General features: G+C 53.0%; 33 protein-coding genes (1 of these 33 running past the window's edge). 20 read left to right on the top strand and 13 right to left on the bottom strand.

Features of this window, described 5'->3' with window-relative positions:
• Positions 1–1,582: the 5' portion of a hypothetical protein gene (locus tag BMW31_RS04925; protein WP_177166274.1), read on the bottom strand. Its footprint begins 17 nt before the window's first position; 1,582 of the gene's 1,599 nt are visible here — the first part of the coding sequence; the start codon lies at positions 1,580–1,582; its stop codon lies beyond the left edge, outside the window.
• Between the two features lie 28 nt (positions 1,583–1,610).
• Positions 1,611–1,766, bottom strand: coding sequence for a hypothetical protein (locus tag BMW31_RS13405; protein WP_177166273.1), 156 nt, complete (start codon positions 1,764–1,766; stop codon positions 1,611–1,613).
• Between the two features lie 572 nt (positions 1,767–2,338).
• On the opposite strand from BMW31_RS13405, the gene BMW31_RS04910 reads away from it, so the two are divergent.
• The 10 genes from BMW31_RS04910 (at position 2,339) to BMW31_RS04865 (ending at position 21,863) form a co-directional block, all read left to right on the top strand.
• Positions 2,339–4,561: a GH92 family glycosyl hydrolase gene (locus tag BMW31_RS04910; protein WP_091821905.1), complete on the top strand. Its 2,223-nt coding sequence runs from the start codon at positions 2,339–2,341 to the stop codon at positions 4,559–4,561.
• 469 nt (positions 4,562–5,030) lie between these two features.
• A complete protein-coding gene (locus BMW31_RS04905) occupies positions 5,031–8,234 on the top strand; it encodes a SusC/RagA family TonB-linked outer membrane protein (protein ID WP_091821904.1) in 3,204 nt (1,067 codons plus the stop codon).
• 38 nt (positions 8,235–8,272) lie between these two features.
• Positions 8,273–9,898: a RagB/SusD family nutrient uptake outer membrane protein gene (locus BMW31_RS04900; RefSeq protein ID WP_091821903.1), complete on the top strand. Its 1,626-nt coding sequence runs from the start codon at positions 8,273–8,275 to the stop codon at positions 9,896–9,898.
• A gap of 455 nt (positions 9,899–10,353) precedes the next feature.
• Positions 10,354–11,907 (top strand): sulfatase family protein, encoded by a 1,554-nt coding sequence (locus tag BMW31_RS04895; protein ID WP_091822121.1) that lies wholly within the window; start codon positions 10,354–10,356, stop codon positions 11,905–11,907.
• Positions 11,908–12,054: 147 nt separating this feature from the next.
• Positions 12,055–12,621 (top strand): RNA polymerase sigma factor, encoded by a 567-nt coding sequence (locus tag BMW31_RS04890; RefSeq protein WP_091821902.1) that lies wholly within the window; start codon positions 12,055–12,057, stop codon positions 12,619–12,621.
• 59 nt (positions 12,622–12,680) lie between these two features.
• Complete coding sequence (locus BMW31_RS04885; protein ID WP_091821901.1) at positions 12,681–13,655, top strand: FecR family protein; 975 nt, start codon at positions 12,681–12,683, stop codon at positions 13,653–13,655.
• Positions 13,656–13,774: 119 nt separating this feature from the next.
• A complete protein-coding gene (locus BMW31_RS04880; RefSeq protein WP_091821900.1) occupies positions 13,775–17,122 on the top strand; it encodes a SusC/RagA family TonB-linked outer membrane protein in 3,348 nt (1,115 codons plus the stop codon).
• 14 nt (positions 17,123–17,136) lie between these two features.
• Positions 17,137–19,077, top strand: coding sequence for a RagB/SusD family nutrient uptake outer membrane protein (locus tag BMW31_RS04875; protein ID WP_091821899.1), 1,941 nt, complete (start codon positions 17,137–17,139; stop codon positions 19,075–19,077).
• Between the two features lie 20 nt (positions 19,078–19,097).
• Positions 19,098–19,562 carry a DUF5018-related domain-containing protein gene (locus BMW31_RS04870; protein WP_091821897.1) on the top strand — a complete coding sequence of 155 codons (465 nt, stop codon included), beginning with the start codon at positions 19,098–19,100 and terminating at the stop codon, positions 19,560–19,562.
• A gap of 135 nt (positions 19,563–19,697) precedes the next feature.
• Entirely contained in the window at positions 19,698–21,863 is a 2,166-nt protein-coding gene (locus BMW31_RS04865; RefSeq protein ID WP_091821895.1) for an alpha-N-acetylglucosaminidase, read from the top strand.
• Between the two features lie 192 nt (positions 21,864–22,055).
• Here the strand turns inward: BMW31_RS04865 and BMW31_RS04860 are convergent, their stop codons facing one another.
• On the bottom strand, positions 22,056–24,875 hold the full coding sequence (locus BMW31_RS04860; RefSeq protein ID WP_091821893.1) for a helix-turn-helix and ligand-binding sensor domain-containing protein: 2,820 nt from the start codon (positions 24,873–24,875) through the stop codon (positions 22,056–22,058).
• Between the two features lie 594 nt (positions 24,876–25,469).
• On the opposite strand from BMW31_RS04860, the gene BMW31_RS04855 reads away from it, so the two are divergent.
• The 5 genes from BMW31_RS04855 (at position 25,470) to bglX (ending at position 35,989) form a co-directional block, all read left to right on the top strand.
• The gene (locus BMW31_RS04855) at positions 25,470–28,490 is read left to right on the top strand and encodes a SusC/RagA family TonB-linked outer membrane protein (RefSeq protein WP_091821892.1); all 3,021 of its coding nucleotides are present in this window, start codon (positions 25,470–25,472) and stop codon (positions 28,488–28,490) included.
• 20 nt (positions 28,491–28,510) lie between these two features.
• Positions 28,511–29,962, top strand: a complete 1,452-nt coding sequence (locus BMW31_RS04850) for a RagB/SusD family nutrient uptake outer membrane protein (protein WP_091821891.1) — start codon at positions 28,511–28,513, stop codon at positions 29,960–29,962.
• Positions 29,955–32,075 (top strand): family 43 glycosylhydrolase, encoded by a 2,121-nt coding sequence (locus BMW31_RS04845; RefSeq protein ID WP_091821890.1) that lies wholly within the window; start codon positions 29,955–29,957, stop codon positions 32,073–32,075. The genes BMW31_RS04850 and BMW31_RS04845 overlap by 8 nt, the downstream gene beginning before the upstream one ends.
• On the top strand, positions 32,072–33,466 hold the full coding sequence (locus BMW31_RS04840; RefSeq protein ID WP_255404825.1) for a glucoamylase family protein: 1,395 nt from the start codon (positions 32,072–32,074) through the stop codon (positions 33,464–33,466). The genes BMW31_RS04845 and BMW31_RS04840 overlap by 4 nt, the downstream gene beginning before the upstream one ends.
• 231 nt (positions 33,467–33,697) lie before the next feature.
• On the top strand, positions 33,698–35,989 hold the full coding sequence (gene bglX, locus BMW31_RS04835; RefSeq protein ID WP_091822112.1) for a beta-glucosidase BglX: 2,292 nt from the start codon (positions 33,698–33,700) through the stop codon (positions 35,987–35,989).
• Between the two features lie 208 nt (positions 35,990–36,197).
• Here bglX and BMW31_RS04830 read toward each other — a convergent pair whose 3' ends face one another.
• The 5 genes from BMW31_RS04830 to BMW31_RS04810 are packed head-to-tail and all read right to left on the bottom strand — an operon-like array spanning position 36,198 to position 44,773.
• Positions 36,198–37,544 (bottom strand): discoidin domain-containing protein, encoded by a 1,347-nt coding sequence (locus BMW31_RS04830; RefSeq protein ID WP_091821889.1) that lies wholly within the window; start codon positions 37,542–37,544, stop codon positions 36,198–36,200.
• A gap of 16 nt (positions 37,545–37,560) precedes the next feature.
• On the bottom strand, positions 37,561–38,682 hold the full coding sequence (locus BMW31_RS04825; protein ID WP_177166272.1) for a DUF1735 and LamG domain-containing protein: 1,122 nt from the start codon (positions 38,680–38,682) through the stop codon (positions 37,561–37,563).
• A gap of 20 nt (positions 38,683–38,702) precedes the next feature.
• On the bottom strand, positions 38,703–39,806 hold the full coding sequence (locus BMW31_RS04820) for a glycoside hydrolase family 18 (protein ID WP_091821887.1): 1,104 nt from the start codon (positions 39,804–39,806) through the stop codon (positions 38,703–38,705).
• A gap of 18 nt (positions 39,807–39,824) precedes the next feature.
• Positions 39,825–41,423 (bottom strand): SusD/RagB family nutrient-binding outer membrane lipoprotein, encoded by a 1,599-nt coding sequence (locus BMW31_RS04815; protein ID WP_091821878.1) that lies wholly within the window; start codon positions 41,421–41,423, stop codon positions 39,825–39,827.
• A gap of 14 nt (positions 41,424–41,437) precedes the next feature.
• Positions 41,438–44,773, bottom strand: coding sequence for a SusC/RagA family TonB-linked outer membrane protein (locus BMW31_RS04810; protein ID WP_255404824.1), 3,336 nt, complete (start codon positions 44,771–44,773; stop codon positions 41,438–41,440).
• 389 nt (positions 44,774–45,162) lie between these two features.
• Here BMW31_RS04810 and BMW31_RS04805 point away from each other — a divergent pair, with 389 nt between their 5' ends.
• From BMW31_RS04805 to BMW31_RS04785, 5 genes are all read left to right on the top strand, one after another.
• Positions 45,163–45,693 (top strand): RNA polymerase sigma-70 factor, encoded by a 531-nt coding sequence (locus tag BMW31_RS04805; protein ID WP_091821875.1) that lies wholly within the window; start codon positions 45,163–45,165, stop codon positions 45,691–45,693.
• 94 nt (positions 45,694–45,787) lie between these two features.
• Positions 45,788–46,768, top strand: a complete 981-nt coding sequence (locus BMW31_RS04800) for a FecR family protein (RefSeq protein ID WP_091821872.1) — start codon at positions 45,788–45,790, stop codon at positions 46,766–46,768.
• 665 nt (positions 46,769–47,433) lie between these two features.
• The gene (locus BMW31_RS04795; protein ID WP_091821868.1) at positions 47,434–47,823 is read left to right on the top strand and encodes a hypothetical protein; all 390 of its coding nucleotides are present in this window, start codon (positions 47,434–47,436) and stop codon (positions 47,821–47,823) included.
• 9 nt (positions 47,824–47,832) lie between these two features.
• A complete protein-coding gene (locus tag BMW31_RS04790; RefSeq protein WP_091821865.1) occupies positions 47,833–48,459 on the top strand; it encodes a hypothetical protein in 627 nt (208 codons plus the stop codon).
• A gap of 33 nt (positions 48,460–48,492) precedes the next feature.
• On the top strand, positions 48,493–48,780 hold the full coding sequence (locus BMW31_RS04785; RefSeq protein ID WP_091821862.1) for a winged helix-turn-helix domain-containing protein: 288 nt from the start codon (positions 48,493–48,495) through the stop codon (positions 48,778–48,780).
• A 72-nt stretch (positions 48,781–48,852) separates the two neighbouring features.
• Here the strand turns inward: BMW31_RS04785 and BMW31_RS04780 are convergent, their stop codons facing one another.
• The 5 genes from BMW31_RS04780 to metG form a co-directional block, all read right to left on the bottom strand.
• The gene (locus BMW31_RS04780) at positions 48,853–50,136 is read right to left on the bottom strand and encodes an L-cysteine desulfidase family protein (RefSeq protein WP_091821851.1); all 1,284 of its coding nucleotides are present in this window, start codon (positions 50,134–50,136) and stop codon (positions 48,853–48,855) included.
• Between the two features lie 71 nt (positions 50,137–50,207).
• Positions 50,208–50,570: a four helix bundle protein gene (locus tag BMW31_RS04775; RefSeq protein WP_091821848.1), complete on the bottom strand. Its 363-nt coding sequence runs from the start codon at positions 50,568–50,570 to the stop codon at positions 50,208–50,210.
• A 30-nt stretch (positions 50,571–50,600) separates the two neighbouring features.
• A complete protein-coding gene (locus BMW31_RS04770) occupies positions 50,601–52,691 on the bottom strand; it encodes a protein-disulfide reductase DsbD family protein (RefSeq protein ID WP_091821845.1) in 2,091 nt (696 codons plus the stop codon).
• A gap of 1,333 nt (positions 52,692–54,024) precedes the next feature.
• Positions 54,025–55,155 carry a TlpA disulfide reductase family protein gene (locus BMW31_RS04765; RefSeq protein WP_091821842.1) on the bottom strand — a complete coding sequence of 377 codons (1,131 nt, stop codon included), beginning with the start codon at positions 55,153–55,155 and terminating at the stop codon, positions 54,025–54,027.
• A gap of 107 nt (positions 55,156–55,262) precedes the next feature.
• Positions 55,263–57,326: a methionine--tRNA ligase gene (metG, locus tag BMW31_RS04760; protein WP_091821839.1), complete on the bottom strand. Its 2,064-nt coding sequence runs from the start codon at positions 57,324–57,326 to the stop codon at positions 55,263–55,265.
• Positions 57,327–57,671: the final 345 nt, after the last annotated feature.

The following is a 57,671-nucleotide window of genomic DNA, read 5'->3' as shown; positions in this document are numbered from 1 at the left end:
TGTTGGCCGATGCAATGTTATTGCTTGTCCAATTAAGAAGCGTGCCGAAAGTCACTGTCGTTGCGTTTGCCGATAGATAGTATGCGTGTCCGGTACTATTGGCCGTTTTCAACATAAAGTAGCCGTTTGTTCCATGGCTTTTGTACATATCTGATACGCCGTTAGTTGTATCGTAGAAGCCGTAGAGAGGCAGGAAGAAGTACTGGTCTATGTTGTCCGCAGTTGGTCTGCCTTTCGCTGAACTTTGCGTGGCTTGTGGGGCAGTTCCATTGTCAAAGCCCGGTATATACTGCTTTTTCTTCAGCCATACGCCACCATGATAAGTTATCTTTGCGCCCGTTGCGGGATTGGTCGTGGTGTACGACTGTTGGTAAGCTCCCGTGTGGCCATCGTCAATCAGTGCGCCTGCGCCGATGTACATCTTTGCTTCGGTTGCCGAGGGGCAGTTCTTGCAGCTCTGGGTAGCTATATCCATATTGGTGCCCCCGGTCGGAACTGTGTGGATACCGCTGTTGCCGGCGCTCCAGGTATGGGCATCGCCCACACCGTAGGGCTCGTAGGCGTCCCACTGATAGAAGTTCTTGTCGGCGCGGAACCCGCTGTTAAGATACTGTTCCGTGTTACTCGGCTTTATCGTAATGTTGATGCTGTAGCGGTGACCGGGCAGCAACTGGCGCGTCTTGAGCGTGAGCTTGTTGTTTACTTCGGTCAGATAGTTTTGTGCGCCGCCGATAGTTGCACCCTTGCCGGCCATGTCGAATACGAGCGAAAGGCTCTTTTCGGGCTGTGCCGGGTCAACGATAAGGCTCTGATAAGCAGTTTCGGCAGTGGCGGAGGTGTTGTTTGCAACTGCAAACTTGAGCGCCACGGCATCACCCGACACGGTGTAAGACCTGTCGGCTATCTTTACGGCAGCGTTCGGATTGCTCAACTTGTCGGCAGTAGACAGGCTGAAAGCATTTACTACCGTGCCGTCGGAGGTTTTGAGCACCACGCGCATGCGGGTAAACAGGTGCTTGAACGACAGCATGCCCAGCGGAGCATTCTTACCCGTAATGGGCTCCGAGACGCATTGCATGGCGTCTACGGTGCTCCTCTCGTTAACGGTAATGGTGCTGATGTCGGTTCCCTCGGCAGCGTAAGGTGCCGTACCGATGTAGAACAGCACCTGGCAACCCACCTTGCCCTTCACCGTCAGCTTGTTGTCGGCTATGGTAACGGTCTGCACGGGGGCAATGGTCTTGTTGGTAGCGGGGTCGAATACGTAGGCGTAAACCTTCTTTCCGTTCAGGTCTACGGTGTTGTAAACCGTGGCGCGGGTGCCCTGGCGGCGGCTCTCATCGGTCACCTGTGTCTGCACCTCCATACCCATAAAGGTTTGTGTTTCCACTGCCGGCTGTGCTGCAGCAGCACGTGTAAAGGCCGAGTCGTTAGCGGCTTCGCCCACGTTGTAGGTCAGTTCGATGCCGTCTTTCAGCACAGTGTTGGCATTCTCGGTCTCTGTCTCGTCGTTGGAGCACGAAGCCAAGGCAAGCAAAGCAAACAGTCCAACAGTAAACTTAGTAACTTTCATACTTTTCATCTTCATCTTTTGTAACTTGATTTTGCTGTTAAAAACCGAAAGGAGCTTCCTCGTCATCATTTTCATCCATGAATTCATCTTGGGCGTTTCCTCCATTTTGCGTTGACAGGGGCGCCAACAAATTCTCCGTGAACACTTGAATAGTGTCGGTGCACGGAGCCACATAAAACTTTTTAATTTTCATTTGGCTTTTATAATTGATAATTTTAACTCTCTGCCCACTAATCAAATAGGCGTTGCAAATCCACAAAAGAATTTGACAAGTTGGTCTGTTAGGCCCTGAAAGTTTAAGATTTTTAACGGTTGTTGTTATTGTTTTAAAATGTAAAAAATCAGTTTTTAGCGTCTTGTAACCAGCGGTTTGCCTTCCGCCAGGCCGTTGCCGGCGGGCTTTCCGGATATAAGCAGGAACTTTCGACAGGTGTCAAACAATTGTGTGACACCTGTCGCATAATCGTGCGACAAGTGTCGAAAGTTCCCGAATGCTGCCTTCGGCACTGCCGGGGCACTGTTCTTTAGACCCGTAGGAGAACTTTCAGGCCCTGCCCTAACGGCTGCAGCCCGGTTTCTGCTACCGGCCGGCCGCGCGGAACGTGCCCCCGTAAACAGCCGCCCGCCGGCACTGCCAAAGTTGTAAAAATGCACCTGAAGCGCTGCCTGAGCAAAAAAAACTTGCCAAAGGCTACCCGTTGTAACATGTTTTTTATATCTTTGCAACTGTATACCAGTCCTATCAAACACCAACACAACAGTAACATGAAAACAAAAAAAATGATGACATTGGTTACAGCGTTGCTACTGGCCGCGCAAGTGCAGGCCCAGCAGGGCGACGGAGTAACCCAGTACGTGAACCCCTTTATCGGTACGGGAGCCGTGGATGAGAACAGCCTCATGGGCAACACGTTCCCCGGAGCCACCATGCCCTTTGGTATGGTGCAGCTGAGCCCCGACACCCACGATGCTCCCAATGGCTACTGCCCCTCCGGCTACAGCTATAACGAGAACCGCATCTACGGCTTCAGCCACACTCACCTTAGCGGTACGGGCTGTGCCGACTTAGTAGACGTGCTCGTGATGCCTACCTCGCGCAGTCTCGACGAGCTCACCCGAACAGAGGACTTCAGCTCACCATTCTCGCACCGGAACGAGAAAGCCAGCGTAGGTTACTACTGCGTGAAGCTCGACGAGAGCGGAGTGCAGGCCGAACTCACCGCTACCACCCGCACCGGCATGCACCGTTACACCTTCCCTGCGGGCAAGGCAAACAACCTGGTGTTCGACCTCAACCACTCGGTCGACAAGGAGAAAGGCCGCAAGAAGATATTCGACGCCCAGATAAGGCTGCTCGATGCCTACACGCTCGAGGGCTATCGCTACCTCGACGGGTGGCAGCGGTACCGCAAGGTGTACTTCTACGCCAAGTTCAACCGTCCCGTTAAGGACAAGATATTCAAGGCTTACCACTTCATCTTCCGCGACGGCGACTGGGCCAACGGCCGCAACGTGAAGGCCCTGTTGAGCTTTGAACCCAGCACGGAGCCGCTGATGGTCAAGGTTGCCCTGTCGCCCGTGAGCTACGAGAACGCCAAGGCAAACATGCAGGAAAACACGGGGTGGGACTTTGACGGCATCCATGCCCAGGCCGTAAAGGCATGGGAGAAGGAACTGTCCAACGTCCGCATTGACGGCACTGATGACCAGAAGGCCATCTTCTACACCGGACTCTACCACGCCTACATACAACCCAACACCATCAGCGATGTGAACGGCCAGTTCATGTACGCCGACTACACCACCGGACAGCTACCTGAAGGCGACACGCACTACAGCACTTTCTCGCTCTGGGATACCTACCGCTCCTGCCACCCCATGTACACAATCCTGAAGCAAGACCGCATTGCCGGCATGGTTAACAGCATGCTGCGCCAGTATGATACCTACGGATACCTGCCCATCTGGCAGTTGTGGGGCACGGACAACTACTGCATGATTGGCAACCACGCCATCCCGGTGATGGTTGACGCCGCCCTGAAACACATACCGGGCGTAGATGCCCGCAAGGTGTTCGAGGCCGTGAAGGCAACTTCGCTGCGTGAGCACATGAACTCGCCCTGGAGAGTGCTCGAAAAGTACGGCTATTATCCGGAAGACCTGCAGAGCCAGTCGGTCTCCATCACCCTCGAAGAGGCCTACGATGACGCCTGCGTGGCCCGTCTGGCCAAGGAGCTGGGCCGGCAAGAGGACTATGAGTTCTTCCTCAACCGCTCCCGCAGCTACCGCAACCTCTTCGACCCGCAGACCAAGTTCTTCCGTGCAAAGACCAGCGACGGCAAATGGATGGAGCCCTTCGACCCCCTGCAGTACGGCGGAAACGGCGGAAACCCCTACACCGAGGCCAACGCCTGGCAGTACCGCTGGTACGTTCCGCAGGACGTGCCCGACCTGGTGAGCCTCTTCGGCGGCAAGAAGAACTTCGAGAAAGAGCTCGACCGCTTCTTTACCTACGCCACCGACCAGAGCGCAACCAAGAACGGCAACGCCTCCGGTTTCATCGGTCAGTACGCCCACGGCAACGAACCGAGCCACCACTGCATCTACCTCTACAACTGGGCCGGCGCCGAGAAGAAGGCGCAGTTCTATGCCAACAAGGTAATGAACGAGCAGTACAAGAACCGCATCGACGGCTACTCGGGCAACGAGGACTGCGGCCAGATGTCCAGCTGGTACGTGCTGAGCAGCATGGGCTTCTACCCCGTAGACCCTGCCAACGGCGTTTACAGCTTCGGCTCGCCACAGCTTAGGCGCGTGGAGATAAGCCTGCCGGGCGGAAAAACCTTCACCATCAAGACCAACCGCAAGGGAGCCGACGACTGCTATGTGAAGTCCGTCAAGCTGAACGGCCGCAAGTACACCCGTAACTACATCCTGCATTCCGACATCATGAACGGCGGAACGCTGGAGTTCACCATGGGCAAATAAGCCCTTCGGCACCCCCTGCCGCGGCGGATATATGCTTCAAGGCGCCTGAAGGCATCCTTCAAGGGCCTTGAAGCTATCCTTCAGCCGCCTTGAACACCACCTCTTTCGCAGCGCCCAGCCACAGGCAGTTTGGGCGGTGCTGGCGAAATAAAGCGGAAGAAGTGGGTGGCAACGGAAGAAAAAGTGAACCGACACAGACTTAAATATAATGAATAAACTTACCGTTTGCGGAAAGAGAGAATACACAGAGGTAGGATTAAGTATGCACAAGTTAAACCCCGCTCACGGTAATATCAATCTCTAAACACCAAATAGTTATTTATTTTGTCAATAAGACAACCGGCCTGGCCGGTTGCGAAATCTTGATTATACCCTTAAAACAAAAGTGTTGCTGGCGGTTGAAGGCAACTGTCAGCTCTGGAAATGAATAAACCAATTCATCTATTCACTAATAACTTTGACTACAACTATGATTAAAAAGCAAAGAAAGTTATCTACAGCAACGGAACGCTCGCTCCTTGTCTGCTCCGTATTTGCATTGTCTTGGTTCGCCGTTCCGGTGAATGCAGCTGATAATGTAGGTTTACATTCGGCAAAGAGCGTAGCTTCGGCCCAGCAGAATGTTGGGAATGTTGTTGTGACTGTTGTCGATAAGGCTGGCGAACCGGTAGTGGGTGCCAGCGTGGTCGTTAAATCCACCAAAACCGGTGGCGTAACGGACATTGACGGAAAGGTATCAGTAAGCGCCAAGCAGGGCGAGCTGATACAAATCTCTTATGTAGGTTTCACCAATCAGGAGGTACGTGTAAATGGTTCGAACTTACGCATAGTGCTGAATGAAGACCAGGAAATGCTCGACGAAGTGGTGGTTGTGGGCTACGGAACCATGCGTAAGTCGGACCTGACCGGTTCTATCGCCACCACAAAAGGAGACGAAATTATCAAGCAACAGGGCTTTAACGCCCTGGAAGGCCTGAAAGGCAAGGCCGCCGGTGTGAACATTTTCAACAACACCGGGCAGCCTGGAGGCGAAATGCGAGTAATCATCCGCGGTATCTCAACCATCAACGCGTCTGCCAACCCGCTGTATGTGGTAGATGGAGTGGTGATGTCGAGCATTGATTTGCTGAACCCTAACGACATTGAGTCTATCGAGGTGCTGAAGGATGCCTCATCAGCAGCCATCTACGGTGCCCGTGGTGCCAACGGCGTTGTGATGGTTACAACCCGGCGGGGCAATGCGGGTGAGGGCGTGCACGTGGCTTACGACGGCTCGGTTTCTGTTAGCACAATGGCTCGCAAGATGGATGTCATGAACGCCAGCGAGTGGATGACAGCTTTCAAGCAAGGGCTCGAGAATGCGAATGCCTGGCAGGGAAAGAACTTCACAACCGACTTGTCGCAGATATTCACAGACTCTCGCCTGTTCAAGAACGGCGTACCAATCTACGACACCGACTGGCAGGATGAGGCTTCTCGTACCGCCGTGTCTCATAACCACCAGCTAAGCATCATGCGCAGTGGCAAGGATTATTCCGTTGGAGCTTTTGTTAACTATACTGACCAGGAAGGTATATTGAAGAACTCCTACTTCAAACGCCTGAATGCAAAGGTGTCTTACGATGACAAACCTACCAAGTGGCTCTCTACTTCCTTAAACCTCATGGTGAACCATACATGGGGCAACCGTACATCTGATAACCCTTACGGACAGGGAGCCTTGCGTACAATGATAGAGCAGCTGCCCTTCCTGCCTGTCATGATTGACGGGCACTATGCACAAACCAACGATGTACTTACAACGGCCATCCTGAACAACCAGAATGACCCAAGCAAGGGAACGCAGGGCTACAGCCCGGAAGGGGTTGGAAACCCTGTCGAGTTGCTCGAAAGAATGTATGCTATGAACTACCGTACCCAGATATTCGGCAATGCCGCCTTCACTTTCCATCTGGCAAAAGGCCTGGATTTAAAGACACAGTACGGTATTGATTACAGCCGCTCACGCGACAAGAGCTATACTCCGTTCACACCGCGGCCGCTCATCAACCAGAGTTCAGAGGGTGCTGCCAGCACAAGTAACTCCGACAGGTTCTACTGGCAGGAGGAAACCTACCTGACTTATTTGAAGGACTTCGGTAAGCATCATATCAATGCCATGGCCGGTATGTCATGGCAAGGGTCCAAGTACGACTACTCCGGAATGAGCGACAGCAAGTTTGTTGACGACTTCTACGGATTCTACAACTTAGGATCGGGCACCAACAGACCAAGTGTTGGGAGCGATTGGGATAAGTGGACCATGAACTCTTACTTCCTTCGTGTTGCCTACAACTATAATGACACCTATCTGGCAACCGTTACCGGCCGTTACGATGGTTCTTCCAAGTTCGGTGCTGATAACAAGTACGCCTTCTTCCCCTCATTAGGCTTGGGCTGGGTAGTTTCGAACGAGCCGTTTCTGCGCGACAACAAGGCTGTAAGCAGGTTGAAGTTGCACACTTCGTTCGGCCTTACAGGAAACTCGGAGATAGGTACGTTCGGCTCTCTGGCAACCGTGAGCCAGTCAAACACCATCATCGGCGATGCCCTGCACGTGGTTTCTTACCTTGACAACATGCCCAACCCATTGCTGAAATGGGAAAAGACATTCCAGTGGGACCTTGGTTTCGAGCTCGGCTTATTCCAGAACCGGTTGAACTTTGACGTGTCCTACTACCGCAAGTACACATCAGACCTGCTTCTGAACCGCCCTGTTCCGGAGTCAACAGGTTACTCCTCCATCATGGATAACGTAGGAGCAGTGTCCAACCAGGGTATCGACCTGCTGGTTACTGCTTATCCTATCCAGACCAAGGACTTTGAGTGGAAGTCGACGTTGAATATGGGCTTCAATAAAAACAAAGTGGAGAAGCTGGACGAGAGCTCGTCAGTTGACCCCATATCGGGCAAAAGACAAATCACACTCGATGGCTTCGTAGGCTATGACATGCTGATCCGTGAGGGCGAACCCCTGTCAACTTTCTATGGTTACAAGCGTGCCGGCATCTATGATGGCAACCCTGCAAACTGGGATGCGGCAACTATGAACATCCCGTCAACGGTTGGCGAGAAGGTTACTTACAAGAACCGCCAGATTATAGGCAACGGTCTGCCTGACTGGATGGGCTCGTTCATCAACACCTTCAGCTACAAAGGCTTTGATCTGACAATTGATTTCCAGTTCTCACTTGGCGCAGATATCATGCAGGAATACTACCACTCAACGGTTGCCCGCTTCTTGACAAACGGCTTGGACCGTCTCTATACAGAGGCTTGGCATCCTACTTTGAATCCAAATGGTCATGAGCAGGCTATCCGCTTGAACAACTTTGGACAGGGAGCGAATAACGCCGCAGATGATGATTGGGTTGCCAATGGCTCCTACTTGCGCTGTAACTTGATTCAGTTAGGGTACACGTTCGACAAGAACATTGTCGGTAAGCTCGGCCTTTCAGCACTGCGCGTTTACGCAAACCTTAACAACCTGTTCCTTGTTACAGCCAGCGACTATCTTGGATACGACCCGGATAACTCAACACGTTTGGGCTCTAACAAGTGGGGCACTAACCGCCAGTTCTTCTCCTACCCACGTCCAAGAACATTCACTCTGGGTGTCAACGTGACATTCTGATGGATTATTCACATGTTCAATTAGTTAATAAGACAAATATGAAAAAGCTCAAATACATATTCATGTTAGGTGCACTCATGGCAACCCTTACTTCCTGTAATGATTTCCTTGAGGAGAAACCCCTTGATGAGAAAACTGCAGACCAGTTCTGGAAGACCGCGGAGGATGCAGAATCTGCTGTGTCGGCCCTATACTTCGGTGGTGTTCCTTATCTGAATAACACTGATGTTGACGGCGGATGGACTCCTAAGGCTACCATGTGGGGCGGCATCATGTCAGGCCTTTATATCGACAAGCGCAAGGACAGAACGTTTACAACAGCTTCAGAAGGATGCACCTTCACAGTTGAGGCTTTCGATTCTCCTGCCATGAAGCTATGGCATGAGTTCTATAAAGGCATATCCCGCGCCAACTTTGTTATTGCCAACATCCCTAAAATGGAAGGTGTGCTGAGTCAAGAGATAATGGATAATTATGTTGCTCAAGGCAAGTTCTTCCGTGCGTATGCATATTTCTATCTGGTGAAGGAGTTCGGCGATGTTCCTTATATAGCCGATCCATACATGTCGCCGGAAAACATGGCAGTGCCACGTACACCGTCAGCAGAGGTTTATGCAAAGATAGAAAAGGACTTGTTGGATATAACAAGCGGCAACGCCCTCCCGAACAAGACTTTCTATAACAATGGTTGTCGGGTTACAAAGCCAATGGCTCAATCTCTGTTGGCCCAAGTTTATCTCCAATGGGCAGGCGCTCCGGTTAATGGAGGTAACGAGTACTACCAGAAAGCAGCAGATATGGCTAAGCAGGTCATTACAGGCGGCGTTCACCATCTGGAGCAGGCAGGCGGAAGCACCGATGACTTGAACTCGGCGTTCAATGTAATCAAGACTACCAAAAGCTCTTCCGAGATTATCTATGCTAAGGAGTACAACAACACGGACTTCAATGTAGGCAACTCGTATGGCTGCCGTTCCATTGGTGCTGATGCCTTTCAGTGGAAGGATGCCAACAATAAAGGCGTGTTCCATCCGGGTGGCGACGTGCTGTACAACGCCTATCTGCCGTGCGATATGATTCTGGAGAGCTATGCGCCTGCTGATATCCGCGGACACGAAAAGCAGTTCTTTTTCAAGGAATACACTGATGAAACTGGCATGAGCCATACGTTGAACAACTGGGGATGCTGGATGTGGTTTGATGAGGCCGGCCTGAAGAACGGTAAGGATGGTGACTACAACGTACCGACTATCCGCTATTCAGAGATTCTCCTCATTGCTGCAGAGGGTCTGGCCCGCACGGGCAACGAGGCTGAAGCCAAGCTCTATCTGAACCAAGTGCGTAAACGCGCAGGTCTGGCCGACGTGACCGCAACTGGCAACGACTTGATTCAAGCCATCCTGACAGAACGTTTGCACGAGTTCCCACTTGAGTTCAAGGTCTGGGATGATATCCGTCGGACCCACTTGTACCCCGAAGCTGCTGGCGTACACTCAGGCAATTTGAATTGGGTAGCGTTGTCATCAGCGCGCATCCAAAACAAACCCGACGGCGTCATTAAGCAGGGTGCCATTCCCGAGTACGCCCTCTTGTGGCCCATCCCACTGGATGAGATGCAGCGTAACCCAGAGCTCCAAGGCCACCAGAACCCTGGTTGGCAATAACCTCTAACAGGTTGTTAGCTTAATATAAGAAAGGACTATGACGAGCAATCGTCATAGTCCTTTCTTGTATCTGTACTGTTTGCTATTGAGAAAATGGCTTCCATACTCATGCCTCTCAACTTTGCAGCAGGCCCAAAAAATGTTTGTGAAAGCGTAAACAGGCACCCCCTGCCGCGGCGGATATATGCTTCAAGGCGCCTGAAGGCATCCTTCAAGGGCCTTGAAGCTATCCTTCAAAGGCCTTGAACGCCACCTCTTTCGCAACGCCCTGCCACAGGCTGTTTGGGCGGTGCTGGCGAAATAAAGCGGAAGAAGTGGGTGGCAACGACGGAAAAAGTGTATCTTTGCATGCGTGAATGCCGAAGATACACTTTTTCTGAATGCCATCAAAGCAACTCAACGGCACTTTAACCCGAACCTACGCGACAGCTAAGAGCATGAACAACAAAAAGTATATGAAACAGAAAGAATTGCTATTGTCCGCCATTCTGGCACCTGCCGTGAGCCAGGCTATGGCTGCACAAGCCGCCGGGGGCAAGCTGGAGGACGGCGGGAGACCCAATGTAATCGTCATACTGGCTGACGACGTGGGCTACGGCGACCTGCAGTGCTACGGCGCCCGGAATGTAGCAACGCCGAACGTGAACCGCCTGGCCGCGGGCGGCATACGCTTTACCGACTGCCATGCGGCAGCTGCCACGAGCACGCCCTCGCGCTACGGCCTGCTCACGGGGCAGTACCCGTGGCGGCGGAAGGACACAGACATTGCCGCGGGCGATGCGGGCATGATTATCAGACCGGAGCAATACACCCTGGCCGACATGTTCAAGAGCCGCGGATATGCCACCGCCGCCGTGGGCAAATGGCACCTGGGGCTGGGCGACAAGACGGGAGAGCAGGACTGGAACGCCCCGCTGCCGGCCGCTCTGGGCGACCTGGGGTTCGATTACTCATACATCATGGCCGCCACGGCCGACCGTGTGCCGTGCGTGTTCATAGAGAACGGCGCCGTTGCCAACTACGACCCGCAGGCTCCCATACAGGTCAGTTACAGACAGAACTTCGCGGGCGAGCCCACCGGAAAGGCCAACCCGGAGCTGCTTTACAACCTCAAGCCCAGCCACGGGCACGACATGGCCATCGTGAACGGCATCAGTCGCATCGGCTACATGAAGGGGGGAGGGCGCGCCTTGTGGAAGGACGAGAACATAGCCGACTCCATCGTGGCCCATGCCGTGCGCTTCATCGAGGCCAACCGGCAGCAGCCGTTCTTCCTCTACTTTGCCACAAATGACATCCACGTGCCCCGCTTCCCGCACGAACGCTTCCGCGGGCACAACGTCATGGGCCTGCGGGGCGACGCCATCGTGCAGTTCGACTGGTCGGTAGGGCGCATCATGGAGACACTCGACCGTTTGGGGCTGGCCGATAACACGCTGGTGGTGCTGACGAGCGACAACGGCCCCGTTGTTGACGACGGCTACGCAGACCGCGCCGAGGAGCTGCTGCAGGGCCACAAGCCTGCAGGGCCGCTGCGCGGAAACAAGTACAGCGCCTTCGAAGGTGGCACGGCGGTTCCGCTCATCGTGCGTTGGCCCGCGCAGATAAGGGGCGGGCAGGAGTCTCATGCACTCATCAGCCAGATAGACTTCATGTCGTCGTTCGGCTCGCTCATCCATGCCGTGGTTCCGCGAAACGCCAATCCCGACGGCACCAGCTGTCTGGAGGCCCTGCTGGGGCGCGAGGGCGGGGGCCGCCAATACGTCATCGAGCAGTCCAATGCGCATGTCCTCTCCGTCCGTACACCGCGGTGGAAGTACATCGAACCTAACAACGGCCCCGCCATGATTACGTGGGGGCCGAAGATAGAGACCGGCAACAGCCCCTTGCCCCAGCTCTACGACATGGCCAAAGAGCCCTACGAGAAGGACAACGTGGCGCCTCAGAATCCTTCGGTAGTGCATGAAATGCAGGAGATACTGCGCAGCGAACGCGCCAAGCAGCCCTGAGCCGGCCGGCCGGAGGTAGCAGTTAGGGCCCGGGTTGCCCACTGGCAGTTTGGCTGGGGCAGGCGAAATAAAGCGGAAGAAGTGTGCCGCGAAAGAATAAAAAGTGTATCTTTGCATACGTATATGCCGAAGATACACTTTTTTTGAATGCCGGAGAAACAACTCATCAGCGACCTTAAAGCAGGCTCCCACCGTGCCTTTGACAGCATCTACCGCCTGTATGCCAAGCGTCTGTACGCCTACTGCCTGCAATACTGCAAGCAGGCAGAGGACGCCGAGGAGATAGTGGAGGATGTGTTCGTACGGCTGTGGACGTTGCGCAAGAGCATCCGGCAGGAGGAAAGCCTCAAGTCGCTGCTCTTCATCATGTCGCGCCATCTGGTCATCAACGCCTACCGTCGCCGGCTCAACTCGCCGGAATACGAGGAATTTGTCGACTTCCAGAACAGCGCCGGCAGCGAGGATGCGGCCCTGCAGGTAGAGTACGACGAGTTTGTGGCCCGCCTGCACAGGGTGCTACGTACCCTGCCGGCCACCCAACAGCGGGTGGTGCAGCTCTCGCGCATGGAGGGCATGGGCAACAAGGACATAGCCCGGGAGCTGAACCTGAGCGAGCAAACGGTCAAGAACCAGCTCTCGCTCGGGCTGAAGGCGCTCAGAGAGAAGTTAGGTTACGTGTCGCCGCTGCTGGAACTGCTGTTTTTATTAAATTAACAGGGGCCGGCGGTACTTTTTGACGGTACGGAGTGTCAATACAAGTAAACAACAGGCAAATGGATAATCTGGAACAACGATATAGAGATAACAACCTTACGCGCGCCGAACTCGTACAACTGAAAGACGAGGTGAACGCAATGAACGACGAGGACTTGGGCGCTTCGCTCCGCCGGCACTGGATGGACGGACAGATACCCGACGGCAGCGTGAGCGGCGAAACCGTGGAGCGCATGAAGGATAACATAGAAGACAGGATTGCCGCCACACGCGGCCATGCCGCTTTTGTGTTCTTCAGGTACTTCAAGATAGCGGCTGCAGTGCTGCTGCCCCTGCTGCTGTTCTCTACTCTTTATTTATATAAGGAGAACAGCAAGCTGGGTTCGGATGTCATAACCTTTAACACCGGCAAGGGCGAAAAAGCCACCGTAACCCTGCCCGACGGCACTACAGCCATGCTGAACTACGACTCGCGGCTGGTTTACACACCCAAGCTGTACAGCAAGAGCGAACGGCGCATCAGCTTCGGGGGCGAGGCCTACTTCACTGTAAGTAAGAACAAAGACTGCCCCTTCATCATATCAGCCGACAGGCTGGAGGTAAAGGTGCTGGGCACCAAGTTCAACCTCTCGGCCCGCAACACGATGAAATCGGCCGAACTCACGCTCGAGGAGGGCCACGTAGAGTTCACCTCGCTGCTCACCCACGAGCATGTTCAGCTCCTGCCCGGGCAGACCGCCGTGCTCGACTATGCCACGGGCAAAATCAGGGTGAATGCCGATACGGACATAGCCGACGTGAGAGCCTGGCAGACCAGCCAACTGGTGTTTACCGATGTGCCGCTGGCAAGCGTGCTGGCCCGGCTGCAGAACGTGTACGGAGTGCGCTTCGTGGTGAAAGACAAGGACCGGATGGGCAACTTCACGGGCACGCTTCCGACCGACAATCTGCACGAGGCGCTGGTCATTATCAGCGAGTCGTTCCACCTCAAGCACACCCAAAGCGGGCAATACGTAACGATGACTGCCAGATAGCAGCCATCGTTTTTTTTGTCGGAAACCTGCATTTTCTTCGGTACTTTTGCCCCGTCGGGTTGTCTATACCTATAAATCAGAGAAATACTAACCAACCTTTTTTAATTAAGCATTATTATATGAAAGTACACAAAAGTCTAAAGTACCATCTGTTAGTGCTGCTGTTGTGCGTCTGCTGGGCTGGAGCCGGTGCGCAAAACCAAACTGTCAGCATTCACATGAAAAACGCTTCGCTGAAGCAAGTGTTTAAAGCAATCGAAAGCCAGACGACCTATCGGTTCTCTTATCGCTCGGGTCTGATAGACAACCGCAGCGACATCACGCTGAACCACACCAAGGCTTCCGTTCCCTCTGTTCTCAACGAGGCGCTCAAAGGCCGCAGCCTGAAGTACAGCATCGTATCAGAGAAGTCTATTGTTATTACGGACAAAATGGAGACTAATGATAGTCGTCAACAATCATCGAATCAGCGCATATCAGGCAAAGTATCTGACGAGAACGGAGAACCCATTATTGGCGCCACTGTGCGTGTAAAAGGAGTTTCGGGCGGCGTTGTAACAGATGTTGATGGAAAGTTCTCTATTGACGCACCAATAGGCTCAACTTTAGAAATCTCCTATGTTGGCTATCAGACAAAAGTTTTGTCTGCCAATGGGGGAAATATGGATGTTGCTATGAATGTTGACAGTCAGAATTTGAATGAAATCATAGTAGTTGGTTATGGTAGTAGTACACGTAGAGACTTGATCTCGTCAGTGTCCACTGTTAAGACCGATCAAATATCTAATATTCCGGTTACAAACATTGCCCAAGGACTGGCTGGTAGGTCTCCGGGTATGATAATCAAAGCCAGCGGCGGCGGTGTTAATTCAACACCAAATATCAGCATACGTGGTGGAGGTACACCTTTGTATGTAATTGATGGAGTGGTGCGCTCGGAACAGGACTTTGTCAACCTTAGTGCAGATGACATTGAAAGTATGTCTATACTTAAAGACGCTTCGGCAACTGCAGTCTATGGTTCGCGTGCTACCAACGGCATCGTGCAGGTTACTACCAAACAAGGTAAGGCTGGCAAGGTAAGCATTGAGTATGATTTCAATCAGAGCTATGCGCAACCCAGTATTTGGCCCGAACCTCTGAACTCATACGAGCGTGCCGAGTATGGCAACATTGCACGAAAGAACGACGGACTGGACGAGGTTTACAGCGCCGAAGCTATTCAAGCTATGAGAGACGGATCTCAACCGCAGACATATAACAATACGAATTGGCGTAAATTGGTGCTCAACGACTGGGCTCCGCAAACAAAACATGCGGCAAGACTGACTGGCGGTAGCGAGAATCATCATTACTATGCCTCACTGGGTCATATCTATCAGAACTCCCTCTACAAAAACAATAACCACTATATGAAACGGACTAACTTCAGATTAGCGGAATCCTCTCTGATTAGTTCTATCAATTTGCAAATTAATGCTGCATTAGACGGCTACGTTCAAATAAATACACACCCTTATTCATCAACGGCCAGTAGCTATTACCATATCTTCTCACATATCAACGATAAGTCCCCGCTCTCTCCTGGTGTGAACTTGTATGGATTGCCTTACAATCTGAATGATAATCCCGTCGCAGAGACCGCTTCAGGTAATGGTTACAACCGTAATAAGATGAATGTAATCAATGGTAAGGGCGAATTAATATGGGGAGTTCCTTGGGTACAGGGACTAAAGGTGCGTGTAGCAAGCGATTATAGATACTATTCTTCGACCAGTAAGCAATGGCGCAAGGATAGTCCGAAGTATGACTGGGATTCTACAGAACCACTCGTTGGCAATAAACCTTTGCTTTATCACAGTTCTTCTACCGGATATGCCTTTACCAATCAGGCTTTCGTGGAATATGCCCGAGAATTTGGTTTGCACCATGTTTCGGCATTGGCCGGTTTTGAGCAGTATTATGAAAAAGGAGAAACTTATTGGAGTCAACGTGAGAACTATGAATTCAGTATCGACCAAATGGGTGTAGGTTCTGCCAACACGATGAAAAACGACGGAAGTGAAGCAGAGTTGGGACGTGCTGCATGGATTGGACAGGCTAAATATAACTATGCCAATAAATATTATGCAGAAGCCAGCCTGAGGTACGACGGTTCCGATTATTTTGCACCCGGCAAGCGTTGGGGAGCCTTTTTCAGTGGCTCGATCGGTTGGGTAGTTACCGAGGAAAAATTTATGAAGCCGTTAGTAGAACGCAATATTTTGAATTCCCTAAAGTTCCGAGCTTCGTATGGAGAAACTGGATTGGATTCAAGTGCCGGGCGTTTTGCTTATCTTACGGCCTACAGTCTTAACCCACAAGCCTATGTTGTTAATGGAGAGTATGCCGCTGGATTTACAGAAGGAAATCTTGCATCACCCGATCTAACTTGGTATACTACAAAGCAAACCGATTTTGGTTTCGACTTTTCTTCTCTTAATAATCGTCTTTATGGCCAGTTCGACTACTTCTACTATTCAACTAAGGGATATCTTGTGTCTCCTTCGGGCCAAAGTTATCTGAATACTGCACTTGGTGTGGCAATGCCAAAAGTTAAGTCAAGAAGTGAGTTCCGCCGTGCAGGTTTCGAAATCCAGTTGGGTTGGCGTAGTAACATTGGTGCCTTGAAGTACGATATCTCTACCAACTTCACTTTCTTTGACCAGTTATGGGCCTTGGATGAAAGCGAGAGTGAAACATCATATATGAATCCGTATGTACGTAGTCAGCAACAGAAAGGCTATTATGGGACTATGCTGCATAATTTAGGCTATTATACAAGTGTCGAAGATGTTTATAATAGCGTCGGAATAGTCAGTGCTTATAACTCTGGATATATGACGGCAGGAGATATTAAATATGAGGATGCAAACGGTGATGGACGAATTACCAGTGACGACATGCGCCGCCTTGGTAAGAATAGTTATCCGCGTGGCCAGTTTGGTGTTAATATCAATTTAAGTTACAAAGGTTTCAGTTTAGGTGCATTGTTCCAAGGATCTACAGCTTTCGATATGTATATATCGGGGTCGGCATCTATGCAGACAGGCCAGGCTGGCTCGCTTCCGGTCATCTATGATTATCAGACGGATTACTGGACACCATCTAATACCAACGGTCAATATCCACGTTTGATGTCTAATACTGGACTGAATGCCAATAATAACTATCAGACAAGCGACTTTTGGCTTGTGAATGGTGCCTATCTTCGTATGAAAGATTTCCAGTTAAGCTACGATTTGAAGTACAGCTTACTTAAGAGAGTTGCTTGGCTGTCGAAGATCAGAGTAGGTGTGTCTGGTCAGAATATCTTTACCATATCAAAGTCTACGAAATATGGTCTTGACCCCGAGAACTCTTCTACTGTAGGATATGGCTATCCAGTAGAGCGTACAATAGCCTTTACACTTAATTTGGGATTTTAAGAAAGTAAATAACTATGAGAAAATATATAAACTACGGATTGGTTGCAGCAGGTCTTGCTGTAATGGTTTCGTGTCAAGATACATTGGACACGCACCCCACAACAATATTTGACGAGACAACAGTGTGGAGTTCAAAGTCCACGGCAGATGCTTTTGTGAATGCAACTTACAATAGTGTGTTGACAAGTACATGGGCAGCAAACTCATCTTGCGTAGGTTGGGAAGCCCGTACCCCTAATGGCGTGCGATGCTCACAGGTAGGCGAGGGTATTGATGGCATAGCTACAGAGCTTGGTATCAGTGCTGCCTCAGACTTTGGGGCTAATCGTTTTTCATTGTTAAGGAAGTGTAATCTTATCATCAAGAATGCAGAACAATCAACAGCCTTGAGCGATACGGAACGAAAGGAGCTGATTGCCCAAGGGCGTTTCCTGCGTGGATTGGTGTTTTTTGATCAAGCACGAAAGATGGGCCGCTTTGTTCCTGTTACCCAAGTATTCAGTGAGACTGACTCGTTGACATGCAAAATTCCCATGACAAAATCAATCGAGGAAAGCTATCAGTACGTTATTGATGATTTAGAATATGCTGTCGAGAATCTGCCACTGTCTTCAGCTGCAGGCATTGCCAATAAGTATGCTGCCGAGGTGATATTAAGCCGTGCAGCTTTGCAGGCGTACGCTTACACCGGGAAGACAGAACTGTTGGATAAAGTTATTGAATTTGCTGGCGATGTTACCAATAATTGCAAGCTGTCAAGCGAATATGGCGGCATGTTCAACGAGAGTGATGCCAATAATCCAGAGATACTGTTAGGTTATTATCGCTTGTCCACAAACACTACTGTTGGCGATTATGATGAGATGGTAAGAATCTTCCCCAATATAACACCTGCAGATACTCAGTTGTCACAAAGTCCTCATGAACTGGAAAATAAAGTGGGCGATCAAACGTTTTGCTGCTGGGCTATATATTTTCCTACTCAAGACCTTGTAGACCAATATCTTGTCAAAGATGAAACAACGGGTCAAGCATTGCCATGGTACGAAACCTCTCAATATAAAAATAACGTAGACGAAGTTGATCCTGCTGTCATTACCCAACCTGGTCAGATTGATGCTTATACGAGAACTAACGGCGAACCTCGTCGAATTCCCACGCCGCAGGATTTAACCAATACGAAAGAAGGATATCCTGTGTTTGTACGATATGCAAAAGTAAAGCCGGGCAGCAACAGAAGTATCAGTGAAATTATGTATAATGGCCGCGACAAGCGTTTTGCCACTTCTATCGCCTATGATGGTTCTACCTGGCTTGGTGAAAAGGTTGAAATGAACTTAGGTGGTAACCTATCGCAAGGTGTACGTGACAAAGAAGACGGTGGCTGGTATAATACAGTTACAGGATATTACTGGAGAAAGAACGCTTCAGAGAATCCTAACCCAAGAGCCTACTATGCTTCGACGACAAATTTCCACTATACATTGGCGCGTGTAGGCGAGGCTTACATGAATTTGGCAGAAGCCTATCTGCTTAAAGGCGATATAGCCGAAGCTGTCAAGGCTCTTAATGCTACTCGTGTTACCCATGGAGGACTGGCTCCTTCTACTGCTTCTACAATAGCAGAAGCGTGGATTGATTATATGCGAGAACGTAGAGTTGAAATGGCCAATGAGGGCGGTGATATCTATTTCAGCTACCTACGTTGGGGCAAGTATGGTGGCTATGCTAACCACGGCCGACCCAAAGGGGATGTAATTCAGGAGCTCGATGCTCCTGTTCATAAGATATCAATCTCAAGAGACAGGCAACAGGTTCTCATCGGCCAGTTTACACTGATGAACAGTGCGAGCCGTATATTCTCACAGAAGCGCTATCTTATGCCTATAGCTAAGGACTTCTTAGATACCCGTGAGGCTTACGGAATGGATCATGTTCAGAATGAAGGTTGGTAAAATATAAATAGAAAGCAATTATGAAATATATTAAATTTATCTTGATGGCGGTAGTGACGGTGTTTTCACTTACTTCCTGCCTTGAAAGCGGGTTAGAAGAACTCGACACATATACAGGTAACGATATTACCTCTTCTTACGTATATTACCGCTATGTCGACAAAAATGTTACGATACCTGCAAGTGGTCAGCCTGCTGTTAAGCAATTACAACTGAACAGCAAGCAGACAATAGATGCTGAAAATGCAACCTGCGATATTACGGTTTCATTACCTCAAAACTTTCCATCTGCAGAACTGGAGAATATAAGCTTAAGCGCCTTGATAATTGCAGTCCAGATATCAACTGCAGCCGTTATTGAGCCTGTAGGCGATGCACCCAAGCTCGGGGCACCTGCTGATTGGAACCAATCGCATCAATATAAGGTAATGGCTGCCAACGGTCAGACAAAAGTATGGACCATAAGGGTTGTTTTAAATAAGTAATATAGGTAAAGGAGGATGTGTTTATTCCATACACGTCCTCCTTTTATTCAGAATGACGACTCGTGTAGCAAACCCATAAAGAACAAACTTCAATGAGCTTTTCTTCTAAATTGATGATTAACATGTAATGTCAAAATGAAAAAAACAATCTTTTTCCTGCTCTTTTTCGTCAGCGCTTGTTGCATGGCGCAGGACGAAAAGGAAGCTGAAGGCGTTATCAGACGGTTCGCCGGCCGCGAGATTCCGATGCACTTGGCGCTCTCGCTGAAGCCTGTTGACGGATGCGACCAGTTCGCGACTTCGGTCAAAAACGGCAAGCTGACCATCAAAGGCAGCAGTGGCGTTGCCCTGTGCCGTGGTTTTTACGAGTACGTAAGGCAGCACAAGACCGGCCTCTGCACCTGGACGGGCAAGCGCCTCAGCCTGCCACAGCGGCTGGATGACCAGAGTACAACGAGAAAAGTATCGCCCTACAAGCACCACTATTACCTGAACGTAGTCACCTATGGCTACACCGCGCCTTACTGGGACTGGTCCCGATGGCAGGAGGAGATAGACTGGATGGCCCTGCACGGCATAGACATGCCCCTCATGCTGGTGGCCAATGAGGCCATCTACACCCGGGTGCTGAAGCGCATGGGCATGAACGAGGCCGACATCAATGCCTATTTCGTTGGCCCTGCCCATCTTCCGTGGATGCGCATGGGCAACATCAGCGGCATCGATGGCCCGCTCACGGCTTCGTGGCACAGCAACCAGATAGCGTTGGCGCACAAGATACTGGCCCGCATGCGGGCTTTGGGCATGAAGCCCATCTGCCCCGCCTTTGCCGGCTTTGTGCCGCAGGCCCTGCAGAAGCTCTATCCCAAGGCCCGGATTACGGAGACCTCATGGTCCGGTGGTGCCTTCCACAACTGGATGTTGTCAGCTGATGAGCCGCTGTTCCATGCCATGGGCAAGCTGTTTGTTGAGGAGTGGGAGAAGGAGTTTGGCAAGAACACCTACTACTTGGCCGATAGTTTCAACGAGATGCAGCTGCCTTTCGGCAAGGGAGAGGACAACGAGAAGCACCGCATGCTGGCCGATTACGGCCAGAAGATATACAGCGCCATTGCCGATGCCAACCCCCGCGCCGTGTGGGTCATACAAGGGTGGATGTTCGGCTACCAGCGCGACATCTGGGACGATGCCAGCATGCAGGCCCTCTTGAGCAAAGTGCCCGACAACCGGATGCTGATTCTCGACATGGCAGAGGACTACAACCACCATTACTGGAGAAATGGAGCCAACTGGGATTTCTTCAACGGCTTCCACAACAAGCCCTGGGTGTACAGCGTCATCCCCAACATGGGAGGCAAGACGGCCTACACCGGCGTGCTCGAGTTTTACGCCAACGGGCGTTTAAAAGCCCTCCGCTCTCCGCACAAAGGCAACCTCGTGGGCTACGGAATGGCGCCCGAGGGGCTGGAAAACAATGAGGTGATTTACGAACTCGTGGCCGACGGCGGCTGGACTGCCGGGCCCATAGACCTCAACACATGGCTGGCCGACTACAGCGAGTGCAGGTACGGCAGGCCTTGCAGCCGCCTGGGCGACTACTGGCGGGGCATGCTTGCCTCGGTCTACGGCAGCTTTACCGACCACCCACGGTACAACTGGCAGCTGCGCCCCGGCAGTAACGTAAAGGGAACCGTCTGCTTCAACGACAGCCTATTTGCCGGCATAGAGGCTTTTGCCGCAGCGGCACCGGAGCTGAACGCGTCGGCTCTTTACCAAGCCGACCTCATAGAGCTTACCGCCCTGTATGCCGGAGCCAAGATGGAGATACTCACCCGGCAGATAGCCCGGCCCTATCGCGAAGGCCACACCAGTCAGGCCGAAGCGCTGCAGCGCACCTTTACACGCGTTGCACTTACCACCGACTCGCTCCTCGACAGCCATCCCACGCTGCGCATGGACCGCTGGATAGCCTACGCCCGCAAGGCCGCCGGCGCCGACAGCACCCTGGCCGCCCAGTACGAGCGCAATGCAAGGCGCATAGTGACCGTATGGGGGCCGCCCGTAGACGACTATTCGGCCCGCATCTGGTCAGGACTCATCCGCAGCTACTACCTTCCCCGCTGGCAGCACTACTTCGAGTCGCTGCGCACAAAACAGCCTTTCGACTTCAAGACCTTTGAGTTGCAGTGGGTTGCGAGTACGCACAACTTAGGCGCCAGGCGTCCCGTAAAGGATGTAACGGCCACCTGCCGCCGCCTCATCAACGAGTGCAAGGAGATTAAAGAACCCGAGTCAAGGTAACCCAACGTGTGCTCCGCGAACTTTCGACACTTGTCGCACAATCATTCGACACCTGTCACACAATCGTGCGACAAGTGTCGAAAGTTCCATACCCCTGCCGGCTGTACCATTTAGGCATACAGCCGGTAGCCTTGGAGGCGGCTTCTGACAGCATGGAACCAATTCTTCCGCTCTGTGCGAAAACCGTTGTGACTATTTGAAATCAATGAGGAACTCCGTGAGGTTCTGGCCTTCTGCAATCCGGAGTTTCTTGCGCAGACGGTAGCGGGCACCCTCCACGCCGCGCACGGTGAGGCCGGCAAAGTGGGCGATGTCCTTGGTCGAGAGGTTGAGACGCAGCAAGGCACAGAACTTAAGGTCGGTAGAAGTGAGGGTGGGGAACTGCTTCCGCAGGTGCCGGAAGAAGTTCTTGTGTATCAGGTCGAAGTTTTCGCGATAGATGTCCCAGTAGGCGTCGGTGTCAAGATCGTCGGTAATGTGGCTGAGCATGCGCTCTATTTCCTTGTTGCCTTTAAGTCCCTTGAGCCGTTGTCCGGCCAGTTCGTGCCTGATGTCGGTCACTTGCTGCTTGTGCTTCACGGCGTCCATGGCCAGCGAGGCAATCTCGCGGCCCTTGTCCTGCAGCTGTTGCTCCAGCAGCTGCTTCTGCTGTGCCTCGATGATGCGCTGCTGTTCGGCCAGCTGGAGGTTCTTGCGCATTTGCTCGGCCTCGGTTATGTGGGCCTGACGGCGGATGATGCGCTTGGTAGACCAGCGTATGTAGAGGTAGATGAGCCCCATGAAGAGTGCCGCGTACAGCAGAAGCATGGGGATGGAGAGCAGTAGCGGGCGCGGATAGTGGAAGCGGTAGGTGAGCTGACCCAGCACTTTGCCGTTTACGTCGGCCACCTTGGCGTGGAACGTATAGCTGCCGTAGTTAAGGTCGGTGTAGACGACGGTGGGCTTCTCCGACTGCGACTGCAGGTGCAGTCCGCCTCCTTCAAGTTGAAAGAGGAAGCGTAACGGCTCGTTGTTGTAGTTGGAATAGCTGAGTTCAAGTTTCACCGTACCTTTCACGGCGGGGTTTCCGGCCGTCACGGTAACGGGAAACGGCTTGCGGTCGGCATTGAAGTATTCTGCCCGGCTCAGCAGCAGGCGGCCCTTGCGGGCGTTGGGTTGCTGCCGTGCTGTCATGTCCATGCGGCCCAGTCCGCCGTTGAGGCAGAAGTAGGCCATGTTGCCGTCAATCCTTACCTTATTCTGGTTGTCGCCACATTCGAGGCCGAAGAAGGCGGCGGGGACATAGAGCTGTCGGTGGAAAGTTGCGTTGCGGTATTCCATCAGCGTGTAACCACGGTTGGAGGAGAGCCAGAAGTGGCTGTTGTCAATCGTGGTGGCAGAGATGATACCGCGGCCGGCTACGGCGTTGAGTGCCTGGTACGGCCTCACTGTGTTGTCGCTGCCTACGAGGTAGAGTTGGCGGTCGTCGGCCAGAACCACCTCTCCCCGTATCTTCATGACATGTATCTTGCTGCCGTTGCTGCCTTTTCTCAGTGCCGGATAGTATCTCAGCGAGGTTACGCGTTTTAGGTCTCCGCTGAGTTCGATACGGTACACGCCGCTGCTCATGTGGGCTGCCCAGATAACTCCATGACTGTCTATCTCGAACTGGTTGACGGGAGCCATGAACCCGTCTACCTTGTTAACGTACTGCCATGTGTTGGATATATGCTGGTAGATGCGCAGTTCGGTATAGCTGGACTCGATGAAGAAATCCCTGTCGTTGCCCACATTGTAGCGTCTGATGCACGTGCTGCTGGTGTTGCCGCTACCGGTGAGCTTGGTGGCGGTGGTGCCGCTGATGGACTTGGTGCCGTGATTGTTTCCCACGATGAGCTGGTTGCCGAAGTTGGTAAGGTGCCAGTTCTGGCCTGCGGTGCCTGCTACGGGCGTGAGGCGGCTGTCCTTGTAGAGCACCGTGTTCTGGTTTGTGGCGATGTACATCATGCCGGGCAGGGGGTAGATGTCGTAGACCATGCCGAGCGAAGTGCCCGCTCCGGTGAGCAGGGCATAAGGGGCGCCGCTGTGGATGAGGGCGATACCCACGTCGAGTGCGGCCCACACGTTGTTGTCGTGGTCGCAGAAGAGGCCGAGAACCGTATTGTTGTGCAGCTGGTTGTGCGTGTTGTAGTGCCATTTCAGCCTGCCCTGCGGGCTGAATCCGTAGATGCCGTCGAGGATGGTGCCCACCACGATGGTGCCGTCGTGCGTGATAACGGCGCGGTTGGCCTGTGCCTGTCGCAGCTGGTCGTCGGCTTCCGTGTGCAGGGGTTGCAGCCGGCGGCCGTCGTAAGTGAACAGACCGTGGAACTCGGTGCACAGCAGCATGGTGCCGTTCTGCCAAGGCAGGGCCGCCACCACATCGTCATTGCCCGTCATCCTCCGGTCTAACAGCTTGACGTAGCGGTCTCCGCTGACCCTGAAAAAGCCGTCGTCCACCAGTTGTGCGTACACTCCGCTGCCCACGTTAAAGAAGTACAGCGGCAGCACATCGGGCCGGTAGTGTACACGCACGCTGCGGCCGTCGTACTCAAACCATGAACAGAACGACTGGAAAAGTATTCTCCCGTCGGCCGTCCGCAGGATATTCCAAATCTCGTCGTTATGCGGCTTGTAGCCTTTCACCATCTTCCACAGCGATGTGTACTGAAGTCGGCCGAAGTTGTTGCGCTCATAGTAGCCGAATTCCTGATAGGCCCCCACGTACAGTCTGCGCCCCACGGCCAGCAGCGAGCGGACGATGGGCTTGCCCGGAAGCCGGCTGCACTCCCAGCTGTAGCCGTCGAAGCTGAGCACTCCTACGTTGTTGCCGAAGTGCATCAGGCCGTCATTATCCTGTGTGATGCCCCAGTTCTGCAGGCCGCCGTCATAGTCGAGGGATGAGAAGTTGGTGATAACCGGAACAAAGTCGCTTGCCTTTGTGCCGGCAAGCGCCATCAGGCACAGCAGGGTGATGTAGATTCGGTTACGCATAAGAGGTGTTGCTTGAATATACAAAAATAGGTATTTTCCGTTAAAACACCAAATTTTTGCTTCTTCTGCATTGGCATTGGTACCGAAAAAGTTATTTTTCATGCGGTTCGCTGGCAGGAATACGTGGTATGAGAGGGCGCCTGCCTATGTCCCTGCAGCATTCTGTCGGGCTCCCGGAAGTATGCTCCGGGAACTTTCGACACTTGTCGCACGATTATGCGACAGGTGTCGAACTATCATTTGACAAGTGTCGAAAGTTCCCGATGCCGTCAGGCAGCATCCGGAAATCACTTCTGTGGCTGCCTGCAGGCAGTGGTTTGGGGATTTACGGACAGCGTACTGATGCTCTGTAGTAGCAGACAAAACTATTATTGAGGCTGGATTCTGCCCCGGGTGCACACGTCTGTAAAGGGTTAAACAGATACATTCTGTGTATCTGCAGTAAACTGTAAACCAGATTGTTACAAATGAAATCGTAGTAAAATCGTAGTAAACAACCTTTACAACGTAATGTAATCGTAGCCGTTTGTTTTGCGTGCGCGTGCGTTTCATTTAATTTTGTAGTCGATATAATTTACCCAACCTAATGACACAATGAAGAAAATAGTTTTGTTTTTCCTTCTCATTCTGTGTGCCCAAGCGGGTCTTGCACAGAATCAGACAATTAAAGGTACGGTGGTCGACGCGGCCAACTTACCCGTTATCGGTGCTACCGTCATGGTGGAAGGCTCAAGTAAGGGAGCCGTGACCGACCTGGACGGCAATTTCACCATCGGCGACGTACCGGCTGGAGCCAAAATCTCCGTTACCTATGTGGGCATGAAAACCCAGACGCTGGCGGCCTCTCCGCAGATGGAAATCAAGCTGGAGGACGACTCGCAGATGCTGGACCAAGTGGTGGTGATAGGCTACGGCTCGGCCAAGGCCAAGGATCTCACCTCGCCCATCGCCGTCATTAAGGGCGACGAGCTGCTCAGCACGCCGTCGTCATCACCCATGGCAGCCATGCAGGGCAAGGTGGCAGGCGTGAACGTGGTTAACAGCGGCGCGCCTGGTGCCGGCCCTACGGTGAAGATTCGCGGCAATGGCTCGTTCGCAAACTCCACTCCGCTGTATGTTGTCGACGGCATGTTCTACGACAACATCAACTTCCTGAACAGCAGCGACATTGAAGACATGAGCGTGCTCAAGGATGCCTCGGCTGCCGCTATCTACGGCGTGCGGGCTGCCAACGGCGTAGTCATCATCACGACAAAGAAAGGCGTGCGCAATCAAGATGCCAAGATAACCTACGACGGCTATGTAGGCGTGCAGAAAGCCACCAATGTACTGAAGATGGCCAACTCTGCCCAGTACGCACAGATGCTGATGGAGGCCGGCTTCGACACGTATTCTCCCTATGCCATTGCCAGCATCGACCGCTTCGGCGGAAGCCATGCCGATGCCGACTTCCACAACTGGACCTACGGCAGCGATACCGACTGGTACAAGGAACTGCTGCGCGACGCCGTCATCACCAACCATAGCGTAGGCATCAGCGGCGGCAGTGAACGGGCTACCTATTCGCTGGGTACGAGTTATCTGTACCAGAACGGTATCATGGATGTTGACAACGACTTCAAGCGACTCAACTTCCGTGCCGCCGTAGACTACGACGCCACGAAGTGGCTCAAGGTGGGCTTTAACGGCATCTTTACCAGTGCACAGCAGCAGTTTGCCAACAATGCGGCTTGGCAGCAGGCCTTCAACGCACCTGGACTCTATCCCGTGTTCGATGCCAACAATGGACAGGCCGACCCGGTGAAGTACGCTGCCCCCTCTTCAGTAGGCTATACCAACAACTTCTTCAATCCCGTGGCCACGGCGAACTACTACGACAGCGATACCAATACAAAGCAATACAATACCAACTTCTACGCTAAGTTCCAGCTGCTGCCCGAGAAGTTGAGCCTGCGTACAAGCATCAGCTACAACCACTCCACACTGGAATCGCGCACGTTTACGCCCAAATACTTTGTAAGTACGCAGCAACAAACCACTACCACGGCGCTCAGCAAGAGCATGACAACCTACAACAACTCCATCTGGGACAACACGCTGCAGTACAACGACACCTTCGGCGACCACACCTTCGGTGCCATGTTGGGCTTCTCCATGCGCGAGGAAAACTACCGCTATCTCGTTGGAGCACGCTCGAACGTGCCCGGAGGAAAGGACGAGTACAAGTATCTGAACCTTGGTGACGAGGATTCGGACTCCAACGGCGACGGTGGTACCACTTACCGGGGCTTGAGCTACTTTGCCCGACTGAACTACAACTACAAGGACAAGTACATGCTGATGCTCACCATGCGTGCCGACGGCTCGTCGAAATATCAGGAGCACTGGGGCTATTTTCCGTCAGTAGGCGCCGCCTGGGTGGTTACCGAGGAACCGTTTATGAAGAATCAGCATGCCATCAACTACCTGAAACTGCGCGCAAGCTGGGGCAAGCTGGGCAATGACCATGTGGCCGCGAGCGACGGTTTTGCATCCATCACTACCGGCAATGGCGCTTCGGGCGTTTTCGGCAACTCCACCTATCCCGGCTATCAGAATACTTCGTACTTCAGTTGGCTGAAATGGGAGCTTGTAGACGAACTGAACGCAGGCTTTAACCTGGCCACTTTCAGAAGCCGGTTGAACATTGACGCCGACTATTTCCACCGCATGACGAAGAATGCGGTCATCAGTCCGCGCCTGCCCTTCAGCAACGATGTGCTGGCCGGCAACTACGGCAAGATTCTCAATCAGGGCTTCGACGTATCGGCAACGTGGACCGACCGCCTCGGTGCCGACTTCAAATATCACGTCGGTGCCAACCTCTCTTTCCTCTGGAACGAGGTGAAGAGCCTCAGCGGAAGCAGCTTCATTCAGGGCGGAAAAACCGTGAATTGGGTAGGACATGAGATGAACTCATTCTACGGATACAAGGTGGCAGGCATCTACCAGACGCCCGAAGAAGTGGCAGCCGACCCTGTGGCCGTGGCCAACGGTCTGGAACCGGGTGACTTCCGCTATGCAGATGTGAGCGGCGACGGTACCATCGACGGCAACGACCGCACCACCTTGGGTTCCTACATGCCCAACTTCACCTACGGGGTGAACCTTGGGTTCGAGTACAGGAACTTCGACTTCGAACTGACAACCTACGGACAAACGGGTGCACAGATGTATAACCGCAAGCGTGCCCTGCGCTATGCTTCGAGCCTCTACAACTTCGACGCCGACCAGTATCTGGACCGTTGGACCGGAGCAGGCTCCACCAACAGCAATCCTTCGGCCAAGGCACTCACCAAAGGGTGGAATGTGAGCGACCAGCGCGTGAATTCCTACTTTGTTGAGAGCGCTGACTTCTTCCGCATTCAGAACGTAACGTTAGGCTATTCGTTCAGGAACATCAAGTTCGGTGCCTACACGCTGCCTTCCGTTCGCCTGAGTCTGACGGCCGACAGACCGCTGACCGTGTTCTCGGCTCACGCCTTCACGCCCGAAATCAGCGACTCAGAAGGCTGGGATACCGAAGTTTATCCGCTCACGGCAACCTATACCTTCGGCGTTCAGATACAATTCTAACCACTTAATTATCTATCGAAATGAAACTGATAAAATATTTTTCAATCCTCGCCCTCGCAACTCTTACCTTTGCTTCATGTGGCGACTATCTTGATAAAGACCCCGAGGACAGCGTTCCCGAGACCAGTGTGGACTTTACAAACCTGGACAATCTCTATCAGCCCGTATCGGGTGTATATGCTAAAGTGCGCACGGGAGCCATGCACTGGGTTATCTGGCCGCTCTCCATCGTCCGCGATGACGACATGTGGTCGGGGCGTACCGACGACCAGCAGCTGCTCGTTGACTTTGGTAACTACAAGTACGACAACTCCTTCTGGGGGCTCAACGAAATGTGGAACCAGTATTACGGCATCATCAAGGTGGCCAATGCAGCACTCAGCTCGCTCGACAGCTATGCCGAGAACATGACCACCGAGAGCCAGCGAACTGCCTATCGCTCCTACTGCGGAGAGGTACGCACGCTGCGGGCCTATGCCTACTATCGGCTGATTCAGGCTTTCGGGCCTGTCACCATCCTGCGTGACAACAACCAGACTGACCTCACCCGCTCCACCATCGACGTGGTTTACCGGTACATGTTGGAAGACTTGAGCTACGCAATGGAGAACTGTCCGCGCCTGCGTCCCAACGAGATGGAGCATCAGGGGGCTGTTACGGCCTTCACGGCCGAGCACCTTGCCGCCAAAATTTACCTCAACCAAGGCAACTACGGACAAGTGAAGACTCTGACCGACGATATCATCAACAGCGGCAAATTCCAACTCTATGCCGATTACTACGAACTCTTCAAGATACCAGGGAAGCTCTGCAACGAGAGTCTCTTTGAATGTCAGAGCACCGACTTCGGTACCGGGTCGGGCGATATGGTGGATGTAGACCAGTGGTTTGTATTCCAGAATCCCGGAAGTATGGGCGGTTGGAACTTTATAAGATTCTATCCAGAGTTTGAAAAGTGGGCCGAGAATCGCGGCGAAACCGTGCGTTTGGAAACTACTTTCCTGCAGGGAGGCGGAACCGTTACCCGTGGAGGCGACAACATCACCGACGGTACGAAGACCGACTTCTATGATGGCAAGAACTATACACCGAAGAGTGAAATCACGCCTGGACGTGAATGGAAGGCCGGAGCAGGCAACAATGTGCGTATCCTGCGCTATGCCGATGTGCTGCTGATGAACGCCGAGGCCAAGGTTCGCCTGGGAGAGAATGGCGATGTGCCCTTTAACTTGGTGCGGGCACGTGCCCACATGCCTGCCATAACAGGCGTTACGGCGGCCCAGATTATGGACGAACGCCGCATAGAGCTGGCCGGCGAGTGGGGTGAACGCTACAACGACCTGCTGCGTACCGGTCAACTTGCCACCGTGCTTGGCAGCAAAGGCTGGAGTGAGGATAAGACTTACTACCCGCTTCCGTTCCAGCAACTGAGCGATGTTCCCGAACTTAAGAACGCTCCTGTCAATGAATAGACTATGGCTCACGGCAGCCGTCACGACCGGATACATCCTTTCGGTTTCGGCCTCTCCTGCTTCGGCAGGATTTGTCGGGACCGGGGATGATACCGTTAAGGTGGTGAAAGGGCAGGTGAGCGATTACTACATATCCGTGAACAATGCGTACGAGGTGACCGGCCGCGTGACCGACGACAGCGGCAAGCCACTCGAAGGGGCTACAGTGATGTACTTCGCCTCTCCCGTTCATTGCAATACGGACGCCGACGGGCGTTATTCGCTCAAGTCGACCGATGGCGACCTGCATCTGTATGTATGGTATCCCGGTATGGAATTTGCTCATGTCTATCGCTCGAAAGAGCAACGGCAGGCAGACATCGTAATGCAGCAAGCCGGCAAGTTGGTAGCAGTGCTGCCCCGACAGGCAGCTCAGAGAACGCAGTGGTTCGACCCCGCCCGCCTCGAAACAGCCACTTACTGCAATCCCCTGAACATTAGCTACAACTACGAACCCTACAACGACAACGTACGCCGTGGCGGTTGTTTCCGCTCATCGGCCGACCCCATGGCCTTGATGTACAAAGGGCAGTATCTTCTTTTTTCCACCAATCAGGGCGGCTATCATTATTCGCACAACCTGAGCGACTGGAATTTCCAGCCGGCCTCGTTCCAGCGCCGCCCAACGGACGACGACCAATGCGCCCCGGCGGCATTCGTCAGCGGCGATACCTTATATTATACAGGCTCCACTTACGAAGGTTTGCCCATTTGGTTTACCACCCATCCCGAGCAGGGAAGGTGGCGTCAGGCGGTGGGCCGCAATACGTTGCCGTCGTGGGATCCCTGTCTTTTTCTCGATGATGACGGCCGGCTGTATCTCTACTACGGCAGTAGCAACGAGTATCCGCTCAAGGCCGTAGAGCTGAGTCGACAGAGTTTTGCCCCCATCAGCAAGATTCACGACGTGCTGATGCTGCATCCCGAGCAGCACGGATGGGAACGCTTTGGCATGAACAACGATGATGAGGTTACCCTGAAGCCCTTTACCGAGGGGGCTTATATGACCAAGCATGGTGGCAAATACTATCTGCAATACGGCGCGCCGGGTACGGAATTCAAGGTTTATGCCGACGGTGTGTATGTAAGCAACCGCCCGCTGGGTCCCTTTACCTACCAGCAACACAACCCCATGAGCTACAAGCCGGGCGGCTTTGTGCAGGGAGTGGGGCACGGGGGAACCTTCAGCGACCGCCACGGGCAATACTGGCATGTGGGCACCTGCATGCTTTCGCTCAAGTATAAGTTCGAGCGCCGCATCGGCCTCTACCCCGTCTACTTCGATGCCGACGGCGTGATGTGGAGCAACACCGCTTTCGGCGACTATCCGCAACGCAATGCCGACTACACCGGCCCCGACCGTTTTACGGGATGGATGCTGCTCTCCTATGGCAAGAAGGTGGAAGTTTCGTCAACCGATACGCTGTCGGCAGCAAACCTGTCGGATGAGAATATCCGTACCTACTGGAGTGCCCGGACGGGCAATGCGGGCGAATGGGCACTGATGGACTTGGGAGGCGAGCGCGAGGTAAGGGCCATCCAGCTGAATTTCTACGACCATAATACCCTGCAAACCAACCGTGCCAACGATACCTACTACCAGTACCGGATTCTGGCAAGCAGTGATGGAGAAACGTGGACGCTGGCCGTAGACCGCAGTGACAACGACCGCGACATGCCCCATGACTATGTAGAGCTACTGCAGCCCTTGCGCACCCGCTATCTGAAAGTGGTAAACCTGCACGTGCCGGGCAATGGAAAATTCTGCCTGTCGGACATCCGCGTGTTCGGCCATGCCGACGTGGAAAAGCCTGAACCCGTACGGGAATTCAGCGTGAAGCGCAGCCGCAGCGATGCCCGCAACGCCCTCATCAGCTGGAAACCCAGCCGCAATGCCTATGGTTATAACATTCTCTATGGCACGGCTCCCGGCAAACTCTACCATTGCATTACTGTAAACGGAGCCACCTCCTACGATTTCCGCGGCATGGACCGCGGCACCAGCTACTATTTTACCATCGAGGCGCTTGGCGAATCGGGCGTTTCGGCCAAATCCAAAATCATCAAGCAATGAGCAACAACCTCTTTTATTCCATGCTGGCAGCCCTGCTGCTGTCAATCAGCTCGTGCTCGGCCGGCGAGAAATCAACCGTTCCCACGTCTCCGGGAGAGGGTGGCAGCGGTGGCACATCGGCCGTGGTACCGGGCCGCCCGTCCACCTTCGGCAGTGACGACGAGCTGCTGGACTACATCCAGAAGGTAAGTTTGAACTACATGTGGGACGGCGCCGAACCCACCTCGGGCCTCGCTCCAGAGCGCATCCATCTGGACGGCAACTATCCGTCGGCCGACAAGGACGTCGTTACCATCGGCGGAAGCGGCTTCGGTATTGCCGGCCTTCTCGTGGGCATCGACCGCGGCTTCATAGGCCGCTCGGAAGGAGTGGCACGCCTAACCAAGATAGTTGACTATCTGGCCCGGGCCGACCGCTTCCACGGTGCGTGGCCTCACTGGCTTCATGGCCCTACGGGCAAGGTGAAACCCTTCGGCGAGAAGGACGACGGAGGCGACCTTGTGGAGAGCTCGTTCCTCATGGAGAGCCTGCTCTACGTGCGCCAGTATTTCAGAGAGGGCAATGAGGCAGAGCGGAACCTTGCGGCAAAGATTGACCAGCTGTGGCGCGAGATGGAGTTCGACTGGTACACGCGCGGCGGCCAGCACGTCATCTACTGGCACTGGTCACCCGGCAACGGGTGGGTGATGAACTTCCCTCTCGAAGGCTACAACGAGTGCATGATAGTCTATATTCTTGCCGCCGCTTCTCCCACTCACAGTGTGCCGGCTGAGTGCTACCATGAGGGTTGGGCCCGCAGCGGCCGCATCAAGAGCAATGCTGCCCCTTATAACCACCCGCTGGAGGTGGCTCACAACGGGGCGGAGGCCACGGGCGGCCCCTTGTTCTGGGCCCATTATTCCTGGATAGGGCTCGACCCGCGCCACCTGCACGACCAATATGCCAACTGGTGGAACGTGGTGCGCAACCACGCCTTGAGCAATTATGACTACTGCGTGGCCAACCCCAAGGGCTACAAAGGCTACGGCAAGCAGTGCTGGGGCCTGACGGCCAGCTATTCCGTAGGTGGCTATTCGGCCCATGCTCCCAACAACGACCTGGGCGTCATTACGCCCACGGCAGCACTGTCGTCGTTCCCCTACACGCCGAAGGAGTCGATGGAGGCTCTGAAAGGCTTCTGGAACAAGGGGCAATGGATATGGGGCAAGTACGGTTTCTACGATGCTTTCTCCGAACAGGCCAACTGGACGGAACCCCATTATCTGGCCATCGACCAGTGCACCATCGCCCCCATGATAGAGAACTACCGTACGGGGCTGCTCTGGAAACTCTTCATGAGTTGTCCCGAAATACAACAGGGGCTCACGAAACTGGGCTTCACGTGGCAATAGACTGTGCAGCTTCGGGAGGCTGTACGTTACCTCTTGGAACTTTCGACAAGTGTCGCACAATCATTCGACACCTGTCACACAATCGTGCGACAAGTGTCGAAAGTTCCCGGAGCATACTTACGGGCAGCCCGATGCGGCGATGCGGTGAGGGCGCAGCAGGTCTTCAAGCCGTGGCTCGTGCAGCAACCGTAGCGCGGAATGATGAAGAAACTTAATCAAACAACAAGAAATATGAAACTGAAAAATATCATGGGCACCCTCGCCTTTGCCGCTGTGGCGGCGTTGCCGGCAACGATGCAGGCCCAGAGTGGCGACGCCCGGATGGATAAGTTCATTGATGGGCTGATGGGCAAGATGACTTTGGAAGAGAAGTTAGGACAGCTGAACCTGCCCGTTACGGGCGATATCGTGACCGGACAGGCCAAGAGCAGCGACGTGGCCGGCAAGATTCGCAGCGGACAGGTGGGCGGGCTTTTCAACCTGAAGGGTGTCGACAAGATTCGCGAAGTGCAGAAAATAGCCGTTGAGCAGAGCCGGCTCAAGATTCCGTTGCTGTTCGGCATGGACGTCATTCACGGCTACGAGACGGTGTTCCCCATCCCCCTGGCGCTCTCCATGAGCTGGGATATGGACGCTATCGAGCGTTCCGCCCGCGTTGCTGCTGTGGAGGCAAGCGCCGACGGCATCTGTTGGACCTTCTCGCCGATGGTGGACATCTGCCGTGATGCACGCTGGGGGCGCATGTCGGAGGGCAATGGAGAAGACCCGTATCTGGGTTCGCGGATAGCCGAGGCAATGGTGCGCGGCTATCAGGGCACCAACCTCGCCGACCCATCTACCGTGATGGCTTGCGTCAAACACTTCGCCCTGTACGGCGGAGCAGAGGCCGGGCGCGACTACAACACCGTAGACATGAGCCGGTGGCGCATGTTCAACTATTACTTCCCGCCCTACAAGGCGGCTGCCGAGGCCGGAGCGGGCAGCTTCATGACCTCGTTCAATGTGGTAGACGGCATTCCCGCCACGGGCAACCGGTGGCTGCTCACGGATGTGCTGCGCCGCATGTGGGGCTTCAAGGGCTTTGTGGTGACCGACTATACGGCCATAGCAGAGATGACGGCCCACGGCATGGGCGACCTGCAACAGGTGTCGGCACTGGCACTGAACGCCGGAACGGACATGGACATGGTGGCCGACGGCTTCGTTGGTACGCTGGCACAGTCGCTCCGCGAGGGCAAAGTCAGCATGGAGAGCATAGATGCAGCCTGCCGCCGCATACTCGAGGCCAAGTACAAACTCGGTCTGTTCAGCGACCCGTACAGGTATCTGGACCCGAAGCGGGCCAAGACCGAAATCTATACCGACGCTCATCGTGCCGAAGCCCGGCGAACGGCTGCGGAGACCTTCGTGCTGCTGAAGAACGACGGACGGCTGCTGCCCCTGCAGCGTAAGGGCCGCATAGCCCTCATTGGGCCGCTGGGCAACACGCCGGCCAACATGCCCGGAACCTGGAGTGTGGCTGCCGACGCCGCCAAGTACAAGTCGCTCTATCAGGCCATGAAGGACGCCGTAGGCGATAAGGCCACCGTTACCTACGCCAAGGGCAGCAACATCTGCTACGACGAACGCCTGGAGGCCAACGGTTCTATGTTCGGTCGGGAAATCCGCGACGGCCGTTCGGACAAGGAACTGCTTGACGAGGCGCTGCGCACAGCGGCACAGGCCGACGTCATTGTGGCTGCTATTGGCGAGACATCCGAATTCAGCGGCGAGTCGAGCAGCCGCTCCGACCTCTCTCTGTTCGATGCACAGAAAGACCTGCTCACGGCTCTCAGGCAGACGGGTAAGCCCATCGTGCTGGTCAACTTCTCCGGTCGGGCAACCGTCATGACATGGGAGGCCGAGAACTTTGCAGCCATCCTGAACGTGTGGTTCGGCGGTTCAGAGGCCGGCGACGCCATCTGCGACGTGCTCTTCGGCGACAAGTCGCCCTCGGGCAGGCTTACTGTCAGCATGCCGAAGTCGGTGGGTCAGCTCCCGCTCTACTACAATCACCTGAACACGGGGCGGCCGCTGGAGAAAGGAAAGTGGTTTACCAAGTTCCGCAGCAACTATCTCGACGTAGACAACGAGCCGCTCTTCCCCTTCGGTTATGGCTTGAGCTACACCACCTTCGGCTACGGGCCACTCTCACTCAGCAATGCTTCCATGACGGCCGAGGGCACCATCAGGGCCAGCGTAACCGTGACCAACACGGGCAACTGCGATGCCGACGAGGTTGTGCAGCTGTACATCCGCGACATGGTAGGTTCCGTCTCGCGGCCTGTGCAGGAGCTCCGCGACTTCCGTCGCATCAGTCTGAAGAAGGGCGAGAGCAAGACCGTGAGCTTCACCATCAACGCCGAGAAGCTGAAGTTCTATAACAACGAGTTGCAATACGTCTGCGAGCCGGGCGAATTTCAGGTAATGGTAGGCCCTAACAGCCGCGACGTGCAGGTGCAGTCGTTCACGCTCAAAGACTGATGAAAATGTGGGTAGCGCAGTTGGCGATGAACTGCAAAAAGATTGGAGTTATGCTTCAAGGCTGTTGAAGTTATGCTTCAGCGCGCTTAAAAGCATGAGGAAGAGCCTCTAAAGAAAAGAACCCCGGGAGTTGCATAATCAAACAACTCCCGGGGTTCACTTCATTTTAGGCACCTCCTCTTTCGTTCATTAAGAGTAGCGTATCATTTTATTTATAAATCTTAATCTCCGATAACATGTCATAGTTATCTGCAGTTATTTCGATCTTTATGTAACGTGCTGATAGAGGTTTTAAAGTTGAATAGTTATTCCATAGCGTTTTTTCTATGAGAAGATCTCCAGAAAGTTCTTTCCAATTTGTGTTGTCATCACTGCCATAGAAAGCTACAGAATTAGGATAATAGAATCCATATCTATCGGTAGCTAATTGCAAGCCCATGATATCTTCTTCCTTTCCCATATCTACAATGATTGTATTGACACCAGCTCTAAGATAGATGCCAGTATTCCCATTTCCATCAATAAGTCTTGAAAGATTTCCAGAAGCAGCAGCCGGGGTCAATGTTACTTTCCAATCAGTTGTAGGTATCACCGTGCCGGTTGGTTCAGTTGTAGAAGGAGCCAAATAAATATCCATCACCTTGACGGGAATGAGCACTTCTCCATTTACAAGATTGTGCTTGACGCCTTTTTCATCATAGTAGATTGCACGCATTGGCAATACATACTCGCCAAGGGCCGTAAACTTTTCTGGGTTAGAAAACGTTGCTGAAAGTTCCAGTGAAGTTTTACCTTCGCAGTCTACGGCCGTAGCAGTGCTGATTCCTTCAGGAGCCAACTGAGTCTTACCATCACTCTTAAATAGAGAGTTATCACGTTCGAGCCCAATTTTTCCTTTATACCCAAACTCTGCCGGTGTAGTAAGTTTTACCGTAACGGTGGTTGCACCTGCATAAATACTGGGATTACCCAAAGATGCAACGATACCTGCTCCGTCATATTTTATAGTCCAAAGGTCTTTTGGCGTAATTACAACATAAGCATAATCTTTTCTTATAATCTCCGGACTACTCAATTCTGGTCCTACCGGTGCAATCTTAATAGGAACAACCGTAGGCTTTAATATTTTAGACAGGCCTTTAACAGTAACAGGCACGTCAAAATTAGAAGACTCTGTGCCTATCTCAATAACTCCATCATCCTTGAATTCCACTTGTTCTTCGGTTGCCACCTCGTAATCTTTATAGGCGGTTTCCAGCAAAGGAGCATCGGTAGCCAGAGTTACTTGCACCTTGCTTGTACTTGTTAAGTTGCGGGTGAGAATCGCATTAAACGTAAATTCTTTGGAGTCTTCGCTCAAAAGTAAATCGCCAACAAAGCTGCTCGTGTGTTCTACCAAGTTTGTTGAGAAATACACTAAGTTGTCGCGAGGGTCGCTTCCGCTGAAATATCCCTTTACGTCATACTCACCGTCGTAATTATAGTCATGGCTGCATGAGGCTAAGGAAGAGGCCGTAAGTGCTAACACTATGAAATAAATATGTTTTTTCATCATTGTTTCTATTTAATCGTTATTCGGGAAACTTTTGATCTATCCATTTAATCTTGCTCTGATCATACTCTATTACTTCTTGTTCTGGCGCATAAGTATGAATAACATGCGGATTTTTGCAAATATCCTTCACACCATATTCCTTTGTCAATGGCGCGTAGAACAGCAGATCAGGATTCTCCGGGTTCTCAATATAGAGGTTGTCCAGTATTTGGAAAGCAGACTGCGCCTTGTTATAAAGACGAATCTCACGTACCAACCCCTTGAATGCACCCCAACTCATATTCATTTTTGAGAAAGTTTCTACTTTTGGTACGTCGAACTCATTGTCCAATATACCATTGATGTAGCACTTTACATGCTGGCGATTGTACACCCATGCTACGTGATACCACTTTTTTGGCTGTAGCTTTGTCTTGGCAAAAGCCTTCGGATCATCAGTCTCTCCTACTTTCATCTGTAAACCACCGTCCCTTGTAATACGTGAGTAGAAGTCGGGAGAAAGTACAGACTGATTATCAAAGTTGCTGTCAATATTCATTCCGTACGACAAAGTCCACTCCTGTAAGTCTTGGAAAGCCGGCGTAAAGTTCACCTTTAAGTAGAACCCATCCTGACGCATTACGGTTGTATTGAGCACACGGTCGATCGCGAATATCTTGGTAGCGCTCGATGCCAGGATGTTAGACCCCTCGGCAGCCACCAGTTTTACGGGAATTGCATATTTCACCGCTGCGCTCAATTCGTTGTCAAGTGGCTTGATGGTCACATCAACCGCACCATTAGAAACTTCATTGGCGCCTATGGTCAATGTCTCTTTTGACAAAGAGTAATACTTTGCCGGCAACATCTGATAAGCCGTTCCATTCGCTTCATTGTAGGCAGCCAGCACCTGTTCGTCTATAGCAAACTTAACATTAACGTCACCACTGAGCAGATTGGCAGCTCGAGCTGTCAACGTACCATGACCTCCATTTTCATTTACCATAATCTTTGTTACCGGTGACTCTGCGGCTCCATCGATGTAAACAGCATTGGGCAGATCGTTCTCTTCGTTCACCTTATCATAATCAACATTGGCGCACGACCATGCGAAGCAGGTTAAAGAAGCTATTCCTAAAGTTTGAAATATATGTTTCATTACAATCTCATTTTAAGGTGTTATTTTACAGCAGGGTTCATGATTTGGATACCTTGGCGTAGGTACTTGTAAATAGGATTTGCCGCATAGTCTTTCTCCATGTGGTAACTTCCTATACCTGCTTTGTGGGCTCCATTGGGTTCCCACATAGCCATACCGATATAAGAAGGGACACTCTGTCCATCACGAGTCTTATGGGTAACACCACCTGTGCCAGAATAAGCCTCAAAGTTTTCTGTAACAATTATCTTCTTAGCCACTTCCTCAAAGGTTTGTTTTGTTTTAAACTTTCCAAACACTCTATTGAGTCTACTATCAAGGTCACTATAACTGGTGCTACTATATGCCTGCAATATGTAATAATTGAAATACAAGGCCATTTCAGCGGAGAACCATTCGGGCTGCCCGTCAACTACCAACCACTTCTTGCGGCCTGCTTCAGTCTCGGCCATCGGGCCAATGCGCTTACCCATCGTGCGGACAAAGAGATTCATGCGATCATTTTGCCACATTTCTTTATTAGTTTGGAACGGTTGGGGAACTGTAGGCTCCGCATCCAAGTCGTAACCATCGAGGGCATACTTATCAATGGTATCACAAATTGCGTTCGCATATTTTACGATGGCCTTGCTGATGGCTTCTTCATCACCATCAACCCAGCCCCAATAAGCATGGTTATAATCTGCCCACGATTCTCCCTTGTCTTTGGAAGACTGGGGCTGTGCAGGAGTTATGTTTTTACCGATTTCAAATAGCAAGCTACAAGCCAGCACACGCAATCCCTTTTCTTCCTTGGTTCGTTTCAGGTCGGCCAGCATAGCTGGTGTCAAGCTGATAAAACCATCCCAAAGAGACACAACGTCTGTACTGTCGGGCAGACTATAAAGGCAGCGTGAAGCAGGGCTTTCTCCCGTCCAACCGCCAAACCAGCCAAAGGTCAGTTGATGTTCGGTTTGTTTATAAGCACGAAGGTTCGCCAAGTAATTCTTGTGTGCTATTGACAATGTCGAGTCGGCATCGACCAGCAATTTATCTATATTCTTGTTTTCCACTTCAGTCCAATCGCTGCATCCTACACTCAGCAAGGCCATCAGCAGAAAACTGAAAATAACATACTTTTTCATATAAGTTTGGTCTTTAAATTATTTGTTAGCCTTCTTGTCCCACCACAGGCGTGTAGCACCGTTATCGGCTCCGCCGAGCAGCTGAACAGCCTTAGTAATGTTATCGAGGTTTTTTGTGTATTCATCATTAGAGTAAGGAATGCGTGTTGGACGGTTATCTCCATTCACATCGCAATCGGTAGATACCGATACAGCCTTGAAGATACGAGGATAGCCTGTGCGACGGAATTCAGACCAAGCCTCTTGCCCGTCAGGATAAATAGCCAGATACTTCTGCGTGATAATGCGCTCTAAACTCTTCTCGAAGTTACCATCCTGCCACTTGATTGTTATATCAGACGGCGCATCGGCATTATACTGCGAGTTGATAGGGTCAACGAAGTTGGCTGGTTTGGCCGTAGCGTTAGCAGCATAAGTTGTAGCCGCGCCTGCGCTCAAACCATTTTCCTCGAACGAAGCAGAGATTCCCTTCTCGTAAAAAGTCTTAGCGTCATTGGCATCTCCCATGTTCCAGCCGCGCAATGAACCTTCAGCACGGAGGAAATAAACTTCCGAAGCCCTGATGATATACACCGGAGTTTCGTCCTCAACTTTCAATAACGAAATTTTCTCTCTGTCAAGATAGGCCGTAGTACTCGGTAAATTGGTACGCAAACCATAATAGTCAGAAACATTGTTTATAGTTCCTTTCTGGAAATAAGCGCCCAAACGCGGATCGTTGTAACCCTTCATGTAAGAAGCAATTTCTGCTCCCATGCGGGCATCGTTGTAGCTTCCATTAATGATAACCAATGGATTTTTCAGCGAAACACCCGCACCCTTGCACAGTGTGGCACCATCACCCACTGCCTCGATTACACCATTTGGATTACTAATGGCCTTCTCGGCATACTCCTTGGCCAAAGCCTCGTTGGCATAAACCACCCGCATGGCTAGACGTAGCATGAGCGAATTGGCAAACTTGCACCATTTTACATAATCACCCTCATAGATGATGTCGTATTTCGGGAATACATCGTGAGCTTCTCTGTTCAATGTCTGCACCGCTTCATCCAGCTCCTTGAGCATGGCTTTGTAGACATCTTCCTGCGAATCATACTCTGCCAGCGCCGTACCCTCAATGCCTGCTTTAGAATAAGGAATGGGGCCGAAGGTGTCGGTTGCCTTATGTACAGCGGCAACCTTGATGATCTGGGCCACTGCGAAGCCTGCTGGGTCATCGGTGGTACGCTTTTTCATGTCAAGCCAGTTGCGATATGCATTTCCGGCCATCACATTATAAGTGTACTGACTCCATGGTTTCAACGCGTAAGTTGGGAATCCTCTGCCTACCCACTTGTTCTGCGAAGGAGCCATATAGCCCATCCAACAAGCACCACCGAGGGTGTAAGGAATCTGGTAATCGTTCACATAACCTGTGCCTGATGAGCCTACAGGGAAGATACTCATCTCGAAGGCCGTGGCAAAACCACCCACATTCAGGTTATCCATTTTCAGTTCTTCCTCCGTAGGCTGACGGTGGTCGCGATTGATATCGGCAAAGTCAGTCTGGCAAGAGGTCAGCACGGTGGCAGACATAGCCGCCATGCAAAGTATTTGATTGATTTTATTTTTCATAAAAGCCTTGTTGTTTAGAATTGAAGTCTCAAACTAAAACCGATATTACGCAAGCTCGGAGCGCTGAAATAGTCGCTTCCCTGACCATAAGTACCAGTAGACGCTGCAATCTCAGGATCGAACGGAGCTTTGTTGTAAATCATCCAGAGGTTGTTGGCGATGACACCTACCGTAATGCTGGGCCAGCCCTGGCCGAGCCATGTCTTAGGCAACGTGTAGTTGAGGCTTACATTTTGCAAACGAACATTTGTTGCATTGTAATAGTAATAAGCCATCAGCTGCTGGTTGGCTACTACCTCATAATACTTCTGAGGATCAACTTTTAATCCACCAGCTACCTCTACATAACCACGGTCACGAGCCTCTGCAGAAGCCTTAGAAACACCGAACTGGTCGAGTACAGCCTGTGTGGCAGAAGTCACAACGCCACCGAAGCGGGCATTGATGAGGAACGAGAGATTTAGTCCTTTCCAGGAAATACTGTTTCTCCAGCCCATGGTAAAGTCGGGATTGGTATTGCCAATCTTTATGCGCTCGCCCTTTGGAAGGTCCATAGAGGCCAAGCTACCATCGGGACCTACGGCAATCGCGCCAGTAGCATCACGCTTCAGTACCTTTGTGACATACACATCACCCATACTGTCGCCTTCACGGATAAATCCACCACCGGCCGTAGTCTCTGTAAAGTTGATAATCTGTCCGTCAACTCCAGTGTCATAGTTGTGTACCAATTTCTTAACCTTATTAACGTTGCGGCTGTAAACCAGTCTTGAATCAAACTCAATCTGCCCCACCTTGTCGCCGTAACCTAATGACATTTCGATACCAGAGTTGGCGATGTCACCGGCTTGAATGTACATGCCCGAATAAGGAGCTGTAGCTGAAAGCTCGGCCAAGAAGGTCTGGTTATAGGTATTGGAGTGATACCATGTGAGGTCAAAATTCAAGCGACTTTCAAACATGCGCAGGTTCAAACCAATTTCATAAGAACGTGTACGTTCTGCCTTGAAATCAAAGAAAGGCATGATTGTGCGGGTAGCAGGAACACCGTTGGTGATAGGGTAGGTCAACGTGCCACGTGTCACGCCGCGATAACGGTCGGGAATAGGCGAACCTACCTCGGTGCAAGAGCCTCTCACTTTCATGAATGAAATAACTTCGGGCAGTTTCACCATCTTGGATATAATGGCTGAAAGGCCTACAGAAGGATAGAAGAACGATGGCTCTTTGGCATTAACCAGCAATGAACTCCAGTCGTTACGTCCGGTCATGGTAAGATAAACCATGTCTTTCCAAGAAAGTTCGGCACTGGCAAAGATAGCTGTGCCACGCTTGCGGAACTCTGAATCGCTGGGAATAGCTTTCTCAGGGTCAAGTGCTGCAGAAGAGAAGAGGTTGGGTACCTTCAGGATAGGGCCGCCGAAGCCTACTGAACTTGAACGATAGTCCTCTAAGCTTGCACCGGCATTGGCAGTCAGACGATAGTCCTGTCCGAAGCTCTTGTCAATATTGAACATTATGTCCATATAGGTTTGCTGGTCGGAACCTTGCGAATGATTGTAGATACCATTACCATAAGTGCCCGCATACAGAATTCCCGTACCGCTGGCGTGGAGCCTGCTCTCGGCCTCGGTGTAAGTATTGTCGACACGCACACGGCCTGTAACGTTGAGCCAAGGCAGAATGTCGTATTTCAAGCTACCCATTAACATATAGCGCTTACGCTTAGTTGGGGTCAGCATGTCGTTAACAATGAAATAGGGGTTCTGCAACTGCATGCCTTGATCGCCGTAAGGCCAGTACTGAACGGCAAACTTGCGGGCGGCATCGTAGCGCTTATACAGCTGAACGGCCGACCAGTCCTCTCCACGGGGGAACAGGTATACTGCCGGCAATGGGTTGTAATACTCACCCGGACGATACATGTTGTCGGTATTCTGAATGATGTAGCTGCCGCTGACGTCAAGATGCAGCTTATCATTAAGGAAGTCGCTGGTATTGCGGGCCGTAAAGTTATAACGGTTGTAGGCGTTGTTCTCCAAGATGCCCGTGGCATTGGTGCTGGCCACAGACACGTAAGTCTTGTTGGTCTTGGTACCTGTCGTGAGGGTCACGGAGTTAATATAGCTGTGGCCCGTGTTGAAAAAGTCTTTGGGATTGAAGCCGGAAGAGCTGGCCATACGGTCGCCCCAACTCTCAAAAGAGCCAGGCTTATTGCCGTAAGTATTCTGAAATTCGGGCATGATAAACGGATCAGAGAACTCCATGCTACTCGAAACAGCTACGCTCACCTTTCCCTCAGCGCCCCGCTTGGTGTTGATCATGATAACACCGTTGGCAGCGGCCGAACCGTAGAGGGCGGCTGCCGAAGGGCCTGTTAGCACGTTGATACTCTCAATGTCGTCGGGGTTGATATCGGCAATACCTTCGCTGCTGGGCTGGCTTGAATATCTTCCACCGCCGATGTCGCCACCATTCTTGTTGAACATGGGCACACCGTCGATTACATAAAGTACGTTGTTGCCACCGGTGATGGATTTTGTACCACGCATTATCACACGAGTAGGACCTCCCACACCCGTTGTTGAGGCGTTGATGTTTACACCGGCCACGGCACCGTTGAGGCTATTGATAAAGTTCACATTCTTGACGCTGGTGAGCTCTTCGCCCGATACCTTCTGCACGTTGTAGCTCAGTGCTTTCTCCGAGCGCTTGATGCCCAGAGCCGTTACCACCACGTCGCTAAGCGTGTGGCTCTCCTCCTGCATCACGAGGTCAATCTTGGCGCGGCCTTGCTGGGCTACTTCCTGCGTGCCGTAGCCTATGTACGAGTACACGAGGGTGGGATTGGCCACCTCTGTGGTGAAGCTGTAGTGCCCGTCGACGTCGGTCACGGCACCGTGCGAGGTACCCTTCACCATCACGCTCACACCAATCAACGGCTCGCCGGAGGCATCGGTCACGGTGCCCTCAATGGTGTGCTGATCCGTTTTCTGCTGCTGTTGCTGGGGTTTGGGGGTAGCCGAACCGGCGCCACTCTTGGAGAGATAGACCACATTGTCTACAATCCGGTAATCGATACCCGTCCCTGCGAAGAGCTTGTCGAGCACGTTTTTCAGCGGTTCGTTTTTGGCCTGCACCCCGTTTACCTCTACTTTGGCCAGTGCGTCGTTGTAGAAGAAGCGGTACTTGGACTTCGATTTGAGTTGCTTAATCACAGTTTCAAGCTTGGTGCGCTTTGTCGAGAGGTTCACCTGAGCTCCTGTCTGCTGCAGTGGGATGCAGAAGAGGAAGAGTACCAGCAGAGCCTTGCATAGCGTCAAGCTGTGTTCATAGCGTTGCTTGTCCATGGTTGGAAATGATAAGTTGTTTTTAGTTATTAAATTTAAAAACCAGGTTAGCTGATTTATAATCATAACAAACCAACTGCATAAATTACGTATTCAGCAGTTGTTTTTTTTGTCTACAGGTCCTGAACTGCACCAAATTGTGGCTTGATTGCCGATATAAGTACACTCGCCGGGCCGATATGCCGTGCCTGAAAAGGATGATTTGCTTTGCCGAATATGTTAAACAATATAAAATTCAGACACTTTTGACTCCTTGTTATGCAAAAAATTGTAACTTTAACAAATCAAAGAAAACGCATGGGAGAATACCCGCAGCCTCTCCGCTGCCACGGCGCGGAAGAACGGAAGAACGCCACCGGCAGTTTTCTCTGATATAAGAAGCACAGTAGATGAACATAACAGAAGATGAATTTAGGCTGATTTTCAGGGAGCTGTACCCTGACATGGCTTATTATACATCGCATTTGGTTGACCCTGACGAGGTGAAGGACATCGTGCAGGAAGGCTTTATAGAATTATGGAAACACCGTGACTCCATGACCGACCGCGACCATCTGAAAGCCTTCCTCTACAAGGCCGTCTATACCCGGGCACTCAACGTGGCCAAGCATCAGGCCGTAGTCAGGGGCTACTCCGACGACCGGCGCCGCATAGAGGCCCGCCGGATGGAGTATTACCACCCCGAGCATAACGACGTGATACGCTACATGGAGAATAAGGAACTGGGCAAACAGATTGACGCTGCCATCGGCGAACTGCCCGAAAAGTGCCGGCAGGCTTTCGTGATGAGCTATCTGCACGGCATGAAAAACAAGGAGATAGCCGCAGTGATGGATGTTTCGGTGCGAACGGTCAACGTTCACGTCTACAAAGCACTGCACTACCTGCGCAACCGATTGGGTTTTCTGAAGCATAAATAACATCTTTTGTATTTTCACGAATAAGTTTTTTTGCCGTCACAGTTGTTGTTTATACAGATGACAGATACTGACAGAACTGGTCAAGACAGAACCAATGGATAAGATGAATAACAAGATAATCAAGGACTATATACTGAACCGGGGCTCCGCAAAGTCGCAGAAACGCCTCGCGGAATGGCTTCGGGAGGACAAGGAGAACGCACACCTGCTCTTCCGTATGGAGGCCGCCTACCACGAGGGGCGGGGTGACTACGAGCCCGCGCCGGGCGCGATGGAGAAGGCGGAGGCCTCGCTCTTCGACGTCATCGGGGCCGAGCAGAACCGCACGGCCAGTTCTCGCAGGCTGGCGCTGTGGCGCCGTGCCGCCGTTGTTCTGCTGCTGGTGGCCGGCGGAGTGGCTGCCCTGTGGGGCGTGTACGGCCGCATGACGATGGTAACCGTAACGGCATCGGCCGACAGCGTGACAGCTATCACCCTGCCCGACAGTACCCAGGTGTGGCTCAACCACGGCGGTTCCATTACCTACCCCAAAGAGTTCAGGGGCGGAGAGCGCCACGTGAAGCTGGACGGAGAGGCTCTTTTCAGCGTGACGAAGAACCCGGAGAAACCTTTCGTTGTAAGCAGCTACGGCGTAGATACGCGGGTACTGGGCACCGTCTTCAACTTTAACACCCACTGCGCGGGCAACTGCGAGGAGGTGAGCCTGCTCGAGGGGCGGCTCGAAATAACCGGCCGGAGCGGCGAAGGCAAGGTCATCATCAAGCCCAACCAGAAGGCCGTAGTCGACAAAACCCGGCATACGATGGAGGTGAAGAACGTCTACGCGCCGCTCGAGGCCGTGTGGCACGACGGCATGATACCGTTTGCAAACATGTCGATAGCCGACATTGCCCACGTACTGGAGAAGTTCTACCACGTCCGGATAACCCTCTCCGATAACCTCGACCTGCGTTCCACCTATTCGGGTTACATACGCCGCAACGGCAATATCGACTCGGTGCTGGGCGCGCTGTCGTACTCCATTCCTTTCAGTTACAGCAAGCAGGGCTCGCACATCACGCTCTCGGGCCGGTAGGTACGGGCAAGCAGCATACGCAGTAAGGGGATGCGCCACGGGAATTTACTCCCGGCGCATCCCCTTTTTGCGTTGTCCGAGGCCGTAGATGACGGCTTGGGGTAGGGGCGATAGGGTGGAGCAGGCTGCGGGGCGGAGGGCTGACGGAAGGCCGGAGGCATGCTTCCCCGCTCCGCCGGAAAACGTTTGGCGATGCCGCCGGCCACTGGTCTGTTTGTTGGAGGTATCGGTCAAGGGCCTTGGAGGTGCCGGTCAAGGGACTTGAAGGTATCGTTCAAGAGGCTTGAACGGCACCTCTCTCACAGCGCCCTGCCACAGGCGGTTTGGCGAGGGGTGGCGGGGGGTGGTTTTGCCGTGCCTCTGCATGGGTGGCGGAAGCCGTGAGCAGCGCCTTTCGGCGGGCTCCGGCAGGCGACAGGACATCCGCAGCCGGGTTCTTTCAACGCCCGTCTGCAGCTCCCGATGTTTATCGTCGGGCTCGCCGCTGCGGTGATGCTGGGCTCTGCATCGTTTGCTCCCGCCTCCATGCACCTCAGGAGAAAAATGGCGTTAGGATAGAAAAAAAGCCGTAAAACATTTGGTTTATATTATAAACTTGTTTATATTTGCATCGTGATTGCAATCCACAACAACATTTACTAACCAATTTTAAACGGAAAAGGATTATGAAAACGAATGGTATAAAGGTTGCTCTCGCAGTCATGATGATGGCCGCAAGCGCAGGTGCAAACGCACAGCACAGCGTTAAGGTGAGGGTAGAGAACGTGCCGTCGGGCGAAGGTAAGGTGCTGGTAACCACTTCCAACGGGCGCCGTGCCATGGTGCAGGCCGCAAAGGGCACCGTGGAGCTGGTGCTGGACAGCGTGCCCGAGGGCCGGTGTACGGTCTACGCGATGCACGACAGCAACGGAGATTACGCCCCGAACAACAAGGACGGGCTGCCCCAGGAATACTGTTGGATGCAGAATGTGGACGTAACGGCCGAGGGACAGGTGGTTACCATCGGCCTGAACTACATACCCCAGTATGTAAAGAAACAGCAAAACAAAAAGTAGGACATCAGTATGGAAGAAGAAAAAACAATGACTGCCGAGCGCAGTCTGGAGATTATCAGAGCGCGGATGGAGCAAAGTCAGCGCGACATTGTACGCAACGCAGGCAAGCCAATGGTTGTATGGGGCATTGCGGTTGTGGTGTTCGGCCTGCTCATAGGCTGGCTCTGGCACCACACGGGCAGCCCGCGGTGGAACCTGCTGTGGTTCGTAATGGTGCCCATCGGCTTCGGCATCAGCCACGTTGCGGGCAAGTCGGACGTCAAAGTCAGAGGTTACGTAGGCCGGGTGCTGGGCATCGTGTGGCTTTCCTTTGCCTTTTTCGCCACAGTTTTCCCCTTTGTCGGCGGGCTGTTTGCCGGTATCTTTGCCGGTATCTTGCCCATGGGCGTGCAGCGAGTCGTATTTACGGTCAACGTTACGGCAACTATCATCATCCTGCTGGCATTGTGCACAACCATTACAGGTGGCATCCTGAAGAATGGGTGGATAACAGGCAGCGGCATCCTGACGGGTGTCGTGGGCACGGCTCTGGCCCTGGTGATAGTCGGACCGTGGCAGTCGGTGCTCATGGCGGCCGTAGGAGTGGTGCTGTTGATAGTGCCCGGGGTGCTGATAAACCTGCAGACGCACAACTGATGACGACCTTTGGAAACGAAGAAAGGAGTGTGTATGTTTAAGCCTTTGGACCCTTTGCTGCACAGCGAGCTGCGTTTGGCGGTGATGTCGCTGCTCATCGGTGTTGACGAAGCCGAGTTCCCGTATATCAGGGAGCAGACTGGCGCCACGGCAGGCAACCTCAGCGTGCAGATAGAAAAATTAGAGAAGGCCGGCTACATTGCCGTGCGCAAGACCTTCAAGGGCAGGCGGCCCTCTACTGTCTGCAGTGTGACGGAGGCCGGCAGGGCTGCTTTCGGCGACTATGTGGAGGCCTTGCAGAGCTATATCAACACCCCTTAGGGCCTCTGCCTGCAAGGAACTGCCGCCCCAGACGGCCTGCCTCGGCTTCCCGGTAGGGAGCAGCGGGACGGGCTATTTGTGCGTCATGATGTTCAGCACCATGTCGTCGGTGGCGCACATGGCCTCCTTGCCTATGCTCGTAAGGTTGCGTATGCTGCGGTCAACATCCTCGTCAATGATGCCTTCGGCGGCCGTCACGTGGCGTCCTTCGCGTGCCAGGACGGCCGAGAGGATGGCTGTTGAGACGCCCGAGCTTATCTTCAGCGAGCAGCTGGGCTTGGCTCCGTCGCATATCATGCCTGTTAGATTGGCTATCATGTTCTGCACCGCGTGGCAGATGTCAGTGTAGTTGCCGCCCATGAGGTAGGTGATGCCGCAGCTGGAGCCTATGCTCGCCACCACGCATCCGCACAAGGCACTGAGCGTACCGAGGCTTTGCTTGATGTAGATGGCCGTCAGGTGGCTCAGCGTAAGGGCGCGTATGAGCTCTTCCTCGGTGTTCTCGTTCTCCTGGGCGTAAACGGCAACGGGGTTGGTGGCGCAGATTCCCTGGTTTCCCGAGCCGCTGTTGGACATTACGGGGATAAGGGCGCCGCCCATGCGGGCATCGCAGGCGCTGGCTGTCTTTGAGATGATGTGGCTGAACATGGTGTTACCGAAGATGCCGTGGCAGAGCGGCCGGTCCATCGTCTTGCCCAGGCAGTGGCCGTAGTTGCCCTTCAGGGCCTCCTCGGCGGCACGGATGTTGTAGTCTCGAGTTTGCAGGATGAAGCGCAGCTCGTCAAGAGGCGTGGTGGTGGCGAAGTCGAACACCGTGCGCAGGTTTAGGCATATAGGCTGCTGCTCGCCGGCACCGCCCGTGCGCTGGCGCCTGTCCAGCAGCGTTGCTCCGTTGCGTTCCTCGTACACGAAGTTGGTATGAGAGCCGGCGATGACGGCTGTCGCCGCGTCTGCTCCCGCCTGGCAGATGGCCTCGATGTAGAGTTTGTCGGCCGCCTTGGGCTTCAGCTGTATGTCTATATGTCCGCCTTCGAGGTAGCGCTTGGCTTCCTCCAGGCTCCCGGGTGTAAGGTCTTTGATTACTTCGAGCCTGTATTCCGACTTCCCGATGAGCGCTCCAAGGGCCACGGCAATGGGCAGTCCTATCATTCCTGTGCCCGGTATGCCCACTCCCATGGCGTTTTTCAGGATGTTGGCACTCAGCAGCACCGTTATCCTTTCAGGCTTCCGGGCCAGCAACTCGGCTGCCCGCGCCGTGCACAGCGCCACAGCCATGGGCTCGGTACAGCCCACCGCCGGCACCACTTGCTGCCGGATGAGGGCAATTATCTGCTTTCGGACTTCTGTTTTCAACATAGATAGATAATAGATAAAAGGTGATAGATAATAGATAAAGGTTGTTTGAAGGAAAGCATTGGATGTAATGGTTACTTCAATCCGTTTGCTTTGGTAGTCTTGATGGTTGATATCAGCAGCCTGATAACTTCCTCTACATCTTGGATAATGGACTTGTATTCTGCATCCGAGATATAAGATGTCTTATGCAGCAGGCGTAACCAGAAATATGTCTCAGTAGCTTCTTTGAGAGAAATACTAAGTTTATTGACGAAGTCTTTTCTGCTTTGAGCGTATATACCCTCTGTAATGTTGGCCCCGATGCTGGTTCCGCTGCGCAGCATTTGCCTCGACATGATGAGCTCATGCCGGTCTTCCACAAGATATTTGGCAGCCTTCACAATGCGTATTGCCAAGTCTTCGGCCTTTTCTCTCAATATACTTTGCTCTGCCATAACAGCAATTTATCTGTTATCTCTTATCTGTTATCTCTTATCTCGAAAACGGCCAAGACCGTTTTCGAGGAAGTCCAGGTAGCTCTTTACGTCCTCTTTGTAGCCGTAGGCGGCGCTTAGCGGGTTGCCGTCGTTATCCACCGGCACGTAGAAAGGCTGCGCATTGGCGCCGAACTTGTGGCTCTGCAGGTAGCTCCACTTGTCGCCCACGGTGCGCAGGGTGCGCTTCCGGCCGTTCTCCTCCACCTCTATGGGCTCCGGCAAGCGGGTCTTGTCGTCCACAAAAAGGCTGATGAGCACGTAGTCCTTGGTCAGTTTGTCGGCCACGGCAGGGTCGGTCCACACGGCTGCTTCCATCTTCCGGCAGTTTACACAGCCAAAACCGGTGAAGTCAATCAGCACTGGCTTGCCCTCTGCTTTGGCTGCCGCCATGCCTTCTTCGTAGTTGCGGTAATGCGCCTCCACGGTTTTGGTGTTGAGATTGAAGTCCTGCGTGTTGATGGGAGGTGCGAAGGCGCTCACTGCCTTGCATGGAGCGCCCCACAAACCGGGCACCATGTACACGGCGAAAGCCAGCGAGCAGAGGCCCAGTATGATAGCAGGAACGGGCATGGGGCGGCTGATTTCGCCGCCTGTCTCGTCGCTTCTGAACTTCAGCCAGCCCACCAGATAGGCGCCCAGAGCAGCAAAGATGACTATCCAAAGGCTAAGGAACGTCTCCCTGTCCAGTATGTGCCAGCCGTACGCAAGGTCGGCTACGGAGAGAAACTTGAGTGCGAAAGCCAGCTCCACGAAGCCCAGCACCACCTTTATCTGGTTCATCCACGAGCCGCTCTTGGGGCTTTTCTTCATCAGCGTGGGGAAGAGCGCGAAGAGCGTAAACGGCACTGCGAGGGCCAGAGCGAAGCCGAACATGCCCACGGCAGGGCCCACCCAGTTGCCCGATGTAACGGTTTCTACCAGCAGCAGGCCGATGATGGGCGCGGTGCACGAGAAGCTCACCAGCACCAAAGTAAAGGCCATGAGGAAGATGGAGATAAGACCGGTGGCGTTGGTGGCCTTGGTGTCAACCTTGTTAGCCCAGCTGTCGGGCAGCTTAATCTCAAACCAGCCGAAGAAGCTCACGGCAAACACCACGAGCAACAGGAACAGGAAGATGTTGAAAACGGCGTTTGTAGAAAGGGCGTTGAGCGTGCTCGGGCCGAAGATGGCCGTGACCAAGAGGCCCAGCCCCAGGTAGATGACCACGATGGAGATGCCATACGTTACGGCGTCGCGGATGCCGCGGCGGCGGTCGTCCTTAGCTCGTTTGAGGAAGAAGCTCACCGTCATGGGGATGATGGGCCAGATGCAGGGCATCACGAGGGCCAGCAGACCGCCCACGAAGCCCATGAGGAAGATGTACAGCAGCGAGCGGTTGGCTATGTCGTTGCCGCCGCCGAAGGCCTGCAACTGGCTTACCACGGGCTGCCACAGCTTGCTCTTGAAGTCGGCCGGCTGTGCTGCAGCAGCCTGTGAGGCGGTATCTGCCGCCACCACCTGGGCCGAGTCGCCCGCCTGTTCCATGATACCGGCAGCTGCGGCTGCGGCCTCCTTGCCGACAGAACCATCCGGCATAAGTTTCTCTTTGACTGCAACGGGCGCGCCCGACGTGCCGGCCGCCACGCCGGGTGACTTGCCCGCAGCGTTAAAATCGACCGATGTAGGCGGCAGACAGGTCTCGTCGTTGCAAGCTCCATACTCCAAGTAACCTTTAATCTTGTACTCGGGCTTGGTGAACCTTACCTTCTGCACGAACTGCACACTGCCCTCGAAGTAGCGCAGCTTCCTGCCGAACTGCTTGTCGAAGTTCGATATTTCGTGGCCTCGCGGCATGAGTTTGCCCACCAGCTCGGCACCTTCGAGCTTCTCGGGGTTGAAGGTGGCGGAGATGGGGCCGTCGTTGCCCAGCCCCGTTGAGTACACGTGCCAGCCTTTCTCAATATTTCCGCTGAAAACGATTTCGCCTTCGGCGGTGCCGTTCGACCTCAGTTGAGAGGTGAACTTCACTGGGTTCAGGATTTGCGCGTTGGCCAGCAGGGCTACCATCAGCAGCAGGACTACGGTCAGGTTCTTCTTCATTTCTTCGTTGTGTTATGTATTTTTTCGTGTTACTGCCCGCTCCGGAGGGTCTCCGACCGCACCGTCGGCAGGCAATATGCAAAAATAATCATTTTCTGTCAGATAGCTGTTGTTTCGCCCCAGATTTCTTTTTTTATTTTAAAGACAGGGTAGCAACGGTTTAGATACATCATATTCTTATTTTAAAGACAGAGTAACAGAGTTTTTTCTTTGCTGATGTGAGGAGGTAGAGACAGAATAACAGAGTAATTTTTCAGCTGTTATGAGGGTGTTTGATGGTAGGAATAAGGAAGAGATGTTTGGTAAGAAGACTAACTGGTATCCTCCCCTTGGAAAGGGGAGGCGGAGGAGGGGATGACCTGACAGCAGGAATTAGCCATGCTGCTTAAGACATCATCCCCTCCTAACCTCCCCTTTCTAAGGGGAGGATACAGGTTTGTTTTGTGGATATTGATGGCTATTCCTCCATCTTTTCAGCTGTTATGAGGGTTATTGATGGGAGGAATAAGGAAGAGAGGTTTGGTAAGAAGGCTAACTGGTATCCTCCCCTTGGAAAGGGGAGGCGGAGGAGGGGATGACCTGACAGCAGGAATTAGCCATGCTGCTTAAGACATCATCCCCTCCTAACCTCCCCTTTCTAAGGGGAGGATACAGGTTTGTTTTGTGGATATTGATGGCTATTCCTCCATCTTTTCAGCTGTTATGAGGGTTATTGATGGGAGGAATAAGGAAGAGAGGTTTGGTAAGAAGGCTAACTGGTATCCTCCCCTTGGAAAGGGGAGGCGGAGGAGGGGATGACCTGACAGCAGGAATTAGCCATGCTGCTTAAGACATCATCCCCTCCTAACCTCCCCTTTCCAAGGGGAGGATACAGGTTTGTTTTGTGGATATTGATAGCTATTCATCCATCCACCACATCCCTATTGTATAACTCAAGCAGTAAAGAAAAAACTCTGTTACTCCGTCTCTAAAACACGAAAGCAGCTGAAAAATTACTCTGTTACTCTGTCTCTAAACCCTCACAGCAGCCAAAAAATTACTCGGTTACTCTGTCTCTATCCCCTCACAGCAGCAAAGAAAATACTCTGTTACTCTGTCTTTAAAACAAGAATATTATGTCTTTAAAACCGGGAAGGGGACGTATCTCGGAACGCCCGTGTACAGGCGGGTTTGGCGGAGGTATCGTTCAAGGAGCCCGGAGCTATCCTTCAAGCGCCTTGAAGGATAGCTTCAAGAGGCTTGAACGGCACATGCGTGAACGGCACAAAAAAGCACCGCCGGGATTGGTGAACCCTGGCGGTGCTGATAAAGGTTTGGGGGGAGGGGAAAGAAGCTACTTTCCGAAGGTCTCGTCGAGGAAGGTGTAGAAGGCCGGGTCTTCGCCCACGACGGTCTTAACGATTTTGCCGTCGGGGCCGACCAGTATCTTGGTGGGGAAGCCTTGTATGCCGTAGTCTTCGAGAACCTTGCTGTCGCGCGGGTTGTAGACGTGCAGCCAGGGCAGCTCATGCTTCTTTACGGCGTCCTTCCACTTCTGTTCGGGGTCGTTGCAGTCGATGCCCAGGATTTCAAACTTGCCCTTGTACTTGTTGTAGTACTCCTTCATCTGCGGGATGCCCTTGATGCACCACACGCACCATGAGCCCCAGAAGTCGAGCAGCACGTACTTGCCGCGGAGCGAGGAGAGCGAGAGAGGCTTGCCGTTGATGTCGTTCAGCGTGAAGTCGGGTGCCGTTACGCCTGCTTCCTGCTTCCTGGCAGCGGCCTGTTCGCGCTCCGAGGAGCTCTTTATCCGGTCGATGGCACCCTGGTAGTAGGGCTTCATGCGGCCGTTCTTTACGTCGGCAGTGAGCATGCCGGCGGCCTCTTCCATCTTTGCTACGTCGTTCTTGAAACTCGGGATGAGGGCTGCGCTGGCCTCCTGGTCGGGATGCTGGCGGATGTAAGCTGTCAAGGCATCGAACAGCTTGTCGCGCATGGCGGGCCACTTCTCCCTGTATTCCTTGCCGATGGCTTCCTCGCTCTCGCCTGCCTGCAGGCGTTGCTGCAGGCCGTTGGTGTATTCGATGAGCTCCTTCTGTGCGTTCTCCATCGCAAGGTCGGCCTCATGGTACTGCTGGTAGAACTTGGAGCCGGCGAAGTCGTACCGTTCGGCGATGTTGCCTGTCAGCTCCACCGACTCTCCCGGTACGGCCACAAAGCTCACGAACTTGCTTTCCTGGCGGCGGAGCGTGGCTGGCGTGGCGAGCACAATGTCCTGTACATGGTCTACATCGACGTCGAAATCGAACTTGCCGTCCTTGGCCGCGAAGGTTCCAAGTTGCTTGTTGCCCTGTTCTACGGACAGTACGACCACGGAGTCCGTGAGCCCCGCGAGGTTTGCTTGTACGTGCAGCTTGCCGCTCTGGGCAAAGCCTATCTGCGCGCAGGCCACCAGGGCCATGCTTAAAAGTAGTTTCTTCATAATCGTTTGCTTGTTGTTGATACGGCGGCAAATATATGAAAATAATGCCGAAAGGCCGCTGCGGGGCCGTTGCTTTTATTGATTTATAACATTGCTGCGGGCCTCCGTCAGCCTACCTGCGAGCCTGGCTTCACGCTGCCCGTGATGGTCGTGAGGCTCAAGTCGCCGTCGTAGTTCTCTGCACTCAGTATCATGCCCTGGCTCTCTATGCCCATGAGCTTGCGCGGAGCTAAGTTGGCAATGAAGAGGATGTCCTTGCCAACGAGCTGTTCGGGCTCGTAGAACTTGGCTATTCCGGAGCAGATGATGCGGTCGGTGCCGCTGCCGTCGTCGATGGTGAACTTGAGCAGCTTGTTGCTTTTCTTCACTCGCTCGCACTGCTTGACGTGACCCACGCGGATGTCGAGCTTCTCGAAGTCGGCAAAGTCAATCGTGGGCTTCACTTCCTTGGCCTTGTACGAGGCGGCCTCGTTGGCCTTCTTGGTGTCTTCCAGCTTCTGCAGCTGGCGTTCTATGACGTCATCTTCTATCTTCTCGAACAGCAGCTGCGGCTCTGCCAGCCTGTGGCCGGCCTCCAGCAGGTGCGTGCTGCCCAGCTGGCTCCACTCGCACGAGGGCATGTTAATCATGCTGCGCAGCTTCTTGGAGCTAAAGGGAAGGAAGGGTTCGAAGGCTATGCTGAGGTTTGCCACTAACTGCAAGCTGATGTAGAGGATGGTTTTCACGCGCTCGGGGTCGGTCTTCCACACCTTCCAAGGCTCGCACTCGGTAATGTACTTGTTGCCTATGCGGGCCAGGTTCATGGCCTCCTTCTGCGCTTCGCGGAACTTGAAGCCGTCCAGGTACTGCTCAACCTGGGCCTTTACGTCCTCGAATTCGGCTATTGCTGCATTGTCGGTATCGGTCAGCTGGCCGCAGGCAGGCACCACGCCGTCGAAGTATTTCTTGGTTAGTTGCAGTGCCCGGTTCACGAAGTTGCCGTAGATGGCCACCAGCTCGGAGTTGTTACGCTCCTGAAAGTCGCGCCAGGTAAAGTTGTTGTCCTTTGTTTCGGGAGCGTTGGCGGTGAGCACGTAGCGCAGCACATCTTGCTTTCCGGGCAGGTCCTGGAGGTATTCATGCAGCCAGACTGCCCAGTTACGGCTCGTTGATATCTTGTCGTTCTCCAGGTTAAGGAACTCATTGGCCGGCACGTTGTCAGGAAGAATGTAGCCTCCGTGGGCTTTCAGCATGACCGGGAAGATGAGGCAGTGGAACACGATGTTGTCTTTGCCGATGAAATGGATGAGTCTCGTGTCCTTGTCCTGCCACCACTGCTGCCACTGTCCCCACCGTTCGGGCTGGGCGTCGCACAGCTCCTTGGTGTTTGATATGTAGCCTATGGGGGCATCGAACCAAACATAAAGCACCTTGCCCTCGGCTCCCGGCACCGGCACAGGTATGCCCCAGTCCAGGTCGCGCGTCATGGCGCGGGGCTGCAGGTCCATGTCGAGCCAGCTCTTGCACTGTCCGTACACGTTGGGTCGCCACTCCTGGTGGTCTTTGAGTATCCATTCCTTGAGCCAGCTCTGGTACTCATTGAGCGGCAGATACCAGTTCTTGGTCTTGCGGAGCACGGGTTTGGAACCCGAGATGGTGGAGTGCGGGTTGATGAGTTCCATCGGCGAGAGGTCGCTGCCGCACTGTTCACACTGGTCGCCGTAGGCATGCAGGTTGTGACAATGTGGACATTCGCCCATGATATAGCGGTCGGCAAGGAACTGATGAGCCTCCTCGTCGTAGTATTGTTCGGTCTCCCGCTCCACCAGTTTGCCGTCATCGTAGAGCTTGCGGAAGAAGTCGGAAGCCAGTTTGGAATGCACCTGGCTCGTTGTTCGGCTGTACACGTCGAACGAGATGCCGAAGTCTTCAAAGCTCTTCTTTATCATCGCGTGGTAGCGGTCTACCACATCCTGCGGCGTTATGCCCTCTTTCTTGGCCCGGATGGTGATGGGCACGCCGTGCTCATCGCTGCCTCCGATGAAGATAACGTCCTCTCCCTTGAGGCGAAGGTAGCGCACGTAGACGTCGGCCGGCACGTAGACACCGGCCAGGTGACCGATATGCACGCCTCCGTTGGCGTAGGGCAGGGCTGCCGTTACGGTGGTGCGCTTGAATTTCTGCTGTTCCATATATGGCTTGTTTAGTTATGATTTTGGCTGCAAAATTACAAAATTATATCGAGACAGCGCGTTATGCGCGTATAAAATATGTACCTGCAGACGTGCGGATAGTTTGTTTTCTCCTATTTATCTCAACGAAGCAGCAACCCCGCAGCAGCCGAAAAGTTACTTTGTTACTCTGTCTTTAACCCCTTGCAGCAGCAAAGAGAATACTCTGTTACTCTGTCTTTAAAACGCGGGAACGAACCAACAGGGAATGTGCAGCAGCGTTTCCTCCCCTTAGAAAGGGGAGGTTAGGAGGGGATGATTTCTTCCTCAAGGTGGCAAGTTGTAGCTTTCAAGTCATCCCCTCCT

The sequence above is a fragment of the Prevotella sp. kh1p2 genome, from assembly GCF_900111525.1.
GTDB lineage: Bacteria > Bacteroidota > Bacteroidia > Bacteroidales > Bacteroidaceae > Prevotella.
This window is presented reverse-complemented; position numbering and strand designations above follow the sequence as displayed.

Excerpts from the sequence above, each read along its gene's own strand:
- BMW31_RS13405 (WP_177166273.1), bottom strand. The coding sequence starts at position 1,766 with ATGAAAATTAAAAAGTTTTATGTGGCTCCGTGCACCGACACTATTCAA.
- BMW31_RS04910 (WP_091821905.1), top strand. The coding sequence starts at position 2,339 with ATGAAAACAAAAAAAATGATGACATTGGTTACAGCGTTGCTACTGGCC.
- BMW31_RS04905 (WP_091821904.1), top strand. The coding sequence starts at position 5,031 with ATGATTAAAAAGCAAAGAAAGTTATCTACAGCAACGGAACGCTCGCTC.
- BMW31_RS04900 (WP_091821903.1), top strand. The coding sequence starts at position 8,273 with ATGAAAAAGCTCAAATACATATTCATGTTAGGTGCACTCATGGCAACC.
- BMW31_RS04895 (WP_091822121.1), top strand. The coding sequence starts at position 10,354 with ATGAAACAGAAAGAATTGCTATTGTCCGCCATTCTGGCACCTGCCGTG.
- BMW31_RS04890 (WP_091821902.1), top strand. The coding sequence starts at position 12,055 with ATGCCGGAGAAACAACTCATCAGCGACCTTAAAGCAGGCTCCCACCGT.
- BMW31_RS04885 (WP_091821901.1), top strand. The coding sequence starts at position 12,681 with ATGGATAATCTGGAACAACGATATAGAGATAACAACCTTACGCGCGCC.
- BMW31_RS04880 (WP_091821900.1), top strand. The coding sequence starts at position 13,775 with ATGAAAGTACACAAAAGTCTAAAGTACCATCTGTTAGTGCTGCTGTTG.
- BMW31_RS04875 (WP_091821899.1), top strand. The coding sequence starts at position 17,137 with ATGAGAAAATATATAAACTACGGATTGGTTGCAGCAGGTCTTGCTGTA.
- BMW31_RS04870 (WP_091821897.1), top strand. The coding sequence starts at position 19,098 with ATGAAATATATTAAATTTATCTTGATGGCGGTAGTGACGGTGTTTTCA.
- BMW31_RS04865 (WP_091821895.1), top strand. The coding sequence starts at position 19,698 with ATGAAAAAAACAATCTTTTTCCTGCTCTTTTTCGTCAGCGCTTGTTGC.
- BMW31_RS04860 (WP_091821893.1), bottom strand. The coding sequence starts at position 24,875 with ATGCGTAACCGAATCTACATCACCCTGCTGTGCCTGATGGCGCTTGCC.
- BMW31_RS04855 (WP_091821892.1), top strand. The coding sequence starts at position 25,470 with ATGAAGAAAATAGTTTTGTTTTTCCTTCTCATTCTGTGTGCCCAAGCG.
- BMW31_RS04850 (WP_091821891.1), top strand. The coding sequence starts at position 28,511 with ATGAAACTGATAAAATATTTTTCAATCCTCGCCCTCGCAACTCTTACC.
- BMW31_RS04845 (WP_091821890.1), top strand. The coding sequence starts at position 29,955 with ATGAATAGACTATGGCTCACGGCAGCCGTCACGACCGGATACATCCTT.
- BMW31_RS04840 (WP_255404825.1), top strand. The coding sequence starts at position 32,072 with ATGAGCAACAACCTCTTTTATTCCATGCTGGCAGCCCTGCTGCTGTCA.
- bglX (WP_091822112.1), top strand. The coding sequence starts at position 33,698 with ATGAAACTGAAAAATATCATGGGCACCCTCGCCTTTGCCGCTGTGGCG.
- BMW31_RS04830 (WP_091821889.1), bottom strand. The coding sequence starts at position 37,544 with ATGATGAAAAAACATATTTATTTCATAGTGTTAGCACTTACGGCCTCT.
- BMW31_RS04825 (WP_177166272.1), bottom strand. The coding sequence starts at position 38,682 with ATGAAACATATATTTCAAACTTTAGGAATAGCTTCTTTAACCTGCTTC.
- BMW31_RS04820 (WP_091821887.1), bottom strand. The coding sequence starts at position 39,806 with ATGAAAAAGTATGTTATTTTCAGTTTTCTGCTGATGGCCTTGCTGAGT.
- BMW31_RS04815 (WP_091821878.1), bottom strand. The coding sequence starts at position 41,423 with ATGAAAAATAAAATCAATCAAATACTTTGCATGGCGGCTATGTCTGCC.
- BMW31_RS04810 (WP_255404824.1), bottom strand. The coding sequence starts at position 44,773 with ATGGACAAGCAACGCTATGAACACAGCTTGACGCTATGCAAGGCTCTG.
- BMW31_RS04805 (WP_091821875.1), top strand. The coding sequence starts at position 45,163 with ATGAACATAACAGAAGATGAATTTAGGCTGATTTTCAGGGAGCTGTAC.
- BMW31_RS04800 (WP_091821872.1), top strand. The coding sequence starts at position 45,788 with ATGGATAAGATGAATAACAAGATAATCAAGGACTATATACTGAACCGG.
- BMW31_RS04795 (WP_091821868.1), top strand. The coding sequence starts at position 47,434 with ATGAAAACGAATGGTATAAAGGTTGCTCTCGCAGTCATGATGATGGCC.
- BMW31_RS04790 (WP_091821865.1), top strand. The coding sequence starts at position 47,833 with ATGGAAGAAGAAAAAACAATGACTGCCGAGCGCAGTCTGGAGATTATC.
- BMW31_RS04785 (WP_091821862.1), top strand. The coding sequence starts at position 48,493 with ATGTTTAAGCCTTTGGACCCTTTGCTGCACAGCGAGCTGCGTTTGGCG.
- BMW31_RS04780 (WP_091821851.1), bottom strand. The coding sequence starts at position 50,136 with ATGTTGAAAACAGAAGTCCGAAAGCAGATAATTGCCCTCATCCGGCAG.
- BMW31_RS04775 (WP_091821848.1), bottom strand. The coding sequence starts at position 50,570 with ATGGCAGAGCAAAGTATATTGAGAGAAAAGGCCGAAGACTTGGCAATA.
- BMW31_RS04770 (WP_091821845.1), bottom strand. The coding sequence starts at position 52,691 with ATGAAGAAGAACCTGACCGTAGTCCTGCTGCTGATGGTAGCCCTGCTG.
- BMW31_RS04765 (WP_091821842.1), bottom strand. The coding sequence starts at position 55,155 with ATGAAGAAACTACTTTTAAGCATGGCCCTGGTGGCCTGCGCGCAGATA.
- metG (WP_091821839.1), bottom strand. The coding sequence starts at position 57,326 with ATGGAACAGCAGAAATTCAAGCGCACCACCGTAACGGCAGCCCTGCCC.